Raw genomic sequence first — 56,093 nt, 5'->3', positions numbered from 1 at the left:
GTCGTGCTCGTCGGCGTCGGCGCGCTCGCCCTCCTCGTCCGCAGGCTGCGCTCGCGGCCCGCTGCGGCCACGAATGCCGCGTCCACGAACGCCGCCGAGCCCGACGGCGCCGAGGCATCCGCTGCCGACGGCCCGGCCGACGCCGCCCGCTGACCCGTCCCGCTCCACCCCGCATCCCGCCACGAAAGGACCCACCCATGCCCCAGCACCTTCGACGACGACCGCGACTCGCGGCCCTCGCCGCGACCATCGCCCTCGCCGGAGCCGGCCTCGCCGGCACGGCCGCGTTCGCCGCTCCCGCCGCCGCGGCACCCGCGAGCGGCGGTGCCGCGATCGACACCGTCGACTACCTCGCCGACACCTACGGGCTCGAGGACAGCCCGATCGAGACCGTCACCTTCGAGCGCTTCGAGTGGCTGCTGAACCAGCCCGGCCGCTTCGCGTTCCTCATCGGCGGCCCGGCCGACGCCCGCACCACCGAGACGATCGCCTCGATCGACGCAGCAGCGAAAGCGGCCGGCGTCGAGCGGGTCTACGCCTTCGACCCGCGGCTCGACGGCGCCGCGCTCGATCTCCGCACCACGACGAATCCGGACGTCGCCCCGCTCTGGGCGCGGCTCGTCTCGCAGTACCTCGGCAAGGACGTGCAGACCCCCTTCGGCGGCGCCGCCGACCCGTACTTCTTCGTCTACGACCGCTCGCACACCGACGGCGGCGCAGAGGACCGGATCGTCAGCGCGCTCACCGCACCGGTCGCCGCGGGCGCGCTCGCCGATCCCGCGGCCCGCGCCGCCTACCGGGCGGAGGTCGCGGCCGCGATCGGCGACGGCGCCGCCATCGACGCGCTCAGCCAGTTCGCGTTCGCCGACGACGTCATCGACGCGAAGCACCTCGCCCAGTACCGCGGCGGCGAGGCGTACGGGCCGAACACGATCATCGACGAGGCCGACGCCGACTGGCGCATCCAGACGATCACCTATCCCGAGCTCGTGCACCTGCTCGACCGCGACGGCGACTACGTGCTCTTCTTCGGCGGAACGTGGTGCCACAACACCCGCGCGGTGCTGAAGGACGTCAACCGCCAGGCCGTCGCGAACGGGGTCTCGAAGGTGTACTTCTTCGACCTGCGCCTCGACGGGGCCTCGGCGAACGACCTCCACATCCGCGACACGAACTCGGACTACGCGCACCTCTACGGCGACCTCGTGACGACGTACCTGCCGAACCTCAAGACGCAGTACGTGCCCGGGGTGAGCGGGCAGGTCGACTACCGTCCGGGCGGCGACGCCGCCGCTGGGCTCGTGTCCGCGAAGAAGCTGCAGGTGCCGTACGTGTTCGAGTACCAGCGCGGGCGCACCGTCGACGGGCAGGCCGCCCCGGTCGTGCGCGAGTGGATCCGCGACAACGGCGACGGCACCTTCAAGGAGTACATGACCGAGTGGTGGTACGTGAACGACCGCGAAGGCCGCTTCGCCACCTCGCCCGACCCGGTGAAGCTCGCCGAGCAGCTCGCCTTCGCCGACGAGGCGATCGCCCAGCTCGACGCCTTCTTCGCGAAGGTCGGCACCGGCGACGGCACGGGCGGACCGGTCGACCCGGTGGACCCCGAGCCCACCGACCCGACGACGGTGAAGGGCACCGTCGCGGTGACCGGGCAGCTGCGCCCCGGCGGCACCGTGACCGTCGAGGGCGCGGACCTCGCCACCGGCACCGCCGGCTTCTCGGTGGAGCTGCACTCGGCGCCGCAGCAGCTCGGCACGGTCTCGACCGACGCGAGCGGGGCGTTCCGCCTCACGGCGACGATCCCGGCGGCGACGCCCGCCGGCGCGCACACGGTGCTCGTGCTCATCAATGGGGTGACGGTCGCCTCGACGCCCGTGACGATCACCGCGACGAACCCCGGCGGCACCGCCGGCGGAACGGGCGGCGGCAGCGCTGGCGCGAGCTCCGGGAGTGGAGCGGGCACCGGGACGGATGCCTCGGGCCTCGCCTCGACCGGAACCGGATTCGTCGACGTGCTCGGCTGGTCGGCGCTCGGCCTCCTCGCGGCCGGCCTCGCGGCGTTCCTCCTCGCGCGGCGTCGTCGCCTGGTTCGCTGAGGCCGCCCCTTCGACGAGCTCAGGGAACCACTGGTTCGCTGAGCTCGTCGAAGCGCGTCACGTTCCCTTCGACAGGCTCAGGGAACCAGCAGGCTCAGGGAGCCACCCACCCTTCGACAAGCTCGGGGCGCCGGGGTAGGCTCGCGGACAGTGACACGGGGTGCCGCACGAACGCGGCTGAGAACACACCCGTCGAACCTGATCTAGTTCGGACTAGCGAAGGGATGTCGCGATGCAGACGCACGCACCCACGGACCCTGCCCACCTCATCGAGACGAGCGGCGAACTGCTCGATCTCGTGCGATCGACGACGCCGCTGGTGCACTGCATCACGAACGCCGTCGTCACGAACTTCACGGCGAACGCCCTCCTCGCGATCGGTGCGGCTCCGGCCATGGTCGACCTCGTCGGCGAGGCCGGGCCGTTCGCGACGGTCGCGAGCGGCCTGCTCGTGAACCTCGGCACGCCCCAGCCCGAGCAGCGTGCCGCCGCCCGCGAGGCGGTCGCCGCCGCACGCCACGCCGGCACCCCGTGGGTGCTCGACCCGGTCGCGATCGGCGCGCTGCCGATCCGCACGGAGCTCGCCCACGACCTCGCCGAGCTGCGCCCGGCCGCGATCCGCGGCAACGCTTCGGAGATCCTCGCGCTCGCCGGGGTCGGCGGGGGCGGACGCGGCGTCGATGCCGCCGACGAGACGGATGCCGCGGCCGGCCCCGCGGCCGCCCTGGCCCGCCGCACGGGCGCCGTCGTCGCGGTCTCCGGGCCGGTCGACCTCGTGACCGACGGCTCGACGACCGTGCGCCTCGCCAACGGTGATCCGCTGCTCACCCGGGTCACGGGCGGCGGCTGCGCGCTCGGCGCCGTCGTCGCGGCGTTCCTCGGCGCCGCGCGCGGCACGGAGGCCGGAGCCTTCGCAGCGGTGGTCGCCGCGCACCTCGCGTACACGATCGCCGCCGAGCGCGCCGCCGACGGCGCTGCGGGTCCCGGCAGTTTCGCCGTGCGGTTCCTCGACGCGCTCGCCGCGGTCGAGGCATCCGAGCTCCGCGCGCTGGCCCGCGTCTCGGTGGGCGCGCCGCTCGGGGCTGCGGCGTGAGCGCCCGGCGCGCCCTCGACCTCTCGCTCTCCCTCGTGACCGACGCCGCGCTCTGCGGCGAGCGCGGGGTCGTGGCGACGGTCGAGGCGGCCGTCGCGGGCGGCGCGACGATCGTGCAGCTCCGGGACAAGCACGCGGGCGACGAGGAGTTCCTCGTGCTGCTCGGCCGGCTCGCGGCGGTCATCGACGGGCGCGTGCCGCTCATCGTGAACGACCGGCTGGAGCTCGCGCTGCGCGCCCGCGCCGACGGCATCCGGGTCGACGGCGTGCATCTCGGCCAGGGCGACGCGTCCGTGCTGCGCGCCCGGGCGGAGCTCGGCCCGGACGCGATCGTCGGGCTCACCGCGAACACGCCGGCGCACCTCGACGCGGTCGCCGCCCTGCCCGCGGGCACGGTCGACTACCTCGGCGTCGGTGTGCTGCGTCCCACCTCGACGAAGCCGGACCATCCGCCGGCGCTCGGCCTCGCGGGTTTCGCGGGCCTGCAGGCGGCGGCACGGGATGCCTCGGGCGCGCCGGTGCCGTGCGTCGCGATCGGCGGGGTCCGCATGGAGGATGCCGCACCGCTCCGGGCCGTCGGCGCGGCCGGCGTCGCGATCGTGTCGGCGATCTGCGCGGCCCCCGATCCGCGACGGGCGGCGGCCGAGTTCGCCGCAGCCTGGCGCGACGGGGTGGGGCCGCACCCCGCGCACGAGCCGCACGACGGCCGGCGGCCGCGCGTCCCGCGGGTGCTCAGCATCGCGGGCAGCGACCCTTCGGGCGGCGCCGGCATCCAGGCCGACCTGAAGTCGATCGCCGCCGTCGGCGGCTACGACATGGCCGCGATCACGGCGCTCACCGCGCAGAACACGCGCGGCGTGCGCAGCGTGCACGTGCCGCCGGCCGCGTCGCTGCGGGAGCAGCTCGACGCGATCTCCGACGACATCACCGTCGACGCGGTGAAGCTCGGCATGCTCGCGGACGCGGACCTCATCCGCACCGTCGCCGAGTGGCTCGGCCGGGTGCGCCCGCCCCTCGTCGTCCTCGATCCCGTGATGGTGTCGACGAGCGGCGACCGCCTGCTCGACCGGGAAGCCGAGCAGGCGATGCGGGAGCTGCTGCCGCTCGCGGACCTCGTGACGCCGAACCTCGCGGAGCTCGCCGTGCTCGCGGGAGCCGAGGGTCCGGCGGCCGACTGGGCGAGCGCCCTCGAGCAGGCCACCGCCCTGTCCGCTCGGACGGGAGCGCTCGTGCTCGCGAAGGGCGGCCACCTCGGCGGTGCCGAGGCGCCCGACGCGCTCGTCGATGCCCGGGCAGGCGCGGCACTCGCGGAGATCGTCGAGTTCCACGGCGAGCGCATCGACACGACCGCGACGCACGGCACCGGCTGTTCGTTGTCGTCGGCGATCGCGACGCTCCGCGCGCGGCACGGCGAGTGGGCAGCCGCCGTGGCGGAGGCGCGCCGCTGGCTGCGCGAGTCGTTGCGGCACGGGGAGTCACTGGAGGTCGGCGGCGGGCACGGCCCCGTGCACCACTTCGCCGGGCTCTGGTCGCGCGGCGGCCTCGCGACCAGGCCGACGGCTGCGGAGCTCGAGGAGGAGTGGTGGGCGGGCCTCTCGGGAGTTCGCGAGGCGATCGACGAGCTGCCGTTCATCCGTGGGCTCGCCGACGGCAGCCTGCCGCGCGCGGCCTTCGACGAGTACCTCGCGCAGGATGCGCACTATCTGCGCGAGTACGCCCGCGCGCTGGCTGAGGCAGCACGGCTCGCCCCGGATGCCTCGGCGCAGGCGTTCTGGGCCGCGGGCTCGCGCGACTGCCTGACGGGCGAACTGGCGCGGCACGAGCGGGACCTGGGCGGGGCGCGCGCCGACGACGCTCGGTCGGTCGGTGCTGCCGGACCGGCCCCGTTCGAACCGAACCCCGTGAATCTCGGCTACCTCGACCACCTGCTCGCGAGCAGCGCACGCGGCGGCTACCCCGAGCTCGTCGCGGCGGTGCTGCCCTGCTACTGGATCTACGACGATCTCGGTCGACGGCTGCTCGCCGGCGAGCTCGGGCCGGAGCCCGGTTCGCCGGAGCATCCGTACGCGGACTGGCTCGCCATGTACGCGGATCCGTCCTTCGCCGTGTCGACACGGCGTGCGATCGAGCTCGTCACCGGTGTCGCGGCGGCCGCGGCGCCCGAGGTGCGGGAGCGGATGCGTCGGGCGTTCCGCCGCTCGGCGGAGTTCGAGCTGGCGTTCTTCGCGGCCCCGCTCGCGGGGTCCCCGGATGACGTCGCGGCACCCCCAGGATGCGGGACACGCGGGCTTTCTGCCACGATCGGAGCATGACCGACCCGAACACCGCGCCCGCCGGCTGGTACGACGACGGCTCCGGCCGCCTCCGCTACTGGGACGGCGCGAGCTGGACCGAGCACTTCGCCCCGCTGCCCGAGCCCACCCCCGCCGCAGAGACGGCGCCCGAGGCATCCGCTGCGACGACCGAGGTGATCGCGCCGGTCGAGCCCGCCCCGTCGGAGCCTGCCTCGGTGCCGCCGGTCGAGTCGGCTGCCGCGCCGCCGGTCGAGGCGCCGGCCGCGGAGCAGGCGACGGCCGTGTACCCGGTGGAGGCCAACCCGGCATTCCCAGGGGCGCAGCCCGCGTACGGTGCGCAGCCCTACGGCCAGCAGCAGCCCTACGGTCAGCAGCCGTACAGTCAGCAGCCGTACGGTCAGCAGCCGTACGGCGCGCAGCCGGCGTACGGCCAACAGTCCTACGGCGCACCGCAGCCCGCGCCGTACGGGAACTACACGCCCGTCGCCCCGAAGAAGGCGAACGTGCTGGGCCTCGTCGCCCTCGGCGTCGCCGTGCTCGGCGTGATCGGCGTCTGCATCCCGTTCGTCACGATCATCGGCTTCGTGCTGCTCGTGATCGCCTTCGTCCTGTCGATCGTGTCGTTCTTCCTGCAGGGCCAGCAGAAGTGGCCGGGCTTCGTCGCCCTCGGACTGTCGGTGCTCGGCTCGATCATCGCGGGCGTCGTGCTGCTCGTGTCGATCTTCGTGGGTCTGGCGAACAGCGATCCGTACACCTCGGATCCGTCCGACAGCTGGCCCGAGGCGAGCGAGGAGGAGTACGCGCCCTCCGAGCCGCCGGCCGACGCGAGCGGCTTCGGCGAGACCTTCGTGTACGACGACGGCGTCGAGCTGACGGTGTCGGTTCCGGAGCCGTACACCCCGACCGAGCTCGCGGCCGGCGCGACGTACCCCGACAACGTGTTCTTCACCGTCACGGTGAAGAACACCTCGGCTGCCCCGGTCGACGTCTTCGCGTTCGGCGAGCTGGTCTCGGCCGGCGAGTACGGCAGCTCGATCTTCGATTTCGACGGCCCCCAGGGCGAGATCAGCCTGCCGCCGACCGAGACGGTCCAGCCCGGCGCCACCCTGACGTGGACCGAGGCCTGGTCGGTCGCCGACCCGGCCTCGCTGACGTACACGATCTCTCCGGGCTTCGACTACGACGACGCGGTCTTCACGACGGAATAGGCGCGCGAGGGCGCAGGCCGGAACGGGCCGGAACTCCACGAGGAGGTCCGGCCCGTTTCCGGTCTCCGGCCCGGTCGAAGTCGGACGCGCACCGAGCGGGCTCCACACCGGTCGATACGCATCCGGCCTCGCCCGGGACGCGCGCGCGGGAAGGTCGCGCGCGGCCCGGGAGGCCGGTGGGGCGAGGTCGTCATCCCCGCCCCGTGGGCTCAGGCGCCGGCGAGCAGCCCGAGCGAGTCGACGACACGGTTGGAGAAGCCCCACTCGTTGTCGTACCAGGCGACGACCTTCACGTGGCGGCCGTGCACCCGGGTGAGGGCCGCGTCGAAGATCGAGGAGTGCGGGTTGCCCTCGATGTCGCTCGACACGATCGGGTCCTCCGTGTATTCGAGGATGCCGCGCAGCGGCCCCTCGGCGGCGGCGCGGTAGGCGGCCAGCACCTCATCGAGGGTGACGTCCTTCGCGACGGTCGTGTTCAGCTCGACGATGGAGCCGACGGGCACGGGCACCCGGATCGAGTCGCCCTGCAGCTTGCCGTCGAGCCCGGGCAGCACGAGGCCGATGGCCTTCGCGGCGCCGGTCGAGGTCGGCACGATGTTCACCCCGGCGGCGCGGGCGCGTCGCAGATCGCGGTGCGGCCCGTCCTGCAGGTTCTGCTCCTGGGTGTAGGCGTGCACCGTGGTCATGAAGCCGTGCTCGATGCCGGCGAGCTCGTCGAGCACGTGCGCGAGCGGCGCGAGCGCGTTCGTCGTGCACGAGGCGTTCGAGACGATCGTGTGCGAGGCCGGGTCGTAGTCGGTGTGGTTGACGCCGAAGGCGATCGTCGCGTCCGCCCCGTCGGAGGGCGCCGAGACGAGCACGCGCTTCGCGCCGGCTTCGAGGTGGGCGCGGGCGGCGTCGGCGGAGGTGAAGCGGCCGGTCGACTCGAGCACGAGCTCGACGTCCAGCTCGCCCCAGGGCAGCTTCGCGGGCTCGCGCTCGGCGAGCACCCGGATGCGCGCGCCGTCGACGACGAGCGCCTCGCCCTCCACGGAGACCTCGCGGCCGAAGCGGCCGAGGGTGCTGTCGTACTTCAGGAGGTGCGCGAGCGTGGCCGGGGCGGTGAGGTCGTTGATCGCGACGACCTCGAAGTCGGCGCCGCGCTCGACGATCGCGCGCAGCACGTTGCGGCCGATCCGACCGAATCCGTTGATGGCGATGCGAGTGGTCATGCCTCCAGCATCGCCGCGGGATGCCTCGCGCAGTAGTGGCTCGCAAGCCAGTGTCCGAAAGGATCGCGCCAGCCCGGCGCCGGGCCGCACTCGCCCTCCTCACTCGCCGCGCGCGAAGGTCTCCCGATAGCCGCTCGGCGAGGTGCCGAGGATGCGCTGGAAGTGCAGCCGCAGATTCGCCCCCGTGCCGAGCCCCACCTGCGCGGCGACCTGCTCCACTCCGAGCTCGGTGCGTTCGAGCAGTTCGCGAGCGACGTCCACCCGCGCGCGCAGCACCCACTGCATCGGCGTGTACCCGGTGTCCTCGACGAAGCGCCGGGAGAAGGTGCGCGGCGAGACGTTCGCGTTGCGGGCGAGCTCGCCGAGCGTCAGCGGCTCGCCGAGCCGCTCGAGCGCCCACTGCCGGGTCGCGGCGAACACCGGCCCGAGTTCCTCCGGGAGGCTCCGCGGCACGTACTGCGCCTGCCCGCCGCTTCGGTACGGCGCGGCGACGAGCCGCCGGGCGGCATGGTTCGCGACGCCGACGCCGAGGTCGCGGCGCACGAGGTGCAGGCACAGGTCGATGCCGCTCGCCGCTCCCGCCGAGGTGAGCACGCTGCCCTCGTCGACGAAGAGCACGTTCGCGTCGACCCGGACGAGCGGATGCCTCGCCCGCAGCGCCTGCGTGTAGTGCCAGTGCGTCGTCGCCCGGCGCCCGTCGAGCAGCCCCGTCGCGGCGAGCGCGAACGCCCCCGTCGAGATCGCCGCGAGCCGGGCGCCGCGCTCGTGCGCCGCGCGCAGCGCCTCGACGACGACCGCGGGCGGCGGCTCGCGATCGGGATGCCGGTAGCCGGGGATGAACACCGTGTCGGCCCAGTCGAGCGCTTCGAGGCCGTCGGCGACGTGGTACGAGAGCCCGTCGCCGCCCGTCACGAGGCCGGGCGCGGCACCGCAGACGTGCACCTCGTACGGCATGCTCGCCCGGGTCGTGAAGACCTGCGCGGGGATGCCGACGTCGAGGGGCTTCGCGCCCTCGAGCACGAGCACCGCGATCCGGTGCAGGGAAGTGGTCACCTGGCTAGGATGCCACGGACCGCAAGCGGATCGCCGCCGCGTGCGTCAGCGCGCGGCATCCTCCCCGAGCGGCGCGAGCCGCAGCACCGTGTGCTGGTTCTCGAGGCCTTCGACCATCACGAGCGTGCAGGCGAGCACCCGGCCGCGCCACACCTCGGCCGGCTCCAACTCGGCGAGCGGCTCGAAGGGGTAGCGATTGGCGACGAAGCTGTTGCCGCCGTTGCCGCCGATCGAGGCGTGCGCGTGGTTCAGGTACCGGATGCCGGTGTCGAGATCCTGCACCGCGGGCACCGTGTACGCCTGGGACTCGCCGAGCCCGCGGCGCTTGCGCTCCGGGCGGGGATCGGCGAAGCGGGTGAGCTCCACGACATGCCCGACCGGGATGGCCGCCGGATAGTTCAACGCGATGCTGCGCTCCATCGCCTCACCCTATCCGGCACCTCGCGGACGGCCGCGCGACGATCGCGGACTCGCGGAACACCCGGGCGGCCGCCTACGTTCTTCTCTGTGGGCCCGTGCGACCGCGAGCCCGCGAGAACGAAGGAGCGGACCATGACCGACACCGGCGCCATCACCGCCATCCCCGGCACCGAGACCGCGGTGCTCGCCGGCGGCTGCTTCTGGGGCATGCAGGACCTCATCCGCCGACGCCCCGGCGTCGTCAGCACCCGCGTCGGCTACACGGGCGGGCAGAACGACCACGCGACGTACCGCAACCACCCGGGTCACGCCGAGGCGATCGAGATCGTCTACGACCCGACGAAGACGAGCTTCCGCGAGCAGCTGGAGTTCTTCTTCCAGATCCACGACCCGACGACCCTGAACCGGCAGGGCAACGACCTCGGCACGAGCTACCGCTCGGCCATCTTCCCGACGAGCCCCGAGCAGGAGCAGGTCGCCAGGGAGACGATCGCCGATGTGGATGCCTCGGGCCTCTGGCCGGGCGACGCGGTCACGACGATCGAGCCGAGCGGCCCCTTCTGGGAGGCCGAGCCCGAGCACCAGGACTATCTGGAGCGCATCCCCAACGGCTACACCTGCCACTTCGCGCGCCCCGGTTGGGTGCTGCCGAAGCGCGAGCAGGCGAGCGCGGCGGAGTAACCGGCTCAGGCGGTGCGGTCGAGCGCGGCTTCGAGCCGGCCGACCGTGCCGCCGAGGTTCCACTCGGCGCCGAGCTGCTCGAGCCGCTCGCGGGCGGCGGCGTCCAGCGGCCGGAGCTTCGCCGCGTCCGGCTCGAAGCCGAGCGGCAGCTCGCGGCGCACCCGCACCACCTCGGGAGCCACGGCGAGGTAGTCGGCCGCGGCGGCGAGCTTGGCCCGCACCCCCGCCGACATGCCGGGCTCCCCCGCCTCGGCCGCGGCGAGCACCCCGTCGAGCGTGCCGAAGGTCTGCAGCAGGCCCGCGGCGGTCTTCTCCCCCACACCGGCGACGCCCGGCAGCCCGTCCGAGGCATCCCCGCGCAGCGTCGCGAAGTCCGCGTACTGCTGCGGCAGCACCCCGTACTTGCCGACCACCGTCGCCTCGGTGACGAGCTCGAGCTTGCTCATGCCGCGCGCGGTGTTGATGAGCCGCACACCGGCGGCGTCGTCGACGAGCTGGAAGAGGTCCCGGTCGCCCGTGACGATGTCGACCGGCATGGGCGCCCCCGTCGCGAGCGTGCCGATGACGTCGTCCGCCTCCGCCTCCGGCGCGCCGACCACGGCGATGCCGAGCACGTCGAGGAGCTCGCGGATGCGCGGGATCTGCGCGACGAGCCCGGGCGGCGTCTCCTCGACGTCGACCCCGCCCGGCACCGCCTCGACGACGCGGTGCGCCTTGTAGCTCGGGATGCGCTCGACCCGCCACGCCGGCCGCCAGTCGTCGTCCCAACAGGCGACGAGGTGCGTCGCCTCGTAGTCGGTCGTGAGCCGCGCGATCATGTCGCCGAGGCCGCGCACGGCGTTCACCGGCGTGCCGTCGGGCGAGACGATCGAGTCGGGCACGCCGAAGAAGGCGCGGAAGTAGAGCGACGCGGTGTCGAGCAGCATCATGCGGTCGGTCATGCGCCGATCTTGTCACGCCTCGCTACCTTTGACGCATGGAGAAACGACTTCCGCCGGTCCAGCGCTGGGTCTTCTGGCCCGCGGCGGTCGTGATCGTCGCCTTCGTGGCGTTCGCTCTCATGGCGCCCGACGCCGCAGAGACGGTGTTCGGCGCCATCCAGTCCGGCATCGTGAACACCTTCAACTGGTACTACGTGCTCATCGCCGCGTTCTTCGTCGCCGTCAGCCTGTTCTTCGGCTTCAGTCGCTTCGGCGACATCAAGCTCGGCCGCGACGACGACGAGCCGGAGTTCTCCTTCCCGGCGTGGCTCTCGCTGCTGTTCGCGGCCGGCATGGGCATCGGCCTCGTCTTCTACGGGGTGAGCGAGCCGCTCAGCCACTTCGTCTCGCCGCGTCCCGGCGTCACCGGCACACCGGAGCAGCTCGCCCAGGCCGCGCTCAGCCAGACCTACCTGCACTGGGGCATCCACGCGTGGGCGATCTACGTCGTGATCGGGCTCGCGCTCGCGTACGCCATCCATCGGCGCCGCCGGCCGATCTCGATCCGCTGGACGCTCGAGCCGCTCCTCGGCAAGCGCGTCGAGGGCGGCTGGGGGCACGCGATCGACGTCGTCGCCCTCGTCGGCACCCTCTTCGGCGTCGCGACCTCGCTCGGCCTCGGCGTGCTGCAGATCAGCGCGGGCCTGCACGCCGCGGGCTTCGCCGAGCCCGACGAGTTCACCCAGGTGATCATCATCCTCGTGATCTCGGTCTTCGTGCTGTTCTCCGTGCTGTCCGGCGTCACGAAGGGCATGAAGTGGCTGTCGACGGCGAACCTCGTGCTCGCCGGCCTGCTCGTGCTGTACCTCCTGGTGTTCGGGCAGAGCGAGTTCCTGCTGCGCGAGTTCGTGCAGTCCATCGGCAACTACATCCAGAACTTCGTGGGCCTCTCGTTCAACACGAGCGCGTTCCAGGGCGAGGCGGGCGAGCAGTGGCAGGCCTCGTGGACGTCGTTCTACTGGGGCTGGTGGATCTCCTGGGCCCCCTTCGTCGGGATCTTCATCGCGCGCGTGTCGAAGGGCCGCACGGTGCGCGAGTTCGTGATGGGCGTCATCATCGTGCCGACGCTGCTCGGCATCCTGTGGTTCGCGGTGCTCGGCGGATCGGCGCTCGCGATCGAGCTGCAGACCCCGGGGGCGCTCACCCAGCCCGACGGGACGGTCGACGTGCAGGGGGCGCTGTTCCAGCTCCTGGAGTACGTGCCGGGCACGCAGGTGGTGACGATCGGCGTGATCATCCTGATCGCGATCTTCTTCGTCACCTCGGCCGACTCGGGCGCACTCGTGATGGGCATGATCGCGACGGGTGGTCAGCTGAACCCGAAGCGGTGGATCCGCACCTTCTTCACCGCGATCACCGCGTTGCTCGCGATCGCGTTGCTGCTGAGCGGCGGCCTCACTGCGCTGCAGACCGCGGCGATCATCATCGCGCTGCCGTTCAGCATCGTCATGGTGCTGATCTGCTGGTCGACGATCATCGCGTTCCGCCGGGAGCGGCGAGCGTACGAGCGGGCGCAACGCGCCGCCTTCATCGATCGGATCGGCGAGGTCTACGGGCTCGAGGCGGAGCCCGGCGAGGGCGGGCCGGTGGGCGTGCAGCCGCGCTGGGTGCGCTCGCTGCGGCGGCGCTTCGGACTGGCGGATGCCCCGGCGTCCGAGCGCCGCCTCTCGGCGACCGCGCTCGAGGCGGAGCGCCACGACGAGCTCGGCGTGCCTGGAGCGGATGTCGACGAGCTCGTCGATCGCGACGAGCTGTCGGTGCTCGACGATCCGGAGATCCCCGAGCACGGCGAGGACGAGCCGCGGGGCACGCCCCAGTAACGTGGCGGCACGGCGCGCGCAGTAGCGTGGTCGCATGGGCATGACCGCCGTCTTCCGGGCCGCGAAGCGGGCGTCGCTGCTGCAGGTCGCGAAGTCGGCCGTGGCGACGATCGCGGCCTGGCTCGTCGCCGGCTGGATCGTGCAGGGGCAGTTGCCCGTGTTCGCCGCCATCGCGGCGCTGCTCGTCGTGCAACCGAGCGTGAACCAGTCCTTCGCGAAGGCGATCGAACGCAGCATCGGCGTCATCGCCGGCGTCGTGATCGCCTCGGCGCTCGGCCTCGTGTTCGGCTCGGCGAGTTGGGTGGTGCTCGTCGCGATCGTGGTGGCGATGCTCGTGGCGTGGGCGCTGAAGGTGACCCCCGGCACCGGCAACCAGGTCGCGATCAGCGCGATGCTCGTGCTGGCCCTCGGCTCGTCGAGCCCGGAGTACGCGATCGACCGCATCTTCGAGACCCTGATCGGCGCGGCGATCGGCATCGTCGTGAACGCGCTCATCGTGCCGCCGGTGCTCGTCGGCCCGGCGCGACGCGATCTCGCGCTCCTCGGCGGGGAGCTCGCGGCGAGCCTCAGCCGCCTCGCGGCCGCGCTCGAATCGCCGCAGTCGTCGCACGCGATGCAGCAGCTCATGCTGGAGGCCCGGCTCATGCGGCCGATGCGGGATGCCGCGGAGGCCTCCATCGCCGCCGGCGAGGAGTCGCTCACCCTGAACCCGCGGCGCTCGGCGCACCGCGACGAGCTGCGCGAGCTTCGGGCGCTGATCGACAAGCTGAGCCCGATCGTGACGCAGGTGATCGGGATGACCCGGGCGACTCTCGACCACTACGACCCCGCGCTCTCCGAGGAGCCGGCGGTGCAGGCGATCGCGGAGCAGCTGCGCCGGGCCGCCCACGACGTGCGGCTCGCGGTCCATCTCGCCGAGATCGAGCCCGAGCCGGCGCCGATGACGTCGGCGGTGCCTGCGCTCACCGCCCCGCTCGTCGTGACGGCGCCGCGGTCGGGGCACTGGATCCTGATCGGCTCGCTCATGGAGGACCTGCGCCGCATCCACGAGGAGCTCCTCGACGAGGCGTGAGCAGGCTGGTTCGTCTCCGCCTCCGCGCGGCGGACGCGAGCTGCCCCGTTCGCGCGCCGAGGTCTCGCCGGCTCGCGAGCGTAGGCTGATCAGGTGACCGGGGCCGTTCGAACGGCGCGGCGTCGCGACGCGGCGCTCGCGGGCATCGTCGCGATCGGCGCCGGCATCGGTGTCGGCGAGCTCGTCGCTGCGTTCGTGGCCCCGACCGGCGGCCCGATCACCGACGTCGGCGGCCTCGCCGTCGATCTCGCCCCGGCCTGGGCGAAGGATGCCGCGATCGCCCTCTTCGGCACCGCCGACAAGCTCGCGCTCATCGTCGGCATCGCGCTCGTGCTCGCACTGCTCGCCGCCGCAGCGGGCGTGCTCGAGTCGATCCGCCCGCCGATCGGCACGCTGCTCGTCGTCGCGGCAGGCGCCGCCGGCGTCGTCGCGACCGCGACCCGGGCGCAGTTCTCCCCGCTCGACCTCGCGCCTCCCCTCGTCACCGCGGTCGTCGCCATCCTCCTGCTGCGGCAACTCGTGCGCCTCGCGGCACGCGCCGCGCCGGTGGCGCAAGCGGTGCTCACGCCTCGGGACGACTCCGCGGATGCCGAGGCATCCGCCTCCCCTCCGACCGGGCCCGACCGTCGCCGCTTCCTCGCCTGGGCGGCCGGCTCGGCGGCCGTCGGTGTGCTCGCCGGTCTCGGCGGCTGGACCCTCCGCACCGGCGCCAGGGTCGCGAGTGCCGCGCGTGACGCCATCCGCCTGCCCGCGCCGGTGACACCCGCCCCGGCGATCCCGGCCGACGCCGCCTTCGACCTCGACGGGCTCACCTCGCTCATCACGCCGAACGCGGAGTTCTACCGCATCGACACGGCTCTGCAGGTGCCCGTCATCGACCCCGCCGAGTGGCGACTGCGGGTGCACGGCCAGGTCGAGCGCGAAGTGACGCTCGGCTGGGAGGAGCTGCTCGCCCTGCCGCTCGAGGAGCACGCCGTCACGCTCGCCTGCGTCTCGAACGAGGTCGGCGGGTCGCTCATCGGCAACGCGACCTGGCTCGGCTACCCGATCGCCGCGCTGCTCGAGCGCGCCGGCGTCGCAGCCGACGCCGACATGGTGCTCTCCCGCAGCATCGACGGGTTCACCGCGGGCACGCCCCTCGAGGTGCTGCGCGACGGCCGGGCGGCGCTGCTGGCGATCGGCATGAACGGCGAACCGCTGCCCGCCGAGCACGGCTTCCCGGTGCGACTCGTCGTGCCCGGACTGTACGGGTACGTCTCGGCCACGAAGTGGGTGACCGAGCTCGAGGTGACCCGCTTCGATCGGGCGCGGGCGTACTGGACCGACCGCGGCTGGAGCGAACGCGGCCCGGTGAAGCTGTCCAGCCGCATCGATGTGCCGCGCGAGCCCGTTGCGGCCGGCACCGTCGCCGTCGCCGGCGTGGCCTGGTACCAGCACGTCGGCGTCGAGCGGGTCGAGGTGCGCGTCGACGGCGGCGACTGGCAGGAGGCCGAGCTCGCGAGTGCGATCTCGGACGACACCTGGGTGCAGTGGCGGTTCGCCTGGGACGCGACGCCGGGATCCCACGAACTGCAGGTGCGGGCCGTCGGCGCCGACGGCATCGTGCAGACCTCCGAACGTCGCCCGCCCGCCCCCGACGGCGCCACCGGCCTCGACCGCCGCACGGTCGAGGTGCGCTGAGCTCAAACATCGACCTCATTGGGATACCATCTGGAGCATGCGGCATCGCGCCGCTCGGTCGCTCAGGGAGTACTCGATGATCCACAACTTCATCCGTAGCCAACGTCGCCATCGGGGCAGCGCGATTCTGTCGGCAATTGTCGTGATCGTCGCACTCACCGTCAGCAACGTCGCAGCCCCGGCACCGGCATATGCCGCGTCGGCCGGATCGGTGAAAGCAACCTGGCAGGACGCAAAGGGGCGCACGATCACCTTGCGTCACGGGAATTGGAGCGCCAAGACGAACACCGGCTTCGGCTGGGCCAAAGTGGTGGGCAAACATGGGATCGCATCCACCGCCACCTTGAAGTTCATCACGAGGAATCCTGATGGCGGCAAGGCCGAGGGAACTTCACGCGTCTACACCGCCTATGCGAACAAGACGGTGTGCAGCAATGGGAAATGCCGGCTGCTCGAGAGCCGCCAGGTCAAGCTGGTGCACCACAATGGATACGTCAACATCTACTACGGCGCGAGCGTTAAAGGGACGTTGGGTGTGCAGACTGCCTACTGTGTGAACCCGGATCGATCTGCAAAGTGTCCGCCTTGGGTGGATCGCGCACTGAACGGACGCGCACTGTCATCCGCTTCCGAAACCGTGGAGTGGTCGTATGCGCCTCGACGATGAGCGCCTCGCGGCGGCAGTACTCGAACGAGTCATTCGCGCAGCATCGCCGGATCTCGTCTGGGAGGCCGCGACCGCTTCGAAGGGCAGCATCCGCATCGTCTATCGGTCTGCTGCGGAGGCACCGCTCATCGGTCGGACGTTCGACCTGGCGCGCCTTCGAACTCAGTTCGACCCGAGCACGCCCGCGGCGCTCGCTCAGGTGATTCTCGACGAACTCCGCGACCCGACCGATCCTGGACCGCTGCACGAGCCGGAGTACGACGCGGCGCTCGTCCCGGGAAAGGGCCCGGTGGGCTGGTGGCCGAGCCCCTAGGCCCGATCGACTTCAGGCAAGCAGCTCGCGGACGGCGAGCCCCCACTCGAAGCCGCACTCGCGGCAGTCGAAGATGGGGGCGTCGTCGAAGGTGAAACCGTCGAGACCGGTGTCGGGGTTGGCGGCGGCCTCGACCTCGAGGTCGAGCGGGCCGTAGAGGATCACGTGCACCGCGTGCGAGTCGCACCGCGGGCAGCGCTCGTCGACGGCCCGGGCGGGCGCGGGGCCGGCGGCGGGGTCTGATTCGAGGCTCATCGTGCGGTTCGTCATGGCCCACACGGTACGCCGGCCCTCCGACATCCCCCGGATCGGGGCGGCGCGTCGCCACCGGAGTCCCTAGGCTGGCAGCGTGCCCGCATCGACGCCCGCTCCCGCCGCCGGCTCGCCGACCCCGGAGTCGCCGACGAGCCGCATCCTCCGCGCGAGCTTCGCGACCGAGGAAGCTGTCTACGGCGTCATCCTCGTCGCCGGTCTGATCGCCGTCTCCGGAGTGCACGGGGCCACCTCCTTCACCGTCTTCGCGACGGTGATGATCACGGTCGTGGTGTTCTGGCTCGCCCACCTCTATGCCGGCACGGTCGCCGGGCACGGCCTGGCCCACGATCGCATCGTCGGCATCAGGGAGTCGTTCCGCGCGGCGTTCCGCCGCTCGCTCGGCCTGCTGCTGTCCGCCCTCATCCCGTCGAGCATCCTGCTGCTCGGCACCGCCCGCGTCATCGACGACCGGGCCACCATCTGGGTCGCCCTGTGGACCTGCGTCGCGGTGCTCGCCGTCCTCGGCTTCATCGCGTTCCAGCGCCGCGGCGCCCCGTGGCCGATCCGGGTGCTCGGCTCGCTCACCACCGCCGCTTTCGGCATCGCGATCATCGTCGCGAAAGCCCTCATCCACTGACATGGAACGGACGAACGACCCCATGCCCGACGCGCCTCACGGCTTCGACTTCTTCCGCGCCGGCGAGCTCCCCGCCCCGAACTTACCCGCAGCCGAGGTCGCGGCCATCGCGCGCGAGCACTGGGACCTCGAGCTCGTACTCGAGCCGCTCGGCAGCCAGCAGGACCAGAACTTCCTCGCCCGTTCCGCGAGCGCGACCCGCGGAACAGGCGGAGCGGATGCCTCGGCCGCCCCCCCGATCGGCGTCGTGAAGATCACCAACCCCGCCTTCGGCGCGGACGAGCTCGCCGCCCAGGCCGCCGCCGCCGCCCGGATCGCCGAGGCATCCCCCGCCCTCCGGATCGCGACGACGCTCCGTGACGCGGACGGCGCCCCACTGCACGTGCGCGCCGAGACGAGCGAGGGCGGGCTCGACCTCCGCCTGCTGCGTTTCCTCGACGGCGGCACCCTCACGGGCGACGCGTACCTCTCCCCCACGGTCGTCGCCGCGCTGGGCGAGCTCGCCGCGAGCTCGGTGCTCGCCCTCGCGGACTTCGACCATCCCGGGCTCGACCGGGTGCTGCAGTGGGACCCGCGGGTCGCCGACCGCGTCGTCGCACTTCTCGCCGGCCACCACCCGGATGCCTCGCGGCGCACCCTCGTCGAGGCCGCGACGGCCGAGGCGTGGGCGGCGCTCGCCCCGCTCGCCGACGCCCTGCCGCTCCAGGCCGTGCACCTCGACCTCACCGACGACAACGTCGTCTGCACGACCGAACGCGGCATCCGCCGCCCCGACGGCATGATCGACTTCGGCGATGTGACCCGCAGCTGGACGGTCGCCGAACTGGCGATCACGATCTCCTCGGTACTGCACCACGACGGCGCGGAGCCCGTGTCGGTGCTGCCCGCGGTGCGGGCGTTCCACGCGCGCCGCCCGCTCAGCGAGGCCGAGATCGCCGCGATCTGGCCGATCGTGGTGCTGCGGGCCGCCGTGCTCGTCGTGAGCGGCGAGCACCAGGTGCAGCTCGACGGCGGCGAGAACGCCTACGCGGCCGCGGGCATCGCCCGGGAGTGGCGCATCTTCGAGCGGGCGACGTCCGTGCCGATCGAGGTGATGACGGCGGTCCTCGCGGACGCCCTCACCGACGCGCCCGGCGACGCACGTGACGACGAGGCATCCGCGCCCGCCGCTGCGGAGCGCCCCGGCGTCGTCAGACTCGACGTCTCGGTCTCCGCCGACGCCGTCGACGGGGGCGCCTGGCTCGATGGCGCCGAGCTGGAGGAACGACTCGCGGCCGAGGCGCTCGACGCCGGGGCATCCGCCGCCTGGCTGCCGCGCGCCCGGCCCCGGCTGACCGCGAGCACCCGGCTGGCGGCCGAGTCCGCCGCGACGATCCCGCTCGGCGTCGACGTCTGGTTCGCCGAGCCGACCCGCATCGAGGCATCCGAGCACCTCCTCCTCGAGGGTGCGCTGCAGGAGGCCGACGGCGAGTGGATCGCACCCGCGCGCACCCGCGTCCGCGCCCGCCTCGGCCGACCCGACGCCCCCCACCTCGTGCGCCCCGAGTACGCGGCGGGCTGGCTCGCCGTCACCGACGACCCGGCGCCGATGCTCGGCCTCGCCGTGCCGGAGCCGACGCCCCCGGCGCCCGGCGCGAGCACCGCCCCGTCGCTGCTCGCCCGTCGCGACGCCTCGTTCGCCGAGGTGCAGGAGCACTACTACGACGCACCGCCACAGATCGAGCGGGGCTGGCGCGAGCACCTGATCGGCACCGACGGCCGGGTGTACCTCGACATGGTGAACAACGTCACGCCGCTCGGGCACGGGCACCCGGGCGTCGCCGAGGCCGTCGGCCGGCAGCTGCGCCGGCTGAACACGAACTCGCGCTTCCACTACGCCGCCGTCGTGGAGTTCTCCGAGCGGCTGGCCGCCCTGCTGCCCGAGCCCCTCGACACCGTGTTCCTCGTGAACTCGGGATCCGAGGCCGCCGATCTCGCCATCCGCGTCGCCCTCGCCGCGACCGGACGGCGCGACGTCGTCAGCGTGCTCGAGTCGTACCACGGCTGGACGTACGGCTCCGACGCGGTCTCGACCTCGATCGCCGACAACCCGAACGCGCTCGCCACCCGCCCCGACTGGGTGCACCCGATCGAAGCGCCGAACCCGTACCGCGGCCGGTACCGCGGGGCCGAGGCCGCGCGCTACGCCCCGGAGGCGGCCGCCGCGATCCGCGAACTCGCCGCCTCGGGCCGCCCTCCGGCCGCCTTCATCGCCGAGACCTTCACGGGCAACGCCGGCGGCATCCCCCTGCCCGACGGCTACCTCGCCGAGGTCTACGCCGCCGTGCGCGCCGAGGGCGGACTCGCCGTCGCCGACGAGGTGCAGGCCGGCTACGGCCGGCTCGGCGAGTGGTTCTGGGGCTTCGAGCAGCAGGGCGTCGTGCCCGACGTGGTCGCCGTCGCGAAGGCCATGGGCAACGGCTACCCGCTCGGCGCGGTCATCACGAGCCGCGAGATCGCCGCACGGTTCCGCACCCAGGGCTACTTCTTCAGCTCCACCGGGGGCAGCCCGGCGTCGTCGGTCGCCGGCCTCGCCGTGCTCGACGGGTATGCGGAGGAGGGGCTGCAGCAGCACGCGAGCGAGACCGGCGCGTACCTGAAGGGCCTCCTCGAGGAGCTGCAGACCAGGCATCCGCTCATCGGCACCGTGCACGGGCTCGGGCTGTACCTCGGCGTGGAATTCGTGCGAGACCGCGAGACGCTCGAACCCGCGACCGAGGAGACGGCGGCGATCTGCGAGCGCCTGCTCGAGCTCGGCATCGTCATGCAGCCGACCGGCGATCACCAGAACGTGCTGAAGACGAAGCCGCCGCTCGTCGTCACCAGGGAGAGCTGCGACTTCTTCGTCGCGATGCTCGACCGGGTGCTCTCGGAGGGTTGGTGACGCGCCGCGACGCGGCCCGCACCGCGGCATCCCTAGACTGAGCCCGTGCTGCCCCTCGTCGTCTCCGTCGCGCTCGTGCCGGCGATCGTCATCCTGGCGTTCGGCATCGCGGTGCGGCTGGTCTCCCGGCAGCCGGCGGTCTCGCCCGTCGTGCAGTACCTGCCCGACCGCTCGTCGACGGTGCTCCGCGACGCGCTGCTCGCCGACGCCGACCGCCGGGCGGTGCCAGCGGCGCTCGTCGACCTGGCGGTGCGTCGGAAGATCCGGCTGGTCACGGATGCCTCGGCCGGCGACCGTGCCCCGATCGGCGTCGTCATCGTGGCGGGTGCCCGCTTCACCTCCGAGGAGTACGCCGTGCTCGAGGCCCTCGTCGGCCCCGACCACGTGCCCGGACGGCTGCGGCGCTTCTCCGCCGACCGGCGGGCCCTGGGCCTCCGGATCAAAGCGCTGCTCCGCTTCACCGAGGACTTGCTCGCCCGCGAAGGCCTCGTCGCCACCCGCCGCATCAGCTGGCCGGGCACGACGCTCACGGTGCTCGCCTACCTCGGCATGCTCTCCGAGGCGGTGCTCATCGTCTTCGCCCTGGTCGCGAACGACTGGCTCGCCCTCGGGGTGACGCTCGTCGCGACCGCCGCCACGATCCTGACGGTGATCATCACCCCGGCGTCGTGGCGCAAGTACCTGCCGACGGCCCGGCCGAAGCGCGAGCACCTGGACGGGCTGCGCCAGTACCTCCAGCTCGCGGAGGCCGATCGCCTGCGCGCACTGCAATCGCCGCGCGGGGCGCAGCTCGTGCCCGAGACCGTCGATGCCGAAGCGGCGTCCTCGGCGGGCGCCGGCGGGCCGACCGAGCCGGGCACGGACGCCCTCGCCCGCTTCCATCTGCACGAGCGACTGCTGCCGTACGCGGTCGTGTTCGGGGTCGAGCGCGAGTGGGCCGCGAAGCTGAAGCTCGAGGCGGCCACGGCGGCGAGCACCTCCAACGCCGAGACGCTGGCGGGGCTCGTCGAGCTCACCGCCGAGCTCGCGCTGCTCATCGAGCTCGCGGGCGGCGCCGTCGAGCTCGCGGCCTCCCTCGGTGAGCTGAGCGACGCCGCCGGGAACGTGATCGAGGGCGCGGGCGCGTTCTTCGACGCGTTGAATCCCTGACCCCCCGCGAACCCCGACCTCGCCGCGAAAGGACCCCGAGATGACCGAGTCCCAGACGACCGAGCCGCAGGAGCCGCCGATCGCCGAGCGCGAGCTGCGGATCGATGTCGAGGGTTCCCCCGTCTCGGCGGTCGCCACCCGGCCCGAGGGGGCGCTCGCCACCGTCGTCGTCGCGCACGGCGCCGGCGCCGGCATGACGCATCCGTTCCTGTCGGGGTTCACGCGCGCGCTCACCCGGCTCGGCTTCGCGACCCTGCGCTTCAACTTCCCGTACGTCGAGGCCGGACGGCGGATGCCGGGCCGCCCCGCCGCTGCGATCGCGGCCTGGCGCGCCGCGGTCGAGACGGCACGGTCGCTCGCCGCCGAAGCGGGCGCAGCGGAGGAGCCGATCTGGGCGGCGGGCAAATCGTACGGCGGCCGAATGGCCTCGATGGCGGTGGCCGGGGGGATGGCGGTCGACGGTCTCGTGTACCTCGGGTACCCGCTGCACGCCCCGGGTAAGGCGGGGCAGCTCCGCGACGCGCACCTGTACGGGGTGACGACCCCGATGCTGTTCCTGCAGGGCACGAACGACCCCTTCGCGACGCCCAACTCGGAGCTCGACGAGGTCGTCTCCCGCATCGGGCCGACGGCCACGCTCGAGTGGGTCGAGGGCGGCGGCCACTCCTTCGAGGTGAAGGGCAGGAAGCGCCCGCCCGCCGAGATCGCCGCGGCGCTCGCGCCGCTCGTCGCCGACTTCATCCGCCCCAGCCGCCCCTGACTCGCCCGCCCGGCTGGCCCCCGCCCGCCCGGCTGGCCCGGCCCGGCCCGGCTGGCCCCGGCCCGGCCCCCGCCCAAGCGGCGACGTCGCGCGAACTGCGCAGTTCGGCCCAGGGCAGGCGCGATTCGTGCGACTTCGCGCGGGCAGGGCCGCCCCTACGGCACGAGGATGAGCTTGCCGCGCACGTGCCCGGTCTCGCTCAGCCGGTGTGCCTCGGCCGCTTCGGCGAGCGGCAGCACCTGCGCGATCTCGACCTCGAATCGCCCCGCGGCCAGGAGCAGTGCGACAAGCGGCACCGCGTCGGCCCGAAGGCCGAGCTCTTCGGGCGTCAGCGGGATCGGGCTGCCACCGCTCCAGGCGCGGATGCCGAGCTCCGCCGCCTGCGGACCGAGCACGATCGTGCCGATCCGGGCGGGGTCGCGCGTCAGCTCCTTCGAGACCGCGATGGCCTCGTCCGTGCCGACGAGGTCGAGCGAGGCGTCCACGCCGTCGGGCGCGAGCGCGCGCACCCGCTCGGCGAGCCCTGCTCTGTAGGCGACGGGCTCGGCACCGAGCTCGCGCAGCCGCGCATGATTGGGCTCGCTCGCGGTCGCGATGACCCGGGCACCGACCCGGCGGGCGAGTTGGACGGCGGCCTGCCCGACGGCGCCCGCGCCGGCGTGCACGAGCACCGTCTCGCCTGCGGAGACGTCGAGCGACACGAGCGCCTGATGCGCGGTCCCGGCCGGGATGCCGAGCGCCGCGGCCTGCTCGAAGGAGACGCCGGCGGGCTTCGGTGTGAGAAGCGCGACGGGCACGACCACCTCGCTCGCGTACGTCCGCGCGCCCCAGGCGACGATGACCTCGTCGCCCGGCTGCCACCCCGCCACGTCTGCGCCGACGGCGCTGATCACGCCGGAGGCATCCGCCCCGGGTCGGCGGGGCGAGGTGATCGGTCCGCTCGGCCGGAACGCGCGACGCACCTTGGCGTCGATCGGGTTCACGCCGATCGCACGCACCGCGACGACCACCTCGCCGGGGCCCGCCGGGGCCGCTGGGACCTCACGGTACCGCAGCACCTCGGGTCCGCCGAACTCCTCGTACTCGATCGCGAAAGCCATGCGCCCAGCCTAGGCAGGCCGGGCGCACGACGTTCCGCGGATGACGCCGGGCTACCCGGCCGCTACTCCGCGAGGCGCGGGGTGCGCGGCGGCTCGGTGCGGCGGTCGCCGGTCGCCTCGAACGCCGCGGCGAGCGCGAGCAGGGCCGTGTCGTCGTAGGCGCGGCCGGCGATGGTGAGGCCGACCGGCATGCCGATGTCGGCCATGGTGCCCATGGGCACCGTCACCGTGGGGATGCCGAGGTGGCGCGGCACGAGGTTGCCGTTCGCGACCCAGACGCCGTTGCGCCAGCCGAGGTCGGCCGAAGCCTCGTTCACGTCCATGTCGGCGGGGCCGACGTCGGCGACCGCGGGGAAGGCGACGGCGTCGAGGCCGAGGTCGTCCATCCACTGCTCGAGGTCGATGCGGCGGGTCTCCTCGAGCCCGCGGACGCCCGCCTCGAGCTCGGGGATGTCGGTGAATGCGCCGTAGGGGTGCGCCGCGACCTGGGCCGGGTAGTCGGCGATGTCGTCCTCGAAGCCGTCGACGCGGTCGGGCAGCGCCCCGTCGGGGTGCGGGAAGATGCGCGCCCCGTCGACCCCGACGAGGGTGCGCAGCGCCGGGTCGCCGTTGGCTTGCAGGAAGTCCTCCCACGCCCACGCCGAGAGGTCGACGATCTCGCGCTTCAGGAACTCCTCGCTGACCAGGCCACGGGTCTTCACGGTCGGAGCGCCCGGTCGGTCGCCCTCGTAGTTGGACACGACGGGGAAGTCGACGAGCACGACCTCGGCGCCGGCCGCCTCGAGGTCGCGGCGGGCGGCCTCCCAGAGCTCGATGATCGAGGGACGGGTCTCGATGCGCTGCCCCGTCGGGCCGCCGATGCCGCCGTCGGGGTTCGTGCCGGCCTCGGGGTCGGCGTTCACGTACATGCGCGGCACGCCGATGCGCTTGCCAGCGAGCCCGGCCCGAGCGGCCGCCGCGTCGGTCGGCAGGAGCGCGGGGTAGGACGCGGGGCGCACCTCCGAAGCCGCCGGCAGCGGCACCCAGGGCTGCGCGCGCCAGAAATCGCCGCGGGTCTCGGGGTCGTCGGCGACGATCACGTCGAGCAGTTCGAAGAGATCGGCCATGGTGCGGGTGTGCGGCACGACCACGTCCATCGTCGGCACGAGCGGCCAGTTGCCGCGCACCGAGATCACCCCTCGTGACGGCGTGTAGGCGCAGAGCGCGTTGTTCGTCGCGGGGCCGCGGCCGCTCGACCAGGTCTCCTCGCCGAGACCGAACGCCCCGAAGGAGGCCGCGGTCGCCGTGCCGGAGCCGTTCGACGAGCCCGAGCCGAACGCCGCCGTCAGGAAGTCCGCGTTGTACGGGCTCTCGGCGCGCCCGTAGACGCCGCGCTGCATGCCGCCGTTCGCCATCGGCGGCATGTTCGTGAGGCCGATCAGCACGGCTCCCGCCTCGCGCAGCCGCTGGATCGTGAACGCGTCGCGCTGCGCCACGAGGTGCTCGAAGGCGGGGCTGCCCGCGGCGGCGGTGAGCCCCTCGGCGAGGTAGCTGTCTTTCGCGGTGTACGGGATGCCGTCGAGCGGCCCGCGCGTCTCGCCGCGGGCGCGGCGGGCGTCGGAGGCTTCGGCATCGGCCCGCGCGTGCGGGTTCATCACGACCATGGCGTTCAGTTCGGTCGGGGTGCCCGGCTCGTCGTAGGCGGCGATGCGGGCGAGGTAGGCGTCGAGGAGCTCCACCGCGGTGGTCTCGCCGGACTCGAGCGCGGCGCGGAGGCGGGCGATCGGCGCCTCGACGACATCGAAGCGGCTCATCGGGCGGCCACCGTCGGCTGCTGCTGGGTGATGCAGTGGATGCCGCCGCCACGGGCGAAGATCGGCCGGGAGTCGACGGTGACGGCGCGGCGGCCGGGGTAGGCGGCCTCGAGGATCTCGCGGGCCCGGGCGTCGGCCTGCTCCTCGCCGAAGCCGCAGGCGATGATGCCGTCGTTCACGACGAGGTGGTTCACGTAGCTGTAGTCGACGAAGCCCTCTTCGTCGCGCAGCGTCTCCGGCGCCGGGATGTCGACGACCTCGAAGCTGCGGCCCGAGGCATCCGTCGCCTGCTCGAGCACCGCGCGGATCTCGCGCGAGACCTCGAAGTCGGGATGCTCGGGGTTCTGCTGCGCGTGCAGCAGGACGGTGCCCGGGGCGGTGATCGTCGCGACGATGTCGACGTGGCCGTTCGTGCCGAACTCGTCGTAGTCGCGGGTGAGCCCGCGGGGAAGCCAGACGACCTTCGTCGCGCCGATCGTGCGGGCGAGCTCGGCCTCGACGCGCGCCCGGTCGGCGAAGGGGTTGCGGCGCGGGTCGAGCTGCACGGTCTCGGTGACGAGCACGGTGCCCTCGCCGTCGACGTGGATGCCGCCGCCCTCGTTCACGAGCACGGAGCTCACGAGCTCTGCGCCGGTGTGTGCCGCCGCGAACCGGGCGATCTCGGCCGACTTCTGCCACTCGGCCCACTCGGGCGCGCCCCAGCCGTTGAAGATCCAGTCGACGGCGCCGAGCACGCCCGGGCGCTCGTCGTCGACGACGAAGGTGGGGCCGAAGTCGCGCATCCAGAACTCGTCGAGCGGCGCCTCGAGGAGCTCGATCTCGGAGCTCAGCATGCGGCGCGCCCGGGCGATCTCGCTCGGGTCGACGACCATGGTGACCGGCTCGAACTCGGCGACGGCGTGCGCGACGGCCGTCCAGGCGTCGTACCCGGTCTGCTGGAAGGCCTCGCCCTCGCCGAGGGTGATGCCTTCTCGGGGGAACGCCATCCAGGTGCGGTCGTGCGGTGCGGTCTCTGAGGGCATGCGCCAGCTCATCGGGGAGCCTCCACTTCGAGGTCGGGATGCCGCGGCATCCGTCTTGGTTCGCAGATTCTATTGACCAAATGGTCAATATCTTTGCCGAGGCTACCTAGAATGGAGGATCATGTCAACGCCGAGCCGTCCGCGCGCCCCCAGGATGTCCCCTGCCGAGCGGGCGCTCTCCATCGCGAACGCCGCCCGCGCGCTCGCGCTGGAAGCGGGGCTCGCCGCGGTCACCCTGCGCGCCGTCGCGGCCCGCGCCGGCGTCGCCCCGGCGCTCGTCGCGCACTACGTGCCGAGCATGGACGTGCTCATCGCCCGCACCTTCGCCTCGGTCGTCTCGGCCGAGGTCGTCGAGATCGAGACGCTGCTCGAAGCCCTGCCGGGTCCGCGCGAGCAGCTGGGCGTGCTCGTGCGCACGATCCTCGACGGCAGCCGCGACGACGTCACCCTCGTCTGGGTCGAGGCGTGGGCCCTCGGTCGACGCAACGAGACGCTCGCGACCGAGGTGCGGGCGCAGATGGATGCCTGGCAAGCAGTGATCCAGAGCGTCATCGAGGCCGGGGTCGCGGCCGGCGAGTTCGAGACCGAGGACCCGGCGGCGGTCGCCTGGCAGTTGCTCGGCATGGTCGACGGGCTGAACGCGCAGGCGCTCGTCCGCTGGGGCGACCTCACCGACCGCGGCTCGCTCATCAGCCACGCCGTCGAGGGGATGCTCGGGCTGCCGCGGGGTGCGCTCGACCTGCGGGCGTAGCCGGGGGCGGGGCGGGCGCGGCCGCGGATGCGGATGCCGATGCGCCGGCGCATGCCGCCGGCACCGCGTCCCCGCGTCTCTCGCGCTGCCGACGCGCACCGCCCGCGCCACTTCCGCCGCATTGCGCCAGCACGGGTGGCGCAACGACGTCCAAGTGGCGCACGCGCGCCCCACGAGGCATCCGGCCGCCGCCCGGGCCGCCCGGGCCGCCCGGACCGCGCGCCGCTCAGTCGGGGTGGGCCTCGAGCCACTCCCGGCCGAGTTTCGGCGGCGCCATCAGCAGCCAGGCCTCCTCGACGAGCTCCTCGAGCCGCCGGTCGGAGATGCGGTCGAGCCGGGCGAGGATCGCCGACCAGCCGTCGAAGTGATGGATCGTGAAGAACACCGCCGGATCCTCCTCGACGAGGGCGAGCTTCACCGCTTCGTCCTCGACCCGCGCGCCCATGATCGGGCCCGGCTGCTCGTCGAGCCCGAGCTCGGCCAGGTCGGTCGTGCGCAACGGGCGCTCCCAGACGAAGCCCTTGCCGTGCACCCGCCAGTGCGCGGCCCCCCAGCTCGTGCCCTCGCTCGTGTCGGGCAGGGCGAGGGCGAGACGGCGGAGCTGCTCCCAGTCGGCCATGGCGCACACCCTACGCCGATGCCGTGTCGGACGCACCGGCTAGCGTGGAGGCATCCCGAACGAAGGAGCCCGATGTACCTGCTGAACGGCTCCGTGGTGACGAGCGCGAGCGACCTCAAGAAGGCGAGCGACTGCGAGTTCGCCTTCCTGCGCGAGCTCGACCAGAAGCTCGGCCGCGAGGCGCTGTTCGCCCCGCTCGACGATCCCATGCTGCGCCGCGCCGGCGAGCTGGGCGACGCGCACGAGCTCCGCGTGCTCGAGCGGTACCGGGCCGAGTTCGGCGACGGCGTCGTCGAGATCGAACGCCCCGACGTGCGCGACCTCGAGCAGGTCGCCGCCGCCGTCGCCGCCACGAACGCCGCCTTCGCCTCGGGCGCGCCCGTCGTGTTCCAGGCGACCTTCGCCGAGCCCGACTTCATCGGCTTCGCCGACTTCATCGTGCGCCAGGCCGACGGCAGCTATCGCGTGCAGGACTCCAAGCTCGCCCGGCACGCCCGAGTCACCGCACTGCTCCAGCTCGGGGCGTACGCCGAGCAACTGTCCCGGCTCGGGGTTCCGCTCGACGACACCGTCGAGCTGCTGCTCGGCGACGGCTCGGTGAGTGCGCACTCCCTCGCCGACATCCTGCCCGTGTACCGTGCGCGGCTCGCCCGCCTGCGCCGCATCGTCGCCGAGCGCGAGGCCGACACCGGCCCGGTCGCCTGGGGCGATCCGCGCTACACGCACGACGGGCGCTGCCCCACCTGCGAGCTCGAGGTGCAGGCCAACCGCGACGTGCTCATGGTGGGCGGCCTGCGCACCAGCCAACGCGAGCCGTTCGCGGCCGCGGGCATCACGACGATCGACGGGCTCGCCGCGTCGTCCGGGCCCGTCCCGCACGTGGCCGAGGCCACCCTCGAGAACCTGCGTGCCCAGGCGCGGCTGCAGCTGCGCGCCGAGTCCGAGACGAGGGCCGCCGAGGCATCCGGAGCGTGGCGCGAGGGCGACCCGCCGCTCGCCCCGCCGGTCCAGCTCCGCGAGGCCCGCGCGATCGCCGCCATCCCCGAACCGAGCCCCGGCGACCTGTTCTTCGACTTCGAGGGCGACCCCCTCTACACCGAGGGCGACGGCACGAAGTGGAACCTCGACTACCTCTGGGGCATGGTCGACGCCGACGAGCAGTACACGGCGTTCTGGGCGCACTCCTTCGCCGAAGAGCGCGAAGCGCTCATCCGGTTCCTCGAGCTCGTGAAGCTGCGCCGACAGGTGCACCCCGAGCTGCACATCTTCCACTACGCGAGCTACGAGCGCACCCACCTGACCGCCATCGCCGCACGGCACGGGGTGGGCGAAGCCGAGGTCGACCAGCTGCTCGCCGACGGGGTGCTCGTCGACCTCTACCCGATCGTGAAGCGCGCGGTGCGGGTGGGCAGCCGCTCCTACTCGATCAAGAAGCTCGAGCCGCTCTACATGGGCGCCGAGCTGCGCGAGGCCGACGTCAAGTCGGGTGCCGACTCCATCACCGAGTACGTGCGGGCGAGCGAGCTGCAGGCGGCAGCCCAGGTCGATGGCGACGCGGATGCCGCGGCCGAGGCATCCCGCATCCTCGCCGATCTCGCCGACTACAACCGCTACGACTGCGTCTCGACGCTGCGCCTCCGCGACTGGCTGCTCGAGCAGGGCCGAGTGGCCGGCGTCGGCCCGGTGCCGGGCGCGCTGCTCGCCGACCGGGCGCCGGGCCGCATCTACGAGGCCTCGCCGCTCGCGCTCCGCCTGCGCGCCATGGTGCACGAGCGCGAGGCGGCGCGGCCGGTGATCGACGGCCTCCGCCGCGACGCCGAAACCGAGGCGCTCGCGCTCGCCTCCGCCGCCATCGACTACCACGCCCGCGAGGCCAAGAGCTTCTGGTGGTCGCACTACCTGCGCTGCGACCAGCCCGTCGAGAGCTGGGAGGAGCACCGCGACGTGCTCGTCGTCGATCCGGCGCGCTCGCGCGCGCTCGGCAACTGGTACGAAGAGCCCAGGTGGCAGAGCGCCCGGCGCGAGCTGCTGCTCGACGGGCACATCGCACCGGGCTCGCGCTTCAGTCCTGGGGCCGAGGTGTTCCTCCTCTACGATTGGCCGGCGCCCTTCGACGCGCAGTCGGCGCGGCCCGGGCAGCGCGCCTGGTCGAACGCCGTGATCGTCGAGGCGGGCGACGCCGGCGTCCGCGTGGAGGAGCGCGGGCAGCCCGGACGCACCTGGCGCGACCTCCCCGTCGCGATCGCCCCCGGTGCCCCGCCGCGCGCCGATGCGCTGCGCGACGCCATCGCCGAGTGGGCGGCAGCGATCCCGACGCTCGATCCCGAGCTGCCTCGCAACCCGGCGATGGACGTGCTGCGCCGGCGCCCGCCGCGCACCGCCGGTTCGCTCGCACGGGTGGGTGCCGAGCACGACTACGTGAGCGCGGTCGTCGATTCGGTGCGGCGCCTCGAACACTCCTACCTCGCCGTGCAGGGTCCGCCCGGCACCGGCAAGACCTATCTCGCGGCGCACGCCATCGCGGCCCTCGTGCGCGAGCACGGCTGGCGCATCGGCGTCGTCGCGCAGTCGCACACCGTCGTCGAGCACCTGCTCGAGGCGATCGTCGGCGCGGGGCTCGACGCCGGGCTCGTCGGCAAGGCCGTGAAAGATCCTGACGACGTCGGCCAGCGCGCCTTCACCGCGTTCGCCCGCAAAGACGAACTCACCGCCTTCATCTCCGAGCGGCCCGACGGACACGTCATCGGCGGCACCGCCTGGGACTTCTGCAACGTGCGGCGGGTGCCGCGCGCCTCGCTCGACCTGCTCGTCATCGACGAGGCGGGGCAGTTCTCACTGGCCTCGACCATCGCGGTCTCCGTGGCCGCGCGCAACCTCCTGCTGCTCGGCGACCCGCAGCAGCTCCCGCAGGTGAGCCAGGCCCTGCATCCGGAGCCGGTGGATGCCTCGGCCCTCGGCTGGGTCGCCGACGGCCACGACGTGCTGCCGGCCGAGTTCGGCTACTTCCTCGCCGAGAGCCGTCGCATGCATCCGGCGGTCGCGGCGCCGGTGTCCCGGCTGTCCTACGAGGGCGAGCTGCAGTCCCACCCCGTCGCCGCGAGCCGTTCGCTCGACGGAGTCACCCCCGGTCTCACACCGATTCCGATCGAGCACGAGGGCAACTCGACTCACTCACCCGAAGAGGCGCGGGCGGTCGTCGAGCTCGCCCGATCGCTGCTCGGTCGTGAATGGACCGACGCCGACGACTCGCCGGCCGGGCCCGTGCGGGCGGCACCGCGTGCGCTCGAGCCCGCCGACCTCATCGTCGTCACCCCGTACAACGCGCAGCTCAGCACCGTACGCGACGCGCTCGACGCGGCCGGGCTGCACGAGGTGCCGGTCGGCACGGTGGACAAGTTCCAGGGGCAGGAGGCGGTGATCGCGATCGTCTCGCTCGCGGCGTCGTCGGCGCGCTCCGCCCCGCGAGGGCTCGAGTTCCTGCTGCTGAAGAACCGGTTGAACGTCGCGACCTCTAGAGCGAAATGGGCGGCGTACCTCGTCTATTCGCCGGGCCTGCTCGACGGCCTCCCGCACCGGGCCGAGGGGGTCGCTCAGCTCAGCGGCTTCCTGCGCCTCGTCGGCCGGGCATAGTCACCCAGCTGCACCCATCGCACCCCGGCGGCCGGCACAGCCGCCCGGAGCGCGGTCACCGACCCCCGGTGAGCTTCGCCACCGCGGCGTCGATGCGGCGCTGCCGGGTCTCCGCGGTCTTCGCCTGCTCGATCGCTGTGACGTGCGCCTTTTTGTGGCTCGGCGCGAGGGCTTCGAACGCGGCGACCGCTCCGGGAGCGGCCTCGAGCGCGGCCTGGAGGTCCGCCGGTACCGACACGGTGCGCGGCGCGGTGTCGAGCTCCACCTCGACCTCGATGGTGTCGCCTCCGCCGATACCGGTCTCCGCCCGCTTGTCCGAGCTGAACGGGATGAGCGAGCGCCCGCCCATCACCCCGACCGTGCTGCGGTACTCGTAGCCGTTCACCCGCACGTGCACCGGCGGTCGCTTACCGCCGCCGAGCGCCTCGATCACCTCGGGCGGCACCTCGATGCCGGTGTTGTTCCCCAGCTGGGACATCGTCGTCTCGAATCGCATGCCCCAAGTCTGAGCGTCCGGCCGCGTTCGGGAATACCCCAGCCAGGTAATGCGTACAGTAACGATGTGACTGCTACTGCTGCGAACCCCGAACGGATCACCATGTACGGCGCCGCCTGGTGCGGCGACTGCCGTCGCTCCAAGGCGCTCCTCGACCGCCGTGGCGTCGACTACGAGTACGTCGACCTCGAGGTGCACGTCGAGGCCGCCGAGACGGCGAAGTCGATCTCCGGCCGCACCAACATCCCGGTCGTCGTGTTCCCCGACGGCACCCACTTCACCGAGCCGACCGACGCCGAGCTCGGCGCGAAGCTCGACGCCGTCGGCGCGTAACGGCCTCACCGCGCCGAAGGGGTCGCTTCGCGACATCCGCACGGGACGTCCGCGTTCGCGCGGTCGGAATCCGACCCTTTCGCCGGGCGCCCAGCGCAGCGCGCGGGCGGGCGGGCGCCCAGCGCAGCGGGCGGGCGCTCAGCGCGCGGGCGGGCGCCCAGCGCAGCGCGCGGGCGCTCAGCGCAGCGCGGGGATGACCTCACGCTCGAAGAGCTCGAGCCCGCTGCGGTCATAGGCCGCCTCCGGGAAGTAGTGGATCGCGTAGCCGAGGCCGCGCTCGCGCATGTCCCGGAGCCGCTCCACGACGGCGTCGACCGTGCCGACGGCGATCGCGGCGTCCGCCCGGAAGTCGGCGATGAACTTCGCCGCCGCGGCCTCGCCCGCGGAGCCGACCAGCCGCGCGTGCACGGCGTCGAGGCGGCGCTCGACGTCGGCCTCGTCGACCCCGATCACGGTGTTGAAGTTCGCCGAGCGGGTGATCTCGTCGAAGGGGCGGCCGAGCCGCTCGCAGTGCCCGCGCAGCACCTCGCTCTTGTGGCTGAACTCCTCCGGGCTGCCGTAGAAGTTCGTCGCGCTCGCGTACTTGGCCGCGATGCGGAGCGTCACCTTCTCGCCGCCGCCGGCGATCCACATGGGGAGGCCGCCGTCCTGCAACGGCTGCGGCTGCACGATCGCGCCGTCGACCTGGTAGTGCTCGCCGTGGAACGTGGCGCTGCCGGTCGTCCACGCCTGGTGCATGATCTCGACGCCCTCACGGAGCCGCGCCAGCCGCTCGGGGACCTCGGGGAAGCCGTAGCCGTACGCCCGCCACTCGTGCTCGTACCAGCCGGCGCCGATGCCCATCTCGACCCGCCCGCCGGAGACGACGTCGACCGTCGCCGCGACCTTCGCCAGGTACGCCGGGTTGCGGTAGCTCATGCAGGTGCACATCTGGCCCAGCCGCACGCGCGAGGTCGATGCGGCGAACGCCGCCATCAGCGACCAGGCCTCGTGCGTCGCCTCGTGCTCGGACGGCACCGGCACGGTGTGGAAGTGGTCGTACACCCAGATCGACTCCCACGGCGAGCCCTCACGGTCGGCGAACTCGGCGAGTGAGCGCATCACCGCCCACTGCTCGCGGGGGTCGATGCCGACGAGGTCGTGACGCCAGCCCTGGGGGACGAACATTCCGAAGCGCATGGTCACGATCGTATCCGCGGCGCCGGACTACGCGAGTGCGGTCTGAGGCACGTGCACGAACTGCACACCGCCCGCCGCGACGGCCGCCGCGATGGTCGGCGCGACGTCCTCCAGGCGCCCGACCTTCTGCGCGCTAGCCCCGAACGCGGCGGCCAGTGCGGCCCAGTCGGGCTGCACGAGGTCGACACCGATCGGACGGATGCCTCGGTCGATCTCGTTCTGCTTGATCTCGGCGTACCCGCCGTTGTCGACGCAGATAACCGTGAGGTCGAGCCGCTGCTCGATCGCCGTGACGAGCTCGTTGACGCAGAACATGAGCGCCCCGTCGCCGATCACGGTGACCACCGGCCGATCGGTCTGCGCGACGCGGGCGCCGATCGCGGCGGGCAGGCCGTACCCGAGCGTCGCGTACGTCGGCGTGTAGAGCAGCGAGTGCGGACGCGACTGGCGCAGCACGTTGGCCAGGGCGAGGTAGACGATCTGCGAGGAGTCTCCGGCGACGATCGCATCATCGGGCAGCGCGCCCGCGATCCGCTCGGCCAGCTCGACCGTCCCGGGGAGGATCCCGTGCACCTCCGCCGCGATCGCGGCGCGGCGCGCGTCGAGCTCCGGCCAGGTGCGCGGCGCGGCATCCGCCCCCAGCGCCCCCTCGGCCTCGAGCGCCCCCTCGGCGTCGAGCGCATCGAGCAGGCCGGCGACCACGGCGGCGGTGTCGCCGACGATGCCGACGGTCGCCTCCAGGTTCTTGTGCAGCTGCGCCGCGGAGATGTCGACGCGGACCACCGTTCCGCCGGCCTCGAGCCCGGGCACCCACAGCTCGGCTTCGCCGAGCTTGGAGCCGAGCACGATGAGCACGTCCGCGGTCTCGGCCACCTCGCGCGCGGACGCGATGCGCAGGTTCGAGCCGAGGGAGAGCGGATGGGTCTCGTCGAGCACGCCCTTGCCGTTCAGCGTCGTCACGACGGGGGCGCCGAGCCGCTCCGCGAGCGCAGTCACTTCCGCCGCGGCGCCGGTCGATCCGCCGCCCGCGACGATGACGGGCGAGGTCGCCCGGGCGATGAGCGCGGCGGCCGTCGCGACGGCTTCGGCGTCGCCCCGTTCCGGCGCGGGGGCCGGGCGGGCGGCCCGGGCGGCGGCCGGAACCCCGGCCGCCCCCTCGAGGACGTCGAGCGGGATCTCGATGTGCACGGGCCGGGGACGCCCGGTGCGGAACAGCGCGAACGCGTCGTGCACGGCATCCACCGCTTCCGCGGCGCTCGTGACGCGCCGCGACCACTCGGCGATCGCCGCGACCATCGCGGTCGCGTCCTTCGTCTCGTGCAGGGTGCCGACATCGCGGAACTCGGCGCCGAGGGCGACCCCGGGTGAGAGCACGATGAGCGGCCGCGACTCGCAGAACGCCGTGCCGATGGCGCTCATCGCGTTCTGCAGCCCGGGCCCGGAGGTCGTGATGACCACGCCCGGCAGTCCGGTCTGATGCGCCCAGCCGTCGGCACCGTAGCCGGCGCCCTGCTCGTGCCGGTTGGTCACGGCCCGCATGTCGAGCTCGGCCAGGGGACGGTAGAGCTCGAGGTTGTGGGTGCCGGGGATGCCGAAGACGGCGGTGACGCCGTAGGCGCGGATGGTCTCGAGGACGGCTCGCCCGGCGGTGTCGGCGTACTGCTCCTCGTTCACGGCTTCCATCCTTCCGGTGCTGCGGCACGGTGCCGGCGCTCCCCGCCCACCCAGGTCTCGAGCACCGGGATCTCGGCGATCCGCTCGGCCTCGAACGTGAGCGGATCGCCGCCGAGGACGGCGAAGTCGGCGTACTTGCCCACCTCGAGCGAGCCGAGGTCGTCCTCGCGGCCGAGCGACACGGCGGCCTCGAAGGTGTGCGCGCGGAGGGCGGCTGCGGCCGAGATGCGCAGCCCGTCGGCGCCGAGCCGGTGGCCACGACGGGTGACCCGGGTGACGGCGGTCTGGATCGCTTCGAGCGGGATGGGTTCCGCGACGGGTGCGTCGGAGGAGATCGTCATCGGCACGCCCGCGGCCTCGAACTCGCCGAGCGGGTTGAACCGCTCGCCAGGAGTGCCGATCGCCGCCTCCACGCCCTCGCCCCAGTTGTAGTAGTGCTGCGGCTGGTTGACGGGTCGGATGCCGGAAGCGGCCATCCGCCCGATCTGCTCGGCCGTCGGCAGGCCGCAGTGCTCGATGCGGTGGCGGGCGTCGGCGTCGGGGCGCTCGGCGAGCGCGGCCTCGATCGCCGAGACGACCATCTCGATCGCGGTCGGCGACTGCGCATGCGTCGCGGTCTGCAGCCCGGCGGCGTGCGCCTTCCGGATGAGCTCGGCGTAGTCGGCGGGCTCGTGGTACAGCTGTCCGGTGCGGCAGGGGTCGCCGACATAGCCGTCGGGGAAGTACGCCGTCCAGCCGCCGAGCGTGCCGTCCGCGTAGAACTTGATGCCCGCGAAGCTCAGGTGCGCGTTGCCGAACTGCCCGACGAGCCCCATCTCGAGGGCGTCGTCGAGCAGGTGCGAGAGCAGGTACATCGAGACCCGCAGCTCGAGCCGGCCCGCCTCGGCGAGACGCAGGTACATGTCGAACTCGCGCCGCGAGACCTGGGCGTCCCCGATCGTGGTGACGCCGCCGGCGAGGAAGTGCCGGGTGGCGAGGTCGAGCTGGCGCAGGTGCTCCTCGGGCTCGTCGGCGAGGTGGAAGTTCGGGCCGTGGTGGCCGATCTTCACGCCGTGGACGCCGGTGAGGATGTTGCACGCGGCGTCGGAGAGCTCACCGGTGAGCTCGCCGTCGGCGTCGCGGAAGAACTCGCCGCCGTCGGGGTTCGGGGTGTCGCGGTCGACGCCGTTGCGTTCGAAGGTGAACGAGTTGACGACCCCGCCGTGGCCGGAGGCGTTCATCAGGTACACCTCCCGGTCGGTGGCGACCTCGTCGAGCTCGAATCGGGTGGGATGGCGCTGCTCGGCGAGGTTGCGGTGCTCGTAGCCGTAGCCGCGCACCGGCCGGCCGGCGGGGAGCCGCTCGGCGGCGGCCTTCAGCAGCGCGACGATCTCGGGGATGCTGCCCGCCTCCGTCGGCCCGCAGTCGACCCAGGTCATCATCTGCCCGTACATCAGCGGATGCGCGTGCGCGTCGATGAATCCGGGCACGACGACCGCGTCGCCGAGGTCGATCCGCTCCGGGGTGAGGCCCGCACGCTCCGCGGCGGCCTCGCACTCGGCGGCCGTGCCGACCGCGAGGATCCGGCCACGGTCGGTGAGCATCGCGGTCGCGGTGGTGCCCGCGTCGTCGACGAGGTGGATGGTCCGCGCCGCGACGAGACGCGGGGCGGTCTGGCTCGGCCGGTCGAATGCGGTCAGTTTCCTCATGGCAGCGGCGTCTCCTTGGTGTCGAGGCGGGGCGTGAACGAGGCGGTGACAGGGGCCTCGTCCGAGTGCTGTGGGGCGAACCTCGTGCAGATCCCGGCGAGCACGGCCATGCCGACGAACATCGCGATGACCGACCAGATGCTGCCCGTCCAGGCGATGAGCTGCGTGGCGAACCACGGCGAGAAGCCGGCCCAGATCGCCGCGCCGACGCCGTAGGAGAGGGCGATGGAGGTGTACCGCGCCTGCGGGCGGAACATCTGCGCGAGGATCGCGGCGATGGGCGCGTAGGTGGCGCTCATGGCGATGCGGACGAGCGAGGCGAGGAGGAAGATGAGCGGTTCGACCTTGCCCGGCATCGCGAGCATGAACGGGATGAACGTCGCCACGGAGGCGACGAGGCCGAGGTACATGATGTTCTTCCGCCCCCACTTGTCGCCGAGCCAGGCGACCGGCAGCGTGACGACGAACTCGACGAAGGAGGCGATCGTCATGGCGTCGAGGATGACCTGCTCGCTGAGCCCGATCGGGGCGCCCGTCGCGTAGGCGGTGGCGAAGGTGGTGGCGAGGTAGTAGCCGCCGGTCGAGATCGGCAGGAGGCCGATGCCGAGGAGGATCGGCAGCCAGTTCGTGCGGAGCGCGAAGGCGAGCGGCATGGACTGCTTGCGGCCCTCGACCTTCTGCTCGAACACGGGCGACTCCTCGACCCGGTAGCGCACCCAGAATCCGACCCCGACGAGCACGATGGAGAGGAGGAAGGGGATGCGCCATCCGCCGTTCAGGATGAAGTCGTCGCCGGCGCGGGCCATGATGGCGAAGATGCCGGAGGCGAGGAGTGCGCCGGCCGGGTTGCCGAGCTGGGTGAAGCCGCCATAGAAGGTCTTCGACTTCTCGGGCGCGTGCTCGACGCTCATGAGCACCGCGCCGCCCCACTCGCCGCCGACGGCGAGTCCCTGCATGGCGCGCAGGAGGATCAGCAGCACGGGCGCGAGGAAGCCGATGTTGTCGTACGTGGGCAGGCAGCCGACGAGGACGGTCGAGACGCCCATGAGCAGCAGGGTGATGACGAGCGAGGTCCGCCGGCCGAGCTTGTCGCCGATGTGGCCGAAGATGATGCCGCCGAGGGGGCGTACGAGGAACGCGACGGCGAAGGTGGCGAAGGCCGCGGCGGTCTCGGCCAGGGGGTCGCCGCTCGGGAAGAACAGGGGGCCGAAGACGAGCGCGGCCGCGGTCGCGTAGACGTAGAAGTCGTACCACTCGATCGTGGTGCCGACGAACGCGGCGATGCCCGCGCGGCGGGCTCTGCTGTGCGTGGTGGTCATGGCCGCTCCTTCGCGGATGATTCAGGGGACAGCGATGGATGCTACGAGCCCCAGTCGTCGCCAGCAAGCACAGAACTCCAGCAGGACGCCTGACCCACTGGAGTTTTGCTCGCAACTCGAAGCGGAATCGTTCTGATCGTCGGCTGATCGGGCAACTACACTGCTGTTGTGCACGTGATCACTCGCGATCAGCGGAATCTCGGACGGGCGGCGTAGCGCCATGGACTTCGACGCCGAGCTCATCCGCGCCCTCCAGGAGGACGGCCGCTCGAGCATCCACGCGCTCGCCGGCCGCCTCGGCCAATCGCGCGCGGCGGTGTCCGCTCGGCTGCGCGCGATGCTGTCCGACGGCACCGTCCGCGTCGTCGCCGCGGTCGATCCCGTCTTCCTCGGCCAGCACGTGCTCGCCCACGTGTCGATCCGCACGGACGGCGACGTCGAGCGCGTCGCCGAACAGCTGCGAGGCCTCGCCGAGACCGTTCTCGTCTCCGCCGTGGGCGGGGTCTACGACCTCGTCACCGAGGTCCGGCTCTCCTCCATGGCGGCGCTGCACCGCCTGCTCGCCCGCATCCGTGCGATGCCGAACGTCGTCGAGATCAACACGCTCATCTACTCGAAGGTCATCCGCGGCTTCTTCGTCTCCGAGTACCACGGCGGCATCACGATCGACGCCATCGACACCGCCCTCATCGAGCAGTTGCAGCGTGACGGCAGGGCGAGCTTCCGCGCACTCGGCGAAGCGGTGCGGCTCTCGCCGTCCGCGGTCGCGACCCGGGTGCAACGGCTCGTCGACGGCGGCGTGATCAAGGTGAGCGCGGTCGAGGCGCGCGGCCTCGCCCACCGGCAGCTCTCCATGGGCGTCGGCCTGAATCTCGCCGGCGCCGACGACGCCCTCCTCACCGCGCTGCAGGGCTGGCGCGGCGTCGACTTCGCCGCGAAGACTCTCGGCCGCTTCGACGCCATCATGACGCTCGTCGAGCCTTCGCCGGGCGCCCTCTTCGCGAGCCTCGAACGCATCCGCGCCGTGCCCGGCGTCGTGCACACCGAGTCGTGGCTGCACCTGGCCGTGCTGAAGGAGCACTACGCGCGGACGCTCCGCACGCCCGTCGCCGGCGCCGGTACGGGCGCCACCCGACCCTGAGACCGATTCAGCGCTCACCCTGAGGCCGCGCCATCCCGTCCGGGGTTACCGTCTGCGGCATGACCCGGTTCAACTCCCCCGTGCTGTTCTGCGACTACCGCGCGGCCCGCTTCCGGGCGACGGCCGTGCGCTCCTGCGGATCCCGCCTGATCCGCATCGCCGGCTCGGGGCTCTGCCCGAGCCCCGGCTGGACCCTGGAGCTCGTCCCGGTCAACGGCGGCGTCGTGCCCCACCCGGGCTCGCTGTGGCTCGCGGTGCGCGAGACCCCGCCCGACGACGCGGTCCTCCGCGCCGACACCGTCACCTGGGTGGAGGCGATCATCGAGGACTCCGCCGCCACCGAGATCGTGATCCAACTGCCCGGGCGGGAACCCCTCACCGTGGCCGTCGCCGAGCCTGCACCCGACCAGGCGGCCGCGGGCGAGCTGATCCGGGGCTGAGGCCGGGCGGGAACGGAACGGCGGGATGCCTCGTCCGAGGCATCCCGCCGTTCCGCGCGTTCGCGCGCCGCGCCCGCGCCGACTCAGGCGAGGGCGAAGCGCAGCTCCGCCATCGCCGGAGGCGACCAGACGCCGCCGTCGAGTTCGCTGGCCCGCACGGTGACGACCTTGCCGCCCTTCGCCACGACGAGGAGGGCGAGCTGCGGCAGCAGGTCGCCCGCCGGCGTGCCGTCGGCGAGCGCGTCGCCGTCGCCGTGCTCGACGGCGAACTCGATCGCACCCGACTCCCGGTCGAGCGTGCCGTTCACGGAGCTCGTGAAGTCGAACCAGAACGTCTCGACCGCACCGTCGGCGGCCTCTCGGCCGATCGCCGCGAGGTCGCGCTCGACGCGCCCGGCGCTGCCCTCGGCGAGCGCCCGCAGCGACCGTTCGGCCTCGCGCACGTTCAGCCGTCCCAGTTCCCGGCGGAGGATCTCGTCGAGCTCCGCCGCGCCGAGCCGATCGGGCGAGCCGGGCACGGCGACGACGCGGCGCGAGTTCCTGGTGTTCTGCAGGAAGAGGCTGAGCAGCGGCTCGGCCGCGAACACGAACACCGGCACCCGCTCCTCGGGGTCGCGCTCCAGCAGCTCGCGACGGGCGACCTCGATGACGCGCTTCGCGTACTGGTCGAGGAGGGTCTTGCGCCCCTCGTCGCCGAGCAGTCGGCTGGCTCCGCCGAACTGGCTCGCCGTGCCTCGGTTCGAGCCGCGCGGCTTGTCCTCGCCGGGCTCACGGTTGGTGGCCTCGTCGAGGTTCGCGGTGCCCTGCTGGTCGATCGGCAGCTTCACGGCGCGGTCGGTCGGGGTCGCGTGCCAGAGCGCCCACTCGCTCGCCGAGATGGTGATGGCGTAGGCCTCCTGATCTTGGCTCGGGGCGCGCAGCAGCTGGCCGAGTGTGAAGTGGGAGCCGACGTGCACGGCATCGTCCAGCCGGTTCGGCAGCACGAACACCTCGCTCACCTCGGGCGAGACGAACAGCGCGAGCGAGCGGGCGAGTCCGCCCCAGAGCTGCTGGTCGCCGAGGATCCGGTCTCGCTCGGCTCGGATCGCGTCGAGTTCGGCCGCATCGGCGCCCGCACCCTTCAGGTGCTCGAGCGCCTCGTCGAAGCCGCTCTTCACCGCCACCTCGGCCCGCTCGCGCTCGCTCACCACTGGCGAGGTCGACGCGTAGATGGTGACCGCCGGGTGATGGGCCCCCGCCAAGACCGTGAAGTCCGCGGCCGTGGGCAGTTCGTAGTGGACCGTCATTCGTACCCCCTCGAGGATCGAGAGCGACGGCGATGTCGCTCCCTCCCCACCATATGAAGGCGCACCGCCGCGCAACACCCCCAGCTGCGGCATCCGGATGGCATGTTCAGGATGACCCGCTGGAATAGCCGTCGCCGCTCCCGGCGTTGGCAGGAGTGATGACCACGACGCCGAAGCTCTCCGTTCTCGACCTCATTCCCGTCCGCGACGGCCAGACGAGCGCGGAGGCGGTGCGCGCCTCGATGGCGCTCGCACGCCTCGCCGACCGCGCGGGCTACGAGCGCTACTGGTTCGCCGAGCACCACAACATGCCCTCGGTGGCGTCGACGACGCCGCCCGTGCTGATCGCGGCGGCCGCGGCGGGCACCGAGCGGATCCGGGTGGGATCGGGCGGCGTGATGCTGCCGAACCACGCCCCCCTCGTCGTCGCGGAGCAGTTCGCCGCCCTCGAGGCGCTCGCCCCGGGGCGGATCGACCTCGGCATCGGTCGCGCGCCCGGCAGCGACCCGGTGATCACGCAGCTGCTGCGCATCTCCGGGCCGACGGCCGACGTCGACCGCTTCCCGGACCACATCGCGGACATCCTCGCGCTGCTCTCCCCCGACGGCGCGACGCTGCGGCTGACGAGCGGCCGCGAGTACGCGATCCAGGCGACGCCCGCCGCGACCGAGGTGCCGACGCTGTGGCTGCTCGGCTCGAGCGACTATTCGGCGAAGCTCGCCGCCGAGCTCGGGCTGCCCTACGTGTTCGCGAACCACTTCTCGGGCGAGGGGCTCGAGCGGGCGCTCGAGCTGTACCGCAGCGGGTACCAGCCGAGCGAGGCGCATCCGGAGCCGGTGACGTTCCTCACGGCGAACGTCGTCGTCGCCCCGACCGCCGAGGAGGCTGCCGAGCGGGCGCTGCCGCAACTGCGGGCGATGGCGAGGCTCCGGCTGAACCGGCCGATGCGGCCGCTCGAGACCGTCGACCAGGCGCTCGCGGCACCCCGCGACTCCGATGCGGAGCAGCTCATTCAGGCGATGCGGCACCGCTGGATCATCGGTGACGCGGATGCCGCGGCCGCCGAGCTGCGCACCCTCGCCACCAGGCACGGGGTCGAGGAGATCATGGTCTCGCCCGTGGCGGGCGCCCGCGCCGACGAGCCGAGCGACACCGCCCCGGGCCGGGAGCAGTCGCTGACCCTGCTCGCGGAGGCGCTCGCGGCGTAGCCCGGCTCAGGCGCCGGGCAGCCTCAGCTCCACCTCGAGGCCGCCGCCGCCGCGCGCGGCGAGCACGAGTTCCGCGCCGTGGCGTTCGGCGATGGCCGCCACGATCGAGAGCCCGAGGCCGCGCCCCTGCTGGCCCCCGGTCGCGACCCGTCCCGGCCCGCGGAAGAAGGGCTCGGTGAGCGCGGCGACGGCGTCCTCCGGGACGACGGGACCGGTGTTGCCGACCCGCAGCCGCGCGGCCCGGGTATCCGCCGCCGGAGCATCCGTCGCCGGGGCATCCGCCGGGCCCACCGCGACGACGACCTCGCCGCCCGCCCGGTTGTGGCGGATCGCGTTCTGCACGAGGTTGAGGACGAGCTGACGCAGGAGCGGCGCCGAGGCGGCGACCGTCGCCGGGGCGAGCTCGCGGCGCACGCGGATGCCGGCCTCCGCCGCCTCCGGGGCGAGCTCGACGAGCACCTCCGCCACGAGCCGGTCGAGCCGCACCGGGGCCGTCTCGACCGGGCCGCCGCGTTCGAGTTGGGAGAGGTCGAGCAGTGCCTCGACGGCGGCGATGCTCCGCTCGTTCACGAGTCGGAGCCGTTCGAGCATCGCCCGCTCCGAGGCGGCCGGGTGGGCACCGATCGCGACGTCGAGCATCGTCCGGGTGGTCGCGAGCGGGGTCTGCAGCTCGTGCGAGGCGTTCGCCGCGAAGCGCCGGTGCGCGTGGAACGCCCCCTCCAGCTCGCCCAGCATCTCGTCGAAGGTGTCCGCGAGATCGGTGACCTCGTCACGGGGTCCGGTGAGCGCCAGCCGGTGGTCGAACCGGCCGCGCGCGGCCCGGCGGGCGGCGACCCCGATGTCGTGCAGGGGCTGCAGCACCCGCCCGGCGAGGGCCCAGCCGGCCCAGCTCCCGACCGCGGCGAGCAGCGCGAGCATGCCGGCGGCGACCCAGAGGTACAGCTGCTGCAGGTCGTCACGCGAGGCGACCACGATGCCGGGCGTCGCCGCGGTCGCGGCGAAGCCGGCGTCGTAGTCCACCTCGGAGCGCAGCCACTCGGGCTGCGCCGGCACGAGCGTCGTCATCGCCGTCGTCGAAGCGTCGAGGAGGGTGACCGACGCCGAGGAGAACGCGTAACTCGGCAGCACGCCGAGGGCGAAGTAGATGAAGCCGAGCAGGAGCGCGCTCGATCCGACGAGGAGGCCGGAGTAGGTGAGCGCGAGCCGCGCACGGATGGTGAGCCGGAACGGCCGCACCTCAGCCACGCGGCTCGGCCCCCGACGGCTCGGCCCCCGACGGCTCCCCGATCACGTAGCCGACGCCGGGCACCGTGCGGATGGCCCAGGGCTCGCCGAGCTTCCGGCGGAGCGTGCTGATCGTCACCTTCACGGAGTTGGTGAAGGGGTTGGCGTGCTCGTCCCAGGCCTTCTCCAGCAGGTACTCGGCGCTGCGCACCGTGCCGGGCTCGCGCAGCAGCACCTCCAGCACCGCGAACTCCTTGCGGGACAGCCGCACGACCCGCGGCCCGCGGAACACCTCGTGCCGCACCGGGTCGAGCCGCACGTCGCCGGCGCAGAGCACCGGTGGCCGCGCCTCGAAGCTCCGGCGGGTGAGGGCGCGGAGCCGCGCGACGAGCTCGGGGAATTCGAACGGCTTCAGCAGGTAGTCGTCGGCGCCGAGGGCGAGCCCGTCGACGCGTTCCTCCAGCCGGCGGGCGGCGGTGAGCATGAGGATGGCGGGCCGGTGCGTCCGCCCGGCGAGCTCGGCGCACACCTCGTCGCCGTGCAGCACGGGCAGGTCGCGGTCGAGCACGACGGCGTCGTAGTCGTTCACGTCGATCGCGGCGAGCGCCGCCTCGCCGTCGCCGGCGAGGTCCGCGGCGATGGCGTGCTGCGCCAGTCCCGCCCGGATCGCCTCGGCGAGCATCGCCTCGTCTTCGGCCACCAGTACGCGCATCGATCATCCTCCAGCCCTCATCGAAGCAGCTCGGAGGTATGGAAAACGTCAGCGGAGTCCTTGACGCCGCTATGACCGGGCTTCGGATCAGCTGGGGATGCCCGCGACCAGGCGGGCCACGAACGGGAGGACCCCGACATGCCCACCGCACCCACCGCCCTTCGCCTGCTCGGCGCCGCGTCGCTCGTCGGCTTCGCCGCGCTGCTCAGTGCGTGCACCGCGGCGCCCGGCGCCGACGGCGCCGCCGAGAACGGCGGAGCGCTGCAGAACAGCACCTACGAGCAGCAGTACGACGACTGGCGGCTGAAGTACGACGCCTGCATGAAGAAGTCCGGCATCGAGCTGCCGAAGCCCATGGACACGGGCGAGGGCGGCCAGGCCGTGACGCTCGACGCGGGTGAGATCGACTTCGACGCGTTCCAGGCCGCCGACGAGGACTGCCGGGGCGAGGTCGGTGACCCGCCGGTCGACCCCGACGCCCCCACCATGGAGGAGATGTACGAGCAGCAGCTCGTCTTCGCGAAGTGCATGCGCGAGGCCGGCTACGACTACCCCGACCCCGCGCCGCCGAGCGAGAACGGCATGTCGGCCGCGATGGCGATGGCCGACTACGACGAGGCCGACCTCGACCGCTGCAGCGAGGCCGCCGGATTCGGGACGGGCGAATGAGACGCCGCTGGCTGCTGCCGGTCGCGGGGGTCGCGGCCGCCGCGGTCGTCGCGGCGGGGATCTGGATGCTCCGCCCGGACCCGCAGGCCGAGGCCGACGCCGGGGCGGACGCGCCGACGCCCGAGTCCGCCGAGGTCACGGTCGGCGACCTCGTCGAGACCGCCCGGGTCACCGGCGAACTCGGCTACGGCGGCTCGCGGAAGCTCGCCTCGACCCTGCCGGGCACGGTGACCTGGCTGCCGGGACTCGGCGAGGTGATCGGGCGCGGCGGGGTGCTGCTCCGCGTCGACGACACCCCGGTCGTGCTGTTCGCGGGCGAACTGCCCGCCTGGCGGGCCTTCGACGAGGGGATGAGCGACGGCGCCGACGTGCGTCAGCTGGAGGAGAACCTCGCCGCCCTCGGCTTCTTCGACCGCGAGCCGGACGAGGAGTTCACCTCGCGCACCGCCTCCGCGATCGAGGACTGGCAGGAATCCCTCGGGCTCGAGGAGACCGGCTCGATCGAGCTCGGACGCATCGTGTTCTCGGCCGGCGACGTGCGGGTGCGTGCGCTCGAGGCATCCGTCGGCGACGCCTCGGGCGGCGCCGCGATCGAGGTGACCGGGACCGCGCGGGAGGTCGCCCTCGACCTCGACCCGACGCTGTCGAGCACCGCACCCGTCGGCGGGAAGGTGGAGCTGCGGCTCCCGGGCGGGGCGACGACGACCGCGACCGTGCAGTCGGTCGGCTCCCCCGTCGAGCGCGACGACGGCATGGGCGGCAGCGCGATGAAGCTGCCGGTGCGGTTGAGCCTCGACGACCCCGCCGCGGCCGCCGAGTTCGGCGAGGTCAAGGTGACGGCGACGTTCAGCCACGTGCTCGCGAGCGAGGTGATGCTCGTGCCCGTGACCGCGCTGCTCGCCGTGCCGGGCGGAGGCTCCGCCGTCGACGTCGTCACCCCGAAGGGCCTCGAACGCGTCGAGGTGGAGCTCGGCTCCTTCGCCAGCGGGATGGTCGAAATCGTGTCGGGCGAGCTCGAGGCCGGCGACCGGGTGGCGGTGAGCGCATGAGCGCGCCGGTCCTCGAACTCGTCGGCGCGAGCCGCGAGTACGGTTCCCCGCCGACGCTCGCGCTCGATCGCGTCGACCTCGTGATCCGCCGCGGCGAACTCGCCGCGATCGTCGGCCCGAGCGGCTCCGGCAAGTCGACGCTGCTGAACCTGATGGGCACGCTCGACCGGCCCACCGCGGGGACGGTGCGGGTCGACGGCATCGACGTGCGCACGCTCGGGGATGCCGCGCTGAGTGCACTGCGGGCGCGCACGATCGGCTTCGTGTTCCAGCAGTTCCACCTCGCCGACGGCGTGACCGCGCTCGAGAACGTCGCGACGGGGCTGCTGTACTCGGGCGTGCGCGCGAGCGTGCGACGGGAGCGCGCCGCCGAAGCGCTCGACCGGGTCGGCCTCGCGCACCGTGCGCGCCACCTGCCCCGGCAGCTGTCCGGTGGCGAACGGCAGCGGGTCGCGATCGCCAGGGCCATCGTGGGCGAGCCGGCGGTGCTCCTCGCCGACGAACCGACGGGCAGCCTCGACAGCCGCTCGGGTGCGACGGTCGTCGGCATCCTCCGCGAGCTGCACGCGAGCGGCACCACCGTCGTCGTGATCACGCACGATCGCGAGCTCGCCGCCGGGCTTCCGCGACGCATCGGCATCCGCGACGGGCGCCTCGACGAGCGGGCCGAATCGGGATCGGGAGCGGCGGCATGAGCGCGCCGCGTTCCCGGCTCCGCCCCGCCGATCTCCTGGCGCTCGGCGCCCACGGGGTGCGGGCGCATCCGCTCCGGGCGGCCCTCTCGGCGCTCGGCATCGCGATCGGCATCGCGGCGATGGTCGCCGTCGTCGGGCTGTCGGCGTCGAGCCGGGCGCTCGTGCAGCAGCAGCTCGCCGCGCTCGGCACGAATCTGCTCACCGTCACCGCGGGCGACGACCTGTTCGGCAAGGCGAGCGAACTGCCCGAAGAGGCGACCGGGCGCATCCTCCGGCTCGACGGCGTCGAGACGGCCGCATGGACGGCATCGCTCGAGAAGGTGCACGTCTACCGGAACGCCATGATCGGCCGCGGCGAGACCGGCGGCCTCTCCGTGCTGGCCGCCGACGCCGCGCTCCTCGACGCCACCGGCAGCTCGCTCGCGCACGGGCGCTGGCTCGCCGAGGTGCCCGCATCGCTCGACACCGTGGTCCTCGGCTCGAAGGCCGCGGAACGGCTCGGGGTGCACCGTGCCGGGACGCAGCTCTGGCTCGGCGGTCGCGAGTTCACCGTCGTCGGCATCCTGGACCCCTCGCCGCTCACGCCGGAACTCGACACCGCCGCCCTCGTCACCGGGGAGCGCGCCGCCGAGCTGTTCGGCTTCGCGGGCTCACCGACGACCATCTACGAGCGCTCGGCGGAGGACGCCGTGGCCGAGGTGCGCGAGCTGCTCGCGGTGACCGCGAACCCGGAGGCCCCGGAGGAGGTGAAGGTGAGCCGCCCGTCCGACGCGCTCGCGGCGAAGCAGCTCATCGATCAGGCCTTCACCGGGCTGCTCATCGGGGTCGGCTCGATCGCGCTGCTCGTCGGCGGCATCGGCGTGGCGAACACCATGGTGATCACCGTGCTGGAGCGGCGCCGGGAGATCGGGCTGCGCCGTTCCCTCGGCGCGACCCGCGGGCACATCCGGGCGCAGTTCCTGGTGGAGGCCATGCTGCTCGCCGCGCTCGGCGGGGTGCTCGGGGTCGGTATCGGCTGGGTGGTCACGGCCGTGGTCGCCAGATCGAACGGATGGCTCGTCGCGATGCCGCTCGAGGTGCCGCTCGCCGGGATCGTCGTGACCGTCGCGGTGGGTGCGCTCGCCGGGGTGCTCCCGGCGCTCAGGGCGGCGCGCACCTCGCCGACGGCCGCGCTCGGGCACTAGGCCTCGGGCCCGGCCCGGCCAGGGGGTGGCCGGGCCGGACGGCGGGCTCAGGCCGCGAGGCCGAGCCGGCGCAGATCGTCGCTCGAGGGCCGGTACTCGGTGCCCTCGGCGACGGACGTGTCACGGGGGACGCGGGCGCCGTTGTGCACCTTCGCGTCGGGGCCCACGGTCGCGTACGGGCCGACGACCGCGCTGCGGCCGACGACGGCTCCGTGCCCGATGCGGGCGTTCACACCGATGACCGCCCGCTCGGCGACGATCGCATCGGCCTCGACCCAGCCGCCGTGCTCGATCGATGCGCCGCGCTGCACGACGGCACCCGGATCGACGTAGGCGGTCGGGTCGACGTAGGCCGTCGGGTCGACCTTCGCGGTGGTCGCGACCAGGCCGCGTCCGTTCGCGTGCTTGCGGTAGCGGCGCAGAACCCCGTGCTCGTCTTCGAATTCGACGTAGCTGATGCCCACGTTCCGCCTCCTTCACTGCCAGGACGGACTCTCCGCCCCGAACATAGACACAACACCGGTAGGCGACGGGGTATTCCCGGGCTGATCGGGGCTCTCGGCATCCGCCCGGCCCGCGAGATTAGGCTTGCCTCATGCCCGACGCCCCCCTGCTGCAGCTCGAGGGCGTGCGCATCCGGCACGAGGGTGCGGAGCGCGCCACCCCGGACGGCGTCGACCTCGTCGTCCACCCCGGCGAAGTGGTGCTGCTGCTCGGCCCCTCCGGGTGCGGCAAGTCGACGCTCGCGCTCGCGCTGAACGGGCTCGTGCCGCACGCGGTGCCGGCCGAACTCGACGGTCGGGTGGTCGTCGGTGGCCTCGACACCCGCGAGCACCGCGTGGGCGAGCTGTCCGAACGGGTGGCGATGGTGTTCCAGGACCCGGACGCACAGGTCGTCACGAGCTCCCTGCTCGACGAGGTCTGCTTCGGCCCGGAGAACCTGCTGCTGCCGGTCGACGAGGTGCTCGAGCGCGCCGAGCGGGCGCTGAAGCTCGTCGGCCTCTGGGAGCGCCGGGCCGACGACCCGGCACGGTTGTCCGGCGGTGGGCGGCAGCGGCTCGCGATCGCCGCGGCCCTCGCGATGGGCTCCCCCGTGCTCGTGCTCGACGAGCCGACGGCGAACCTCGACCCGGCGGGTATCGACGAGGTGTACGCGGTGCTGCGGGAGCTCGCCTCCGACCGCGACCACGCGATCGTGCTCGTCGAGCACAACCTCGACGCCGCCGCCGACCTCGTCGACCGGGTCGTCGTGCTCGACGCCGACGGCCGGCTCGTCGCCGACGGCCCCACCCGCGAAGTGCTCACCGGCCGGGCCGAGGAGCTCGCGGCGCTCGGCGTCTGGCTGCCGGTCTCGACCCTCGCCGCGCTCCGGCTCCGCGAGGCGGGCGTCGCGATCGATCCGCTGCCGATCACCCCAGCCGAGCTCGGCGCCGCCCTCGACGCCGCCCCTGCGTTGCCGGCGCCGCGCGACCCGGCGGCCGCGACCGCCAGCCCCGGCATCCCCATCGGGCCGCCCGTGGTCTCGGCCCGCGGCGTCTCGGTGCGCCGCGGCGGCAAGCGCGGGCCGCTCGTCGTGCACGAGGTCGACCTCGAGGTGCCTGCGGGCGACTTCCTCGCGGTGGTCGGGGTGAACGGCGCCGGCAAGTCGAGCCTGCTGCAGGCGCTCGCCGGGGTGCTCGTGCCCGCGGCCGGGCGCATCGAGGCGGCCGGCATCGATCCGGCGACCGCGGATGCCGCGACGCGCAGCCGGTCGATCGGCTACGTCTTCCAGAACCCCGAGCATCAGTTCGTCGCGGGCACCGTCGCCGGCGAGCTCGAGCAGGCGCTCGCCCTCCAGGGCGTGCCGGAGGCGGGGCGGGCCACGGCCGTCCGCCCGATGCTCGAGCGGTTCGGCCTCGCCGAGGCGGCCGCGAGGCATCCGTTCCTGCTCTCCGGGGGCCAGAAGCGCCGTCTCTCGGTCGGCACGGCGCTCATCGCCGGGGCGCCGCTGCTCGTGCTCGACGAGCCGACCTTCGGCCAGGACCGCGAGCGGGCGGGCGAGCTCGTCGCGCTGCTGCGCGAACTGAACGATGCGGGCACCACGGTGATCGCCGCGACCCACGACCTGCAGCTCGTCGCCGACCACGCGAGCCGCATCGCGGTCATGGCCGAGGGCCGCCTCATCGGCATCGGCCCGACCGCGGAGGTGCTCGCGGGGCCGCTGATCGAGCAGGCGGGGCTTCGGCATCCGCCGCTCGCCCGCGCCACCCGCGGCCTGGCGAACCACCCCGAGTGGCGGGCCGTCACCCGCTGGGCTCAGCTCCCCGCCCCGGGCGGCGCCGCATGAGCGCGCTCGGCGAGACCACCGTCGCGCACGGCGGTCCGCTGCGCTCGCTGAACGCGCTCGCGAAGCTCGCGGGCCCGGTTCCGGTGATGATCGCGCTCGTCTTCACCCGCGGGGTGCCGCTGCCGCTCGCGTTCGCCGTGTTCGCGGCGCTCGTGCTGCTCCTCGGGGCACGGCTCGGGGTGCGCTGGATCCTCGTCGTCGTGCTCGGCGTCCCCGCGCTCGCGGCGGTCCTCGGCGTGAGCTTCGGCATCTGGGTCGACCCGGCGACGCTGCCCGCCGACGGCCCCGGCTCCCAGCTCGTGCTCGCCCGGCTCGGCGACTGGCGCTTCACCGGGGCGATGTACCTCGTCGGCCTCGCGACGGCGCTGCGCATCGCGGCGATCATCCTGCTCGCGTTCGTCTCGGGGCTCACGACGACGGGAGCCGAGCTCGTGCGCGCCCTCGTGCAGCAGCTGCGGGTGCCCTACCGGCTCGGCTACACGGCGCTCGCGGCGATGCGCTTCGTGCCGCGCTTCGGCCACGAGCTCGAGGTCATCCGCGCGGCCCGGCGGGTGCGCGGCGTCGACGGACGACGCGGGCCCATCGCGTGGCTGCGCGGCACGATCGGCCTCGCCGTGCCCCTGCTGGCGAGCGCCATCCGGCATGCCGAACGCGTCGCCCTCGCGATGGACGCCCGCGCGTTCGGTGCCCACGACTCGCGCACCGAACGCACGATCAGCCGCTGGCGCGGCCGCGACACGGTGTTCGTGCTCGGCTTCTGGCTCGCCTCGGCGCTGCTGTGGTGGGCGGTCGAGACGGCGGTGGCCTGAGCCGCGGTCACGGCTGAGGCCCGGGCGAAGCGCCCGGGCCTCAGCCGTCGATGCTCAGTGCGCCGGGATCAGCCCGCCGAGGCGGTGTCGACGATCTCGACGACGAAGACGAGGGTGCGCCCGGCGAGCTCGTTCGACTCGCTCGGCTCCGCGCCGTAGCCGAGGGCCGGCGGGATCGTCACGATGAGCTTCGTGCCGACCTTCTGCCCGACGAGCGCCGCGCCGAAGCCCGGAATGACCCCCGAGGTGGAGAACGTCGCCGGCTCGCCGCGCGAGTAGCTGTCGTCGAAGACCTGGCCGTCGTCCCAGGTGAGGCCCGCGTACTGCACGGTGACCTGGTCGCCGTCGGCGACCGTCTTGCCGTCGCCCGGCTCGAGCACCTTCAGCTCGAGCTCGGTCGAGGCATCCACCTTCGGAATGACGACCGTCGGCGTCGTGTCGCCGTTGAAGGTGACCTCGGGCACGTTCTGGGTCCACTCGGCCGGGGTCGGCAGCGGCTCGGGGGTCGGCTCGACGTACTCCTCAACCACATCGGCGACGATCACCACGGTGTCGTCCGCGGCGACGCCGAGGGACTCGTTGCCGGCCTCGCCGTAGAGCGAGGCGGCCGGCGCGACGGTGACGGTGCGGGTGCCGTAGGGCTGGCAGTCGATCGCCGAGCGGAAGGCGTCGAGCAGGCTCGTGTCGCCCATCGCGAGCGGCACCTCCTGGGAGACGATCTGCGCGCCGCTCGTGCCGTTGAACATGGTGAGCATGACGTTGGCGCTGAGGCCCGACTTCGTCTCGTCGCCGTCGCCCTCGATCGCGACGGTGGTCTGCAGCTCGTCGGCGGCGAGCGGGGTGGTGAACTCCGCGGTCGGCGTGGCGCCGAAGTCGCCGGACACCTTGACGGCGTCGCTCTCGGCGCCGGACTTCGCCTCGAAGCAGGCGGCCGCCGTGGCGGCGGGGTCGCTCGACGAGGCGGGCGCGTCGCCGCTGCCCGCGCATCCGGCGAGCACGAGGGCGGAGGCGGCGGCGAGCGCGATGGGCGCGGTGCGGCGCAGGGCGCGGTTCATGAGGTCTCGATTCGTGATGCGGGATCGGTGCGCGAGCCGGCACGACGGTGCAGGCGGCCGGACGCTGTCGCCCCAGTCTGCCGCATCCGCCTTTCGATTCGCTGAGACGGGGCGCGACAGGACGAGCTCCCACCCGCGAGGCATTGCGCCCGCCGCCCCGACGGGGGCCACAATAGTCGGATGGGGGACGAGCAGCAGCAACCCGACGCCGTCCGGCGCTTCGTCCGGCACGCCGACGCCTTCCTCGCGATCGACGAGGAGCTCTGGCAGCCGATCTCGCTCTCCGCGATCGCACGCAGCGAGCCGCAGTTCGGCGAGACGGTGCTCGATGCGTGCTGCGGCACCGGGGCCTCCGCCGTTCCGGCCGCCGAGCTCGTCGGCCCCGACGGCCTGGTCGACGCGGTCGACGCCGCGGCGCCGATGATCGAACTGGCTCGCGCCCGTGCGGAGGCGGCGGGCGGGCTGCCCCGGCTGCGGCTGCACGTGGGCGACGTGCGCGAGTGGGAACCGTCGGGGTACGACCTGGTGCAGTGCGTGCTCGGGGTGTTCTTCTTCGACGAGCTCGACGCCGGCACTCGCGCCCTCGTCGAGCGGGCGAGGCCGGGTGGCCGCGTGGCGGTCACGGTGTGGCAGCACGGTGCCTTCCATTCCTTCCGGCAGGCGCTGGCGGATGCCGTCGCGGAGGTCGGCGGCGGCTCCCCCGGGGCGCCGCAGGACGCCGATCGCACGCCCGGCACCACCGGCGCGGTCGCCGGCTGGCTGCACGGGCTCGGCTTGGAGCGGGTGCGTGCCGACGCCGTGCCGCGGCATCTCCCGCTCGACGGCGATCTCGCTTGGCGCCTCGTGCTCGGCACCGGCCGGCGGAGTCTCCTCGGCGGCCTCGGCAAGAAGGCCAGGCGCCGGGTGCGCGAGCGCTTCACCGCGCTGCTCACCGAGCGCGGCATCGACCGGGTGGATGCCTCGACGATCACCGCCGTGGGGGTCCGACCGGCCTGAGCCAGTGGCATACCTACCTCTAGGTATGGCATGCTCGGGGCATGACCACCGAGGCACGACGCATCCTCATCGAGGCCGCGCAGGAGCTGTACGCGGCGAACGGCGTGGCCGCCACGACCCCGCGCGAGGTGCTCGCCCGCAGCGGCGTCGGGCAGGGCAGCCTGTACCACCACTTCCCGTCGAAGCGGGATCTCGCCGCCGCCGCCGTCGCGCAGACCGTCGACGACACGCTCGGCTCGGCCACCGCGACGCTGCACGGGCCCGCTGAACCGCAACTGCGCATCACCGACTACCTCGAACGGCCGCGCGCGGCGACCGCGGGCTGCCGCGTGGGCCGGCTCACCGCCGATCCCGTCGTCATGGGCGACGACACGCTGCGCGGCGAAGTGTCCCGCTACTTCACGGAGCTCATCGAGCTCGTCGCGCAGGCGTTCGCCGAGCAGGGGCTCGACGCCGCCGCGGCCCGCGACCGGGCGACGACCGCGGTCGCGGTCATCCAGGGCGGGTACGTACTGTCCCGCGCGCTCGACGACGACACCGCGATGCGCTCCGCCGTGCGGGGGCTCCTCGAGCTGCTGGGGGCCGAGGCGTGAGCGGCATGGGCGACTACGAGGTGCTCGACATCGGCGCACTCGAGGCGTGGCGATCGCACCACGGCGGCTTCGACGCCGCACGTTCCCGCGACGGGCGCCGCATCGTCGACCACGAGCTGGCGATGCAGTACCTGGGCATGTCGGCGAACGCGCTCGAACCCGGCGAGGAGGCGGGGTACTGGCACACCCACGCCCGCATCGAGGAGCTCTACGTGTTCCTCGCCGGCACCGGCCAGATGGGACTCGACGACGAGGTCGTCGACGTCGGCCCCGGCAGCGTCGTCCGCGTCGGTCAGGGCGTCTGGCGCACCTGGCGCGCACACCCGGACAGCGCGGGCGAGCTGCGCTGGCTCTGCATCCGCGGCGGCGGCGAACCGCTTCCCCGCCTCCCCGACGACAGCCGGCGCGACCCCGACCGCCCCTCGCCCTGGTGAACGGGGCGGCGCTCGGTAGCATGCGGGAGTGAGCCCGACCCGACTCGGAATGCCCGTTCCCGCCGACGCCCCGCACGCCGCACTGAGCGCGACCCGCCTGCTCGGTCCGGAACTGCTCGTCACGTCCTGGGTGGAGGGGCGGGCGACGATCCGCTTCGGCGTGCTCGATCTCCGCGACGGCTCGTGGCGGGTCGGACGGGGGCTTCGGGGCCTCCTCCGCGACGCCCTGCTGCTGCCGGCCTCGCGGCGCGCCCTGCTGCTCGGCGACGCCGGCCTCGTCGAGGTGGAGCTCGAGTCGCTGCGGGTGTCCCGCACGCTGACCGCCGGCCTCGGCCGCGACCACGCCTGGCTCACACCGGTCGACGACGACACCGTCGCCGTCGGCTCGACGGGCCGCGCGATGGAGACGCTCGTCTCGCTCGATCGCTTCGCCGTCGTCGGGCGCCGCAAGCGCGGCGGGATGCCGGTTCCCGACGCCCGGGAGCGGCGCGCCGGGCTGGCCCGAGTCCTCGACCGGGGCGACGGACTCACGGTCGGCGCGAGCGAGGAGCGGGCCACCGCGCCGCAGCGGCTGCTCCTGCTCGGCGACGGCGAGGAGACGGCGCAGCCGATCGCGGAACTGCCGCAGGGCCTCGTCGACGCACTGCTCGTCGGCGACGGCGTGCTGGCCTCGGCATCCGACCTCGGCGCGGCGCGCTCCCTCACCGCGGTGCCCGGCCTTCGCCCGTCGCCGCCCGGCCCGCTGCCGCTCGAGGCGCTCGCCGCTGCGGCGAGCGCCTCGGCCGAAGCGCTGCTGCGGCCCGCCCGCGGCCGACCGGCGCCGCGCACGGTGCACCGCGACCGCCGGCTCGAGCCGGGCGAGTCGATCGAGGGGATCGTCGCCGAGCGCGTGACGCTCGAGGACTGGCGCGTCGCCCGCGCGGAACGGAAACCGGAACGGCCGCGGCTCAGCGGCATCCGGGTCCGCGACCTCGAGGTGCGGGCCTCGATGCTCGACGGGATGGTGCTGGAGGACGTCACCATCGACGGCCTGCAGCTCGACGACTCCGGCTTCCTCTTCGGTTGCGAGTTCCGCCGGGTGACGCTGATCGGCCGGGTCAGGGGGCTCATCCTCAACCCGGTGCTGCAGGACCCGGACGAGACCGTGGCGGCACGCTACGCCGGGTGGCATCGTGAACGCCTGGACGATCCCGACTGGATGCTCGACCTCACCCGGGCGACGGGCGACGTCACGATCCGCGGCTACCCCGCCCGCTTCATCCGGCGCAACCCGGAGCTGCAGGCGGTCGTCACCGCGGCCGCCGTCTCGGACGGCTCCTGGCGCGAGGTCGACCCCGGACGCTCCGCGCTGCGCGTGTCGCTGCTGGAGCTCGCGCACTCCGGCTGGGAGGACGTCACCCTGGTCGCGAATCCGCACGGCCGGCGCGCCGAGGACGATCTGCGCTACCTCGACGCGCTACGCGCCGCCGGGATCGCCGAGCCCGACTAACTCGGCTCCTCCCCCGTCGCGACCGCTCTGGATGGATCGTTCGACCACTGGCTCCACGAGCCCGGATACAGCGCGGCGGCGACGCCGGCGAGCGCGAGCGCGGCGACCTCGTGCGCGGCGGTGACGCCGGAGCCGCAGTACACCGCGACCGGCCGCTCGCCGTCCGCGCCGAGGGCGGCGAAGCGCTCGCGGAGCGCCTCGGGAGACAGGAACCGGCCCTCGGCGTCGAGGTTGCCGGCGCTCGGTGCGGAGCGCGCGCCGGGAATGTGGCCCGCTGCCGGGTCGACCGGCTCGACCTCGCCTCGGTACCGTTCTGCGGCCCGGGCGTCGAGCAGCACGCCGTGTGCGGGGAGGGCGGCCGCGGCATCCGCGTCGATCACCGGCATCGCCCCGAAGTGCGCGGTCGCGTCGCCCGGCCGGGGCTCGACGTCGCCCGTCTCGAGCGTGCCGCCCGCAGCGCGCCACGCGGCCAGGCCGCCGTCGAGCAGCCGCACGTCGGCGACGCCCGCGTGGCGCAACAGCCACCAGGCGCGGGCGGCGGACTGGTTGCCGAGGTCGTCCATGACGACGACCGCGTCGCCCTCGCGCAGCCCCCAGCGCCGCATCGCCGCGGTGAACGCGGCCTCGTCCGGCAGCGGATGCCGCCCGGCGGCGGGCGAGGGCGGGGCGGTCAGCTCAGCCTCGAGCTCGACGTAGACGGCGCCGGGCACGTGGCCGGCACGGTACGCGGGGCGGCCGTCGGGGGCGGCGAGGCTCCAGCGCACGTCGAGCACGACGGTGCGGGATGCCTCGTCGGCGAGCCGCTCGGCGAGCTCCTCGGCGGTGATCAGGATCGACATGCCTCCAGCATGCCCGCCCGCGCCC

At 73.4% G+C, this 56,093-nt stretch carries 51 protein-coding genes and 1 riboswitch (1 of these 52 running past the window's edge); of the genes, 31 read left to right on the top strand and 20 right to left on the bottom strand.

The genetic code is table 11. The annotated features are described in order from the left end of the window. The 5 genes from M3147_RS11875 to M3147_RS19340 all read left to right on the top strand — a co-directional run. Nucleotides 1-153, top strand: the 3' end of a protein-coding gene (locus M3147_RS11875; protein ID WP_251203683.1) for a fibronectin type III domain-containing protein. It extends 777 nt beyond the left edge of the window; 153 of the gene's 930 nt are visible here — the last part of the coding sequence; its start codon lies beyond the left edge, outside the window; it ends in the stop codon at nt 151-153. A 44-nt stretch (nt 154-197) separates the two neighbouring features. Further along, nucleotides 198-2,099, top strand: a complete 1,902-nt coding sequence (locus tag M3147_RS11870) for a hypothetical protein (RefSeq protein ID WP_251203682.1) — start codon at nt 198-200, stop codon at nt 2,097-2,099. 146 nt (nt 2,100-2,245) lie between these two features. Continuing rightward, nucleotides 2,246-2,341: riboswitch (TPP riboswitch) on the top strand. Then, entirely contained in the window at nt 2,332-3,192 is an 861-nt protein-coding gene (thiM, locus tag M3147_RS11865; RefSeq protein ID WP_251203681.1) for a hydroxyethylthiazole kinase, read from the top strand. Its footprint overlaps the riboswitch before it by 10 nt. Then, entirely contained in the window at nt 3,189-5,504 is a 2,316-nt protein-coding gene (locus M3147_RS11860; RefSeq protein ID WP_251203680.1) for a bifunctional hydroxymethylpyrimidine kinase/phosphomethylpyrimidine kinase, read from the top strand. Before thiM ends, M3147_RS11860 begins: the two co-directional genes overlap by 4 nt. After that, nucleotides 5,501-6,694 (top strand): DUF2510 domain-containing protein, encoded by a 1,194-nt coding sequence (locus M3147_RS19340; protein WP_285873819.1) that lies wholly within the window; start codon nt 5,501-5,503, stop codon nt 6,692-6,694. The genes M3147_RS11860 and M3147_RS19340 overlap by 4 nt, the downstream gene beginning before the upstream one ends. A gap of 209 nt (nt 6,695-6,903) precedes the next feature. Here M3147_RS19340 and gap read toward each other — a convergent pair whose 3' ends face one another. The 3 genes from gap to M3147_RS11840 form a co-directional block, all read right to left on the bottom strand. After that, nucleotides 6,904-7,905 (bottom strand): type I glyceraldehyde-3-phosphate dehydrogenase, encoded by a 1,002-nt coding sequence (gene gap, locus M3147_RS11850; protein WP_251203679.1) that lies wholly within the window; start codon nt 7,903-7,905, stop codon nt 6,904-6,906. Nucleotides 7,906-8,004: 99 nt separating this feature from the next. Then, nucleotides 8,005-8,946 carry a DJ-1/PfpI family protein gene (locus M3147_RS11845; protein WP_285873829.1) on the bottom strand — a complete coding sequence of 314 codons (942 nt, stop codon included), beginning with the start codon at nt 8,944-8,946 and terminating at the stop codon, nt 8,005-8,007. Between the two features lie 57 nt (nt 8,947-9,003). Beyond that, nucleotides 9,004-9,378 carry a hypothetical protein gene (locus tag M3147_RS11840; protein ID WP_251203677.1) on the bottom strand — a complete coding sequence of 125 codons (375 nt, stop codon included), beginning with the start codon at nt 9,376-9,378 and terminating at the stop codon, nt 9,004-9,006. A gap of 132 nt (nt 9,379-9,510) precedes the next feature. On the opposite strand from M3147_RS11840, the gene msrA reads away from it, so the two are divergent. Next, complete coding sequence (msrA, locus tag M3147_RS11835) at nt 9,511-10,059, top strand: peptide-methionine (S)-S-oxide reductase MsrA (protein ID WP_251203676.1); 549 nt, start codon at nt 9,511-9,513, stop codon at nt 10,057-10,059. 5 nt (nt 10,060-10,064) lie between these two features. Here msrA and M3147_RS11830 read toward each other — a convergent pair whose 3' ends face one another. Beyond that, entirely contained in the window at nt 10,065-11,000 is a 936-nt protein-coding gene (locus tag M3147_RS11830; RefSeq protein WP_251203675.1) for a 5'-3' exonuclease, read from the bottom strand. Between the two features lie 35 nt (nt 11,001-11,035). Between M3147_RS11830 and M3147_RS11825 the strand changes: the two genes are divergently transcribed. From M3147_RS11825 to M3147_RS11805, 5 genes are all read left to right on the top strand, one after another. Continuing rightward, nucleotides 11,036-12,859, top strand: coding sequence for a BCCT family transporter (locus M3147_RS11825; RefSeq protein ID WP_251203674.1), 1,824 nt, complete (start codon nt 11,036-11,038; stop codon nt 12,857-12,859). Between the two features lie 34 nt (nt 12,860-12,893). Next, nucleotides 12,894-13,931: an FUSC family protein gene (locus tag M3147_RS11820; protein ID WP_251203673.1), complete on the top strand. Its 1,038-nt coding sequence runs from the start codon at nt 12,894-12,896 to the stop codon at nt 13,929-13,931. Between the two features lie 93 nt (nt 13,932-14,024). Further along, on the top strand, nt 14,025-15,611 hold the full coding sequence (locus M3147_RS11815; RefSeq protein WP_251203672.1) for a molybdopterin-dependent oxidoreductase: 1,587 nt from the start codon (nt 14,025-14,027) through the stop codon (nt 15,609-15,611). 76 nt (nt 15,612-15,687) lie between these two features. Beyond that, nucleotides 15,688-16,278 (top strand): hypothetical protein, encoded by a 591-nt coding sequence (locus tag M3147_RS11810; protein WP_251203671.1) that lies wholly within the window; start codon nt 15,688-15,690, stop codon nt 16,276-16,278. Beyond that, nucleotides 16,262-16,591: a hypothetical protein gene (locus tag M3147_RS11805; RefSeq protein WP_251203670.1), complete on the top strand. Its 330-nt coding sequence runs from the start codon at nt 16,262-16,264 to the stop codon at nt 16,589-16,591. Before M3147_RS11810 ends, M3147_RS11805 begins: the two co-directional genes overlap by 17 nt. 12 nt (nt 16,592-16,603) lie before the next feature. Here M3147_RS11805 and M3147_RS11800 read toward each other — a convergent pair whose 3' ends face one another. Further along, entirely contained in the window at nt 16,604-16,861 is a 258-nt protein-coding gene (locus M3147_RS11800) for a hypothetical protein (RefSeq protein WP_251203669.1), read from the bottom strand. Between the two features lie 79 nt (nt 16,862-16,940). Between M3147_RS11800 and M3147_RS11795 the strand changes: the two genes are divergently transcribed. From M3147_RS11795 to M3147_RS11780, 4 genes are read left to right on the top strand one after another with little or no spacing between them, the layout of a single operon-like run. After that, nucleotides 16,941-17,483: a hypothetical protein gene (locus M3147_RS11795; RefSeq protein WP_251203668.1), complete on the top strand. Its 543-nt coding sequence runs from the start codon at nt 16,941-16,943 to the stop codon at nt 17,481-17,483. A 22-nt stretch (nt 17,484-17,505) separates the two neighbouring features. Beyond that, the gene (locus M3147_RS11790; RefSeq protein WP_251203667.1) at nt 17,506-20,406 is read left to right on the top strand and encodes an aminotransferase class III-fold pyridoxal phosphate-dependent enzyme; all 2,901 of its coding nucleotides are present in this window, start codon (nt 17,506-17,508) and stop codon (nt 20,404-20,406) included. Between the two features lie 45 nt (nt 20,407-20,451). After that, complete coding sequence (locus M3147_RS11785; protein ID WP_251203666.1) at nt 20,452-21,555, top strand: DUF2207 domain-containing protein; 1,104 nt, start codon at nt 20,452-20,454, stop codon at nt 21,553-21,555. Nucleotides 21,556-21,595: 40 nt separating this feature from the next. Next, nucleotides 21,596-22,315, top strand: coding sequence for an alpha/beta hydrolase family protein (locus tag M3147_RS11780; RefSeq protein ID WP_251203665.1), 720 nt, complete (start codon nt 21,596-21,598; stop codon nt 22,313-22,315). Nucleotides 22,316-22,470: 155 nt separating this feature from the next. Here the strand turns inward: M3147_RS11780 and M3147_RS11775 are convergent, their stop codons facing one another. From M3147_RS11775 to M3147_RS11765, 3 genes are all read right to left on the bottom strand, one after another. Next, a complete protein-coding gene (locus M3147_RS11775; RefSeq protein ID WP_251203664.1) occupies nt 22,471-23,415 on the bottom strand; it encodes a quinone oxidoreductase family protein in 945 nt (314 codons plus the stop codon). A gap of 62 nt (nt 23,416-23,477) precedes the next feature. Continuing rightward, nucleotides 23,478-25,208 (bottom strand): amidase, encoded by a 1,731-nt coding sequence (locus M3147_RS11770; protein ID WP_251203663.1) that lies wholly within the window; start codon nt 25,206-25,208, stop codon nt 23,478-23,480. Continuing rightward, nucleotides 25,205-26,242: an agmatine deiminase family protein gene (locus M3147_RS11765; RefSeq protein ID WP_251203662.1), complete on the bottom strand. Its 1,038-nt coding sequence runs from the start codon at nt 26,240-26,242 to the stop codon at nt 25,205-25,207. Before M3147_RS11765 ends, M3147_RS11770 begins: the two co-directional genes overlap by 4 nt. A gap of 109 nt (nt 26,243-26,351) precedes the next feature. On the opposite strand from M3147_RS11765, the gene M3147_RS11760 reads away from it, so the two are divergent. Next, nucleotides 26,352-26,981: a TetR family transcriptional regulator C-terminal domain-containing protein gene (locus tag M3147_RS11760; protein WP_251203661.1), complete on the top strand. Its 630-nt coding sequence runs from the start codon at nt 26,352-26,354 to the stop codon at nt 26,979-26,981. A gap of 226 nt (nt 26,982-27,207) precedes the next feature. Here M3147_RS11760 and M3147_RS11755 read toward each other — a convergent pair whose 3' ends face one another. Beyond that, complete coding sequence (locus M3147_RS11755; protein WP_251203660.1) at nt 27,208-27,600, bottom strand: MmcQ/YjbR family DNA-binding protein; 393 nt, start codon at nt 27,598-27,600, stop codon at nt 27,208-27,210. Nucleotides 27,601-27,672: 72 nt separating this feature from the next. Between M3147_RS11755 and M3147_RS11750 the strand changes: the two genes are divergently transcribed. Beyond that, complete coding sequence (locus M3147_RS11750) at nt 27,673-31,230, top strand: TM0106 family RecB-like putative nuclease (protein ID WP_251203659.1); 3,558 nt, start codon at nt 27,673-27,675, stop codon at nt 31,228-31,230. Nucleotides 31,231-31,285: 55 nt separating this feature from the next. Here M3147_RS11750 and M3147_RS11745 read toward each other — a convergent pair whose 3' ends face one another. Continuing rightward, on the bottom strand, nt 31,286-31,726 hold the full coding sequence (locus tag M3147_RS11745) for a YdeI/OmpD-associated family protein (protein ID WP_251203658.1): 441 nt from the start codon (nt 31,724-31,726) through the stop codon (nt 31,286-31,288). A 66-nt stretch (nt 31,727-31,792) separates the two neighbouring features. Between M3147_RS11745 and M3147_RS11740 the strand changes: the two genes are divergently transcribed. Then, a complete protein-coding gene (locus tag M3147_RS11740) occupies nt 31,793-32,059 on the top strand; it encodes a glutaredoxin family protein (protein ID WP_251203657.1) in 267 nt (88 codons plus the stop codon). A gap of 177 nt (nt 32,060-32,236) precedes the next feature. On the opposite strand, the gene M3147_RS11735 is transcribed toward M3147_RS11740, so the two are convergent. From M3147_RS11735 to M3147_RS11720, 4 genes are read right to left on the bottom strand one after another with little or no spacing between them, the layout of a single operon-like run. After that, nucleotides 32,237-33,238, bottom strand: coding sequence for an LLM class F420-dependent oxidoreductase (locus M3147_RS11735; protein ID WP_251203866.1), 1,002 nt, complete (start codon nt 33,236-33,238; stop codon nt 32,237-32,239). 27 nt (nt 33,239-33,265) lie between these two features. Beyond that, nucleotides 33,266-34,921: a thiamine pyrophosphate-binding protein gene (locus M3147_RS11730; RefSeq protein ID WP_439954198.1), complete on the bottom strand. Its 1,656-nt coding sequence runs from the start codon at nt 34,919-34,921 to the stop codon at nt 33,266-33,268. After that, the gene (locus M3147_RS11725) at nt 34,909-36,600 is read right to left on the bottom strand and encodes an amidohydrolase (protein ID WP_251203655.1); all 1,692 of its coding nucleotides are present in this window, start codon (nt 36,598-36,600) and stop codon (nt 34,909-34,911) included. Before M3147_RS11725 ends, M3147_RS11730 begins: the two co-directional genes overlap by 13 nt. After that, complete coding sequence (locus tag M3147_RS11720; protein ID WP_251203654.1) at nt 36,597-37,919, bottom strand: MFS transporter; 1,323 nt, start codon at nt 37,917-37,919, stop codon at nt 36,597-36,599. Before M3147_RS11720 ends, M3147_RS11725 begins: the two co-directional genes overlap by 4 nt. Before the next feature lie 220 nt (nt 37,920-38,139). On the opposite strand from M3147_RS11720, the gene M3147_RS11715 reads away from it, so the two are divergent. Beyond that, nucleotides 38,140-39,060: an Lrp/AsnC family transcriptional regulator gene (locus tag M3147_RS11715; protein ID WP_251203653.1), complete on the top strand. Its 921-nt coding sequence runs from the start codon at nt 38,140-38,142 to the stop codon at nt 39,058-39,060. Nucleotides 39,061-39,119: 59 nt separating this feature from the next. Next, nucleotides 39,120-39,500 (top strand): hypothetical protein, encoded by a 381-nt coding sequence (locus tag M3147_RS11710; RefSeq protein WP_251203652.1) that lies wholly within the window; start codon nt 39,120-39,122, stop codon nt 39,498-39,500. An 83-nt stretch (nt 39,501-39,583) separates the two neighbouring features. On the opposite strand, the gene M3147_RS11705 is transcribed toward M3147_RS11710, so the two are convergent. Further along, on the bottom strand, nt 39,584-40,786 hold the full coding sequence (locus M3147_RS11705; protein WP_251203651.1) for a baeRF11 domain-containing protein: 1,203 nt from the start codon (nt 40,784-40,786) through the stop codon (nt 39,584-39,586). Between the two features lie 158 nt (nt 40,787-40,944). Here M3147_RS11705 and M3147_RS11700 point away from each other — a divergent pair, with 158 nt between their 5' ends. Next, nucleotides 40,945-41,994: an LLM class flavin-dependent oxidoreductase gene (locus tag M3147_RS11700; RefSeq protein ID WP_251203650.1), complete on the top strand. Its 1,050-nt coding sequence runs from the start codon at nt 40,945-40,947 to the stop codon at nt 41,992-41,994. A gap of 6 nt (nt 41,995-42,000) precedes the next feature. Here the strand turns inward: M3147_RS11700 and M3147_RS11695 are convergent, their stop codons facing one another. After that, nucleotides 42,001-43,239, bottom strand: a complete 1,239-nt coding sequence (locus M3147_RS11695) for a sensor histidine kinase (RefSeq protein WP_251203649.1) — start codon at nt 43,237-43,239, stop codon at nt 42,001-42,003. Then, nucleotides 43,232-43,930, bottom strand: coding sequence for a response regulator transcription factor (locus M3147_RS11690; RefSeq protein ID WP_251203648.1), 699 nt, complete (start codon nt 43,928-43,930; stop codon nt 43,232-43,234). The genes M3147_RS11695 and M3147_RS11690 overlap by 8 nt, the downstream gene beginning before the upstream one ends. 138 nt (nt 43,931-44,068) lie before the next feature. Between M3147_RS11690 and M3147_RS11685 the strand changes: the two genes are divergently transcribed. The 4 genes from M3147_RS11685 to M3147_RS11670 are packed head-to-tail and all read left to right on the top strand — an operon-like array spanning nt 44,069 to nt 47,527. Next, complete coding sequence (locus M3147_RS11685; RefSeq protein ID WP_251203647.1) at nt 44,069-44,599, top strand: hypothetical protein; 531 nt, start codon at nt 44,069-44,071, stop codon at nt 44,597-44,599. Continuing rightward, a complete protein-coding gene (locus M3147_RS11680) occupies nt 44,596-45,648 on the top strand; it encodes a peptidoglycan-binding protein (protein ID WP_251203646.1) in 1,053 nt (350 codons plus the stop codon). The genes M3147_RS11685 and M3147_RS11680 overlap by 4 nt, the downstream gene beginning before the upstream one ends. Beyond that, nucleotides 45,645-46,343, top strand: coding sequence for an ABC transporter ATP-binding protein (locus M3147_RS11675; protein WP_251203645.1), 699 nt, complete (start codon nt 45,645-45,647; stop codon nt 46,341-46,343). The genes M3147_RS11680 and M3147_RS11675 overlap by 4 nt, the downstream gene beginning before the upstream one ends. Next, nucleotides 46,340-47,527: an ABC transporter permease gene (locus tag M3147_RS11670; RefSeq protein ID WP_251203644.1), complete on the top strand. Its 1,188-nt coding sequence runs from the start codon at nt 46,340-46,342 to the stop codon at nt 47,525-47,527. Before M3147_RS11675 ends, M3147_RS11670 begins: the two co-directional genes overlap by 4 nt. Nucleotides 47,528-47,574: 47 nt before the next feature. On the opposite strand, the gene M3147_RS11665 is transcribed toward M3147_RS11670, so the two are convergent. Then, nucleotides 47,575-47,991: a transferase gene (locus M3147_RS11665; protein WP_189083430.1), complete on the bottom strand. Its 417-nt coding sequence runs from the start codon at nt 47,989-47,991 to the stop codon at nt 47,575-47,577. Between the two features lie 131 nt (nt 47,992-48,122). Between M3147_RS11665 and M3147_RS11660 the strand changes: the two genes are divergently transcribed. Beyond that, a complete protein-coding gene (locus tag M3147_RS11660; protein ID WP_251203643.1) occupies nt 48,123-49,853 on the top strand; it encodes an ABC transporter ATP-binding protein in 1,731 nt (576 codons plus the stop codon). Further along, entirely contained in the window at nt 49,850-50,662 is an 813-nt protein-coding gene (locus M3147_RS11655; RefSeq protein WP_251203642.1) for an energy-coupling factor transporter transmembrane component T family protein, read from the top strand. The genes M3147_RS11660 and M3147_RS11655 overlap by 4 nt, the downstream gene beginning before the upstream one ends. Before the next feature lie 68 nt (nt 50,663-50,730). On the opposite strand, the gene M3147_RS11650 is transcribed toward M3147_RS11655, so the two are convergent. Next, a complete protein-coding gene (locus tag M3147_RS11650; protein ID WP_251203641.1) occupies nt 50,731-51,717 on the bottom strand; it encodes an FKBP-type peptidyl-prolyl cis-trans isomerase in 987 nt (328 codons plus the stop codon). A gap of 180 nt (nt 51,718-51,897) precedes the next feature. On the opposite strand from M3147_RS11650, the gene M3147_RS11645 reads away from it, so the two are divergent. The 4 genes from M3147_RS11645 to M3147_RS11630 are packed head-to-tail and all read left to right on the top strand — an operon-like array spanning nt 51,898 to nt 55,229. Then, nucleotides 51,898-52,713 carry a class I SAM-dependent methyltransferase gene (locus tag M3147_RS11645; RefSeq protein ID WP_251203640.1) on the top strand — a complete coding sequence of 272 codons (816 nt, stop codon included), beginning with the start codon at nt 51,898-51,900 and terminating at the stop codon, nt 52,711-52,713. A 41-nt stretch (nt 52,714-52,754) separates the two neighbouring features. After that, nucleotides 52,755-53,306: a TetR/AcrR family transcriptional regulator gene (locus M3147_RS11640; protein WP_251203639.1), complete on the top strand. Its 552-nt coding sequence runs from the start codon at nt 52,755-52,757 to the stop codon at nt 53,304-53,306. Nucleotides 53,307-53,311: 5 nt separating this feature from the next. After that, nucleotides 53,312-53,740, top strand: coding sequence for a cupin domain-containing protein (locus M3147_RS11635; RefSeq protein ID WP_251203638.1), 429 nt, complete (start codon nt 53,312-53,314; stop codon nt 53,738-53,740). Nucleotides 53,741-53,768: 28 nt separating this feature from the next. Then, the gene (locus M3147_RS11630) at nt 53,769-55,229 is read left to right on the top strand and encodes a hypothetical protein (protein ID WP_251203637.1); all 1,461 of its coding nucleotides are present in this window, start codon (nt 53,769-53,771) and stop codon (nt 55,227-55,229) included. Here the strand turns inward: M3147_RS11630 and M3147_RS11625 are convergent. Continuing rightward, nucleotides 55,226-56,068 (bottom strand): sulfurtransferase, encoded by an 843-nt coding sequence (locus M3147_RS11625; RefSeq protein ID WP_251203865.1) that lies wholly within the window; start codon nt 56,066-56,068, stop codon nt 55,226-55,228. The two genes, M3147_RS11630 and M3147_RS11625, sit on opposite strands and share 4 nt — an antisense overlap. Between the last annotated feature and the right edge of the window lie 25 nt (nt 56,069-56,093).

Origin of the sequence: Agromyces mediolanus (assembly GCF_023715325.1) — a bacterium.
Lineage (GTDB): Bacteria > Actinomycetota > Actinomycetes > Actinomycetales > Microbacteriaceae > Agromyces > Agromyces mediolanus_A.
This window is presented reverse-complemented; position numbering and strand designations above follow the sequence as displayed.

Bases quoted from the DNA above. Each gene is read 5' to 3' on its own strand.
- M3147_RS11870 (WP_251203682.1), top strand. From the start codon at position 198: ATGCCCCAGCACCTTCGACGACGACCGCGACTCGCGGCCCTCGCCGCG.
- thiM (WP_251203681.1), top strand. From the start codon at position 2,332: ATGCAGACGCACGCACCCACGGACCCTGCCCACCTCATCGAGACGAGC.
- M3147_RS19340 (WP_285873819.1), top strand. From the start codon at position 5,501: ATGACCGACCCGAACACCGCGCCCGCCGGCTGGTACGACGACGGCTCC.
- gap (WP_251203679.1), bottom strand. From the start codon at position 7,905: ATGACCACTCGCATCGCCATCAACGGATTCGGTCGGATCGGCCGCAAC.
- M3147_RS11840 (WP_251203677.1), bottom strand. From the start codon at position 9,378: ATGGAGCGCAGCATCGCGTTGAACTATCCGGCGGCCATCCCGGTCGGG.
- msrA (WP_251203676.1), top strand. From the start codon at position 9,511: ATGACCGACACCGGCGCCATCACCGCCATCCCCGGCACCGAGACCGCG.
- M3147_RS11830 (WP_251203675.1), bottom strand. From the start codon at position 11,000: ATGACCGACCGCATGATGCTGCTCGACACCGCGTCGCTCTACTTCCGC.
- M3147_RS11825 (WP_251203674.1), top strand. From the start codon at position 11,036: ATGGAGAAACGACTTCCGCCGGTCCAGCGCTGGGTCTTCTGGCCCGCG.
- M3147_RS11820 (WP_251203673.1), top strand. From the start codon at position 12,894: ATGGGCATGACCGCCGTCTTCCGGGCCGCGAAGCGGGCGTCGCTGCTG.
- M3147_RS11810 (WP_251203671.1), top strand. From the start codon at position 15,688: ATGATCCACAACTTCATCCGTAGCCAACGTCGCCATCGGGGCAGCGCG.
- M3147_RS11805 (WP_251203670.1), top strand. From the start codon at position 16,262: ATGCGCCTCGACGATGAGCGCCTCGCGGCGGCAGTACTCGAACGAGTC.
- M3147_RS11800 (WP_251203669.1), bottom strand. From the start codon at position 16,861: ATGACGAACCGCACGATGAGCCTCGAATCAGACCCCGCCGCCGGCCCC.
- M3147_RS11790 (WP_251203667.1), top strand. From the start codon at position 17,506: ATGCCCGACGCGCCTCACGGCTTCGACTTCTTCCGCGCCGGCGAGCTC.
- M3147_RS11780 (WP_251203665.1), top strand. From the start codon at position 21,596: ATGACCGAGTCCCAGACGACCGAGCCGCAGGAGCCGCCGATCGCCGAG.
- M3147_RS11775 (WP_251203664.1), bottom strand. From the start codon at position 23,415: ATGGCTTTCGCGATCGAGTACGAGGAGTTCGGCGGACCCGAGGTGCTG.
- M3147_RS11770 (WP_251203663.1), bottom strand. From the start codon at position 25,208: ATGAGCCGCTTCGATGTCGTCGAGGCGCCGATCGCCCGCCTCCGCGCC.
- M3147_RS11765 (WP_251203662.1), bottom strand. From the start codon at position 26,242: ATGAGCTGGCGCATGCCCTCAGAGACCGCACCGCACGACCGCACCTGG.
- M3147_RS11760 (WP_251203661.1), top strand. From the start codon at position 26,352: ATGTCAACGCCGAGCCGTCCGCGCGCCCCCAGGATGTCCCCTGCCGAG.
- M3147_RS11755 (WP_251203660.1), bottom strand. From the start codon at position 27,600: ATGGCCGACTGGGAGCAGCTCCGCCGTCTCGCCCTCGCCCTGCCCGAC.
- M3147_RS11750 (WP_251203659.1), top strand. From the start codon at position 27,673: ATGTACCTGCTGAACGGCTCCGTGGTGACGAGCGCGAGCGACCTCAAG.
- M3147_RS11745 (WP_251203658.1), bottom strand. From the start codon at position 31,726: ATGCGATTCGAGACGACGATGTCCCAGCTGGGGAACAACACCGGCATC.
- M3147_RS11735 (WP_251203866.1), bottom strand. From the start codon at position 33,238: ATGCGCTTCGGAATGTTCGTCCCCCAGGGCTGGCGTCACGACCTCGTC.
- M3147_RS11730 (WP_439954198.1), bottom strand. From the start codon at position 34,921: ATGGAAGCCGTGAACGAGGAGCAGTACGCCGACACCGCCGGGCGAGCC.
- M3147_RS11725 (WP_251203655.1), bottom strand. From the start codon at position 36,600: ATGAGGAAACTGACCGCATTCGACCGGCCGAGCCAGACCGCCCCGCGT.
- M3147_RS11720 (WP_251203654.1), bottom strand. From the start codon at position 37,919: ATGACCACCACGCACAGCAGAGCCCGCCGCGCGGGCATCGCCGCGTTC.
- M3147_RS11715 (WP_251203653.1), top strand. From the start codon at position 38,140: ATGGACTTCGACGCCGAGCTCATCCGCGCCCTCCAGGAGGACGGCCGC.
- M3147_RS11710 (WP_251203652.1), top strand. From the start codon at position 39,120: ATGACCCGGTTCAACTCCCCCGTGCTGTTCTGCGACTACCGCGCGGCC.
- M3147_RS11705 (WP_251203651.1), bottom strand. From the start codon at position 40,786: ATGACGGTCCACTACGAACTGCCCACGGCCGCGGACTTCACGGTCTTG.
- M3147_RS11700 (WP_251203650.1), top strand. From the start codon at position 40,945: ATGACCACGACGCCGAAGCTCTCCGTTCTCGACCTCATTCCCGTCCGC.
- M3147_RS11690 (WP_251203648.1), bottom strand. From the start codon at position 43,930: ATGCGCGTACTGGTGGCCGAAGACGAGGCGATGCTCGCCGAGGCGATC.
- M3147_RS11685 (WP_251203647.1), top strand. From the start codon at position 44,069: ATGCCCACCGCACCCACCGCCCTTCGCCTGCTCGGCGCCGCGTCGCTC.
- M3147_RS11680 (WP_251203646.1), top strand. From the start codon at position 44,596: ATGAGACGCCGCTGGCTGCTGCCGGTCGCGGGGGTCGCGGCCGCCGCG.
- M3147_RS11675 (WP_251203645.1), top strand. From the start codon at position 45,645: ATGAGCGCGCCGGTCCTCGAACTCGTCGGCGCGAGCCGCGAGTACGGT.
- M3147_RS11670 (WP_251203644.1), top strand. From the start codon at position 46,340: ATGAGCGCGCCGCGTTCCCGGCTCCGCCCCGCCGATCTCCTGGCGCTC.
- M3147_RS11660 (WP_251203643.1), top strand. From the start codon at position 48,123: ATGCCCGACGCCCCCCTGCTGCAGCTCGAGGGCGTGCGCATCCGGCAC.
- M3147_RS11655 (WP_251203642.1), top strand. From the start codon at position 49,850: ATGAGCGCGCTCGGCGAGACCACCGTCGCGCACGGCGGTCCGCTGCGC.
- M3147_RS11650 (WP_251203641.1), bottom strand. From the start codon at position 51,717: ATGAACCGCGCCCTGCGCCGCACCGCGCCCATCGCGCTCGCCGCCGCC.
- M3147_RS11645 (WP_251203640.1), top strand. From the start codon at position 51,898: ATGGGGGACGAGCAGCAGCAACCCGACGCCGTCCGGCGCTTCGTCCGG.
- M3147_RS11640 (WP_251203639.1), top strand. From the start codon at position 52,755: ATGACCACCGAGGCACGACGCATCCTCATCGAGGCCGCGCAGGAGCTG.
- M3147_RS11635 (WP_251203638.1), top strand. From the start codon at position 53,312: ATGGGCGACTACGAGGTGCTCGACATCGGCGCACTCGAGGCGTGGCGA.
- M3147_RS11625 (WP_251203865.1), bottom strand. From the start codon at position 56,068: ATGTCGATCCTGATCACCGCCGAGGAGCTCGCCGAGCGGCTCGCCGAC.